This window comes from Pseudomonas guariconensis (assembly GCF_900102675.1).
In the GTDB taxonomy this organism is placed as follows: domain Bacteria; phylum Pseudomonadota; class Gammaproteobacteria; order Pseudomonadales; family Pseudomonadaceae; genus Aquipseudomonas; species Aquipseudomonas guariconensis.
The window spans coordinates 1-55,292 of the sequence record NZ_FMYX01000016.1; the positions used below are offsets into that span (position 1 = coordinate 1).

A 55,292-nucleotide genomic window follows, 5' to 3' on the forward strand; every position below is an offset into this window, starting at 1 on the left:
CATTCCCCCTCGTGACAATCGGCGTGACAAACGCCGATGTCACCAGCAACAGCGCTGCAGATGATGGTGCCGCAGACCAAGGAACGGACTGCACCTGACTGACAGTCAGGCATGCCCCGGTCATCGCATTGCTGCTTGCACTTGGCTCAGGATCTTCAGGCACTGGTCTCGTCAGCCAATGCAGCCTCCACCCGCCCACCGGTAACGGTGTTCAGGAGGCCAGATCATGAGATGCCCTTGCTCCCGGACGTAAGGAGCCGCCAGTCCCGCGAAAAAGAAAATCCCCACAGGTCGCAGGGGCCTTGATCCCTGATAACACTCAACATTCTTGGCGGGATGACGTGGGGCGAGGATCAGAGACCAGGCGATGAGGTGATTCGACATGGCATTGGTGGGTAGGCGCGATGGCCGTAATTTCGGCTACGGCAGGCAATTGAGCTATGCAGGGCCGCAGGCGTTGAAAGACATGTTCGGCGGCGGCCACTACGGCACGGTGAAGGCACACTGTGATCGGTGGCAGGCATTCGTCAGATGGTGCCGCTCCGAACAAGGGCCCGGTATCAATGATGCGCGGCAGATTGATCGGAAGGTATTGGCGGACTATGCGGCGTACCTGCGCGATGCGGTTGAGTGCGGTAGCCTCGCCATCAGCACCGCACAAAACCGCCTATCCAGCGTTAACAGGACAATGGCGGCGCTGCGCGGTGATCAGTGTGTGAAATTGCCCAGTCCGAGCAAGGCGTTGGGAATGCAGCGCACCGGAGTTCGCCAATCGGCTTCGCAAGGCCAAGACCGCGAACAGGTTATGCGGAATTGAGGCATCAGTGACCGGGCAGCCCCAGGTATTCTTGCGCGGACATCCCTCATGATGAGTAGACCAACGCCCTGAATGACCAAAATAAAAGCTAGCGCCGCGAACACGGTATGAGTGGGGTACGGTAATGCCTGTGCGAATACGCTACCCATCAGAGCGCCAACAGCGCTGCCGATGGCGGGAGTGAGGGCATTCACGACCGCGCCGCGCTTGTGGTTGAGGTCAATCAAGGCTGCGCCTACCGCTGGAACTGCAGCCCCTGTCGACATGCCTTGAATCAGCCTGCCAAGCACTAAATCCGTGAAGCCATCAGCTACACCCAGCATGTACATGGCCACCAATTGCAAAACAGTCGTCCACAACAGTACTGATCGACGACCGACATAGTCGGACAGCCGTCCAAACACTAGCAGTCCGGCGAGTACTGATATGGCATAAATACTGAAGATAAAGCTGATGCCCATCGCAGTGAAATGCCACTGGTCCTGATAGATCGGATACAACGGTGTAGGTACGCTGGATCCAGCCAGGAAAGTCACTGTGATGGAGGCAAGCAGCCCAAACCGAGTTCGCGGGCCAAGACGCTGCTTGTCGTCATTGGCAACGCTTACTCCAGGGGTTATCAGAATCTGGTTCATGACTTGTGCTCACAGTAAGCGGTTGATCAACAGGCATACGCCCATCGCAAATACCAGTGTTCCAGTCCCGAAGCGCACGGCTCGCCAAGGGCGAGCGCGTGCAAAGGTTATGAAAGCCATGCGTCACACTGAGGCCAAAAGCGAATAGTTAATCGCTTTTGTAACGTCAGCTTGTGGATTAGAAATGGCATCGAGCATACGCCCTACGACTTTTCCGCCCTTGATCAAGGCAGGCGCGTCGTGACTTGGAAGCAGAAATTTGCTATCTGCAAGCGCCCTTTTGAGAGCTTTCTTTTCATCCAGTGTGGACATGGCCCGGTTCGCTGTGATCGTCGGTTCATGGGACGCTTGATCGAGAATGGGCTCAATCAATTGGTCGTGGATGTCATAGGCGATGTCGCCGCAGATATTCGCCATTCCTTCGTCAGTTTCGACCAAGACCGATATCGAGCCTGGCGTGTGTCCCCCAGACAGTCGAACTGCTACGCCAGGGATAACCTCTTCTTCGAACGTACCGTCGACATCGAACAGGCGAATTGCGCCTCGAGTGTGGAGACGATCAATCAAATGCTTGGTATCAGCCGCGGTGTACATGAGCGGTCCCATGATGCCGGATGCAGCGAACTCCAGCTCACGACGGGAGATGCCGACTGTAGTCGCCATCGGGAAGAGATCAGTCATGCCGACGTGATCGATATGAGCATGCGTGTGGACGATGTGCCGGATGTCGTTAATCCGCAACCCATGCTGGGCCAGATGGTATTCAAGCGTCATTTGCGGCGTCACTTCGTACGTCAGTCCATATTCTTCATACTGCTGGGCATTACGTGACCCCGTATCGACCAGGATCGGTTCCTCCCCTCCAGTAATAAGAAAACCCAGAACCGAGATGGTGACTTGCTCGCCGGGGTTCCGGAACATGACCAGACCACTCGAATCCATCTGCATGTTTCCGAGGTTAATAGGATGGATCTTCAGTGCCATGGTGATTCTCCTTGCGGGGCGACGCTTGGGTTAAGACAGAGCGTCAGAACGGGTAAGTGCCGTCTCGCTCTGTCCTGTTAAGAACCGATCGGTTCAATATAGGGCGACCCAGACGCTGGCGCAAGAGAAAAAAACCATTCAGTTCAAAAAGGTGATGGAATTCGTTTAGAGAGCCCGCAACGCGGCCATGAAATGGTCGACCCGATCGCCAGCCCCATCAGCAGGCAAGCAGCTTTCAACGCACACACCAGAGAAAAACACCATGATGATGTCCGCAACAACCTCTGGAGCCAGTCGTGTCTTCTCAGCCCTTACGTTGTCAGCGATTTCCGGGAGCAAGCGACGATGACAATTCACGAGCAGTTGACGGACCTGGTCGGAAAGCACGGGAAACTCTCGTAAAGCATTGACCGAAAAACAGCCCATACACCCGTTATCTTGAGGGTCGCCAAGCCGAAGAAAACGCTCGATATTCGCCCATCCTTGCGGCTGAGCAGTCAGGATTTCTGGTGCTCCGCGGTTTGCGTAGTAATACGCCAAAGCGCTCAGAAACAGATCATCCTTATCCTTGAATTCTGAATACAGGCCTGACTTATTCACACCCGTAGCCTGCTCAAGATGATGAAGAGAGGTGCCGGAGTAGCCGTACTGCCAAAACACGGGCAGTGCCTTCTCCAGAACCGTCTCACGATTGAATTTTCGAGGGCGTCCCATTTTCGGTACCTAAACGATCGACATGACCCCAGTATCGAACCGTTCGGTTTAATAGGAAAGCGTTTTCTATCCGACTCGCCTCGCATCGCGGCGAACTGCTTGCGGGGGAACCCCAAAACCTCGGATGAATACCTCGCGCATGTGTCGACGATCCCTGAACCCGGTTTCCCTTGCTACCGTGTCCAGGCTATGGCGACTCTGCTCGATCATTAGCCGAGCTGCCTCTAGTCGTAGGCTCTCCACCGCTTTAGCAGGTGATTGACCGGTTTCGGCAGTGAAGACGCGCGTGAATTGCCTTGGGCTCAGATGAACAACCTCCGCGAGCTCTTCAACACTCAATGCCCTATTCAAATGCTTACGTGCATAATCCAAAGCGCTCTGAATGCGATCAGACTTGGGCGCCAGAGCAAGCAACTCAGAGTGCTGAGACTGCCCTCCCGATCGGCGCTGGTGCATTACGAGCTTATGAGCAACCGATTTCGCGAGCTCCGTTCCCAAATCCTTCTCCACCATCCCCAATGCCATGTCGAGGCCTGCGGTCATTCCTGCAGAGGTCCAAACAGGGCCGTCCACAATGAAGATGCGATCCTCTTCCACCTCAATGCTCGGGTGCATGCTTTGAAGAGTCTTGGCATATGCCCAGTGAGTAGTCGCACGCCGGTTATCGAGGACACCCGCTTGAGCTAAGACGAACGCTCCTGTGCAGATGCCCGCGATGCGCCTAGAGCTCTGGGCAAATCCCTGCACGCGGGACAGAACCTCGGCAGCGGGAGGCGTAAGCGGAGTGAGTGTCCCTGTGATCATCCAGCTATCTGCAAGCCCTGGATCATCCAAAGCCAGCGTATCGATGTGCATACCCAAGGATGATCGAATGGTCCCTCCTAACACCGAGTAGTTCTGAATCCGGTACACAGGCTCGCCCGCGACCATGTTCGCGAATTCAAAAACCGCCTGGGTGGCCAGAGACATCACCTGAAATCCGTCCGTGACCAAGTAGCCGATTCGATGCATGACCGTGCTCCGATTGTGATGTCCTAAAACATGACCATATGCGTCGTTTAAGACAAATCTGTTTTTTTGCATCATGGCTCCACACCCAAACAACGGAGCTGGACCATGACTCAGGAATACAAAGGCACCGCCCTGATCACAGGCGCATCCACCGGCATCGGCGCAGTTTTCGCAGACCGCCTGGCTCAACGTGGCTATGACCTGATACTGGTCGCCCGCAATCGTGATCGCCTGAACGCTCTTGCGAGCCGCATCACCAACGAGACTCAGCAGAGCGTTGAAGTCTTCCCCGCAGACCTGGCCAACGCAGCGGACCTGGCGCGAGTGGAACGCAAATTGCGCGAAGACGCCAGCATCAATCTGTTGGTTAACAACGCAGGCATCGGTACTCACACCCGTTTGCTGGACAGCGACGTGGAGCGAATGGCCGAGATGATTAGCCTCAACGTCACGGCACTCACTCGACTGACCTACGCCGCAGTTCCAGGCTTCAGCGCTCGCCAACAGGGCGCAATCATCAATATCTCATCAATCGTCAGCCTGGCACCGGAAATTCTGAATGGCGTGTATGGCGGGAGCAAAGCCTACGTCACGGCCTTCACACAGTCGCTGCACAAAGAGCTGGCAGAACAGGGCATCAAGATTCAGGCGGTACTGCCAGGAGCTACGGCTACCGATTTCTGGGAGATCGGGGGGCTGCCCGTCGAGAACCTCGATCCCAACATCGTGATGTCAGCAAGCGACCTGGTGGATGGCGCCCTTCAAGACTTCGACAACGGTGTCCTGATCTCCATCCCTTCCATGCAGGACATACAGCATTTCGAGCTGTACGAAAGCAGCCGCAAGGCGCTCTTCGGACATCTCTCCAGCAACAAACTCGCTCCGCGTTACGACGTTTAATCAATCAATTGAAAGGATACAAAACATGAAAACTAGCGCAAACACCATCTTCATTACTGGCGGCACCTCGGGCATCGGCCGCGCTCTGGCCGAAGCGTTCCACCAGCGTGGAAACAAAGTCATCATCGCGGGCCGACGCCAATCGTTGCTGGATGAAATCGCCAGCGCCAATCCCGGCATCGACACCGTTCAGCTTGATATCAATGATCACCAGCAGATCAAGGACGTTGCACAAGAGGTTATCCGTCGGCATCCCTCGCTGAACGTCATCATCAACAATGCCGGCATCATGCCTTTCGACAACCCAGGCTCTGGGGATTATGACGATGAGCAGGCTGTAGGGCTGCTGCAAACCAACCTGCTGGGCCCGGTGCGTGTTAGCGCAGCGTTTGTAGAGCATCTCAAGCGCCAACCCGATGCCTACATCATCAACAACAGCTCGGTACTGGCCTATCTGCCACTGGCCGCGACAGCCCTCTATTCGGCGACCAAAGCTGCGATTCACTCCTACTCGCTGTCGCAACGTTTTGCCCTGCGCGATACCAGCGTCAAGGTTCTGGAAATCGCACCGCCATGGGTAGACACCGATCTGATCCACAAAAGTGGTGATGAACGCGCCATGCCGCTGGACGAATTCATCCAGGAAACCCTGGAAAAACTGGAAACAGCGACAACCGAAGTCCTGGTTGACCGCGTCGTACCAGTACGCGCCAACCAAGGGCCAAACGAGCATGAACTGATCAACCAGTTCAACCAGGCTCTGGCCGAAAACCCTATCCCTGTCGCCTGAACATAAACGCATTGGACAACCTGGAAGGAAGCAAAATCATGACCCGAATTGCTGCTTTGACCCTTGACCAAGCTCCAGCCGCTGCGCGCACTGCCCTTCAGGGCATTGAAAAAGGCTTGGGGTTCATCCCTAACGCCTTCGCTACCCTGGCTCACTCTCCAGCAGCCTTGGGTGGATATCTCGCTCTGGCACAGGCGCTTAGCAAGAACAGCCTGACACCTGCCGAACGTGAAGTAGCGGCACTGGCGGCCTCGGAAGTTAACGGATGCGATTATTGCGTCGCGGCTCACAGCTTCTTCGGTGGGAAGACCGGACTGAACGCTGATGATTTGCTGGCGGCGCGCGCTGGCACGCTGAATGGAGTCGCTGCACTGGCTCGGGCTGTCACCCTCAGCCGCGGCCAAGTGAGTGACGAGCATCTCTCAACCGCACGGGAAGCAGGGTTGGACGATGCAAAAATCGTCGACGTCATCGCGCAAGTCTCCCTGCTGACCTTGACGAACTACCTAAACAACGTGGCGAAAACAGACATCGACTTCCCACCGAAAGCGATCTGACCCGACGCCTGACTTTGAGCGACGCGTGCGCTCCTTCCAAGGCGATCAGCCATTCCTCGAATGGCTGATCGCCTCAACCTTCAGCGAAACGGCGAAAGTCTTCCTCGGGTTAGCTAGTTTTTGAGGCTCACGAAGGGAGTTAGCCTGACATCACTCTCTGACCTGTAAAGGACAACCTCATATGAAAGCCGTAGTTTTCCAAGAAGCTGGTTTGCCAATCCAAAACGCTCGTTCCCTGTTCGAAACGGACCTGCCGAAGCCCACCCCAGGTGCTCGAGATCTGCTTGTAGAAGTGAAGGCGATTGCGGTGAACCCGGTAGATACCAAGGTGCGAGCCCGCAATACCAGCCAAGAGGGCCAAGTGCTGGGTTGGGATACCGTTGGTATCGTCCGTGAAGTGGGCAGCGACGTTTCATTGTTCAACGTTGGCGACGAAGTATTTTACGCCGGCGCTATCGATCGCCCTGGTAGCTACAGCGAATTTCACCTGGTGGATGAGCGCATCGTCGGCCAAAAACCACGTAGCCTGGACAATGCCAGTGCCGCAGCCTTGCCGCTGACTTCCATTACTGCCTGGGAGCTGTTGTTCGATCGACTGGGCGTTCAGGAGAACGGTGGTAAAGGGCAAAGCCTGCTGGTCATCGGCGCCGGTGGTGGGGTTGGCTCCATCCTGGTCCAGCTGGCCCGCAAACTTACCCAACTCACTGTCATCGGTACAGCGTCGCGGCCAGAGACTCAGTCTTGGGTACGGGAACTGGGCGCCCACCATGTGATTGATCACTCCGCCTCGATCCCGCTGCAGCTTGAAAACCTGAAACTCAACCCGGTCGACTACGTCATCAGCCTGACCCATACCGAAACCTACCTGCCCCAGATCGTTGAAGTGCTTCGCCCACAAGGCAAACTGGCGCTGATTGATGACCCAGCACAACTGGACGTCATGCCACTCAAGCGCAAATCGCTTTCGCTGCATTGGGAACTCATGTTCACGCGTTCTCTGTATCAAACCGCAGACATGATCAAACAGCATCAGTTGCTGAACAGAATTTCCGAGCTGGTCGATAACGGCGTCATCCAGACCACCATTGGGGAACACTTCGGCAAAATCAGCTCAGATAACCTCAAGCGCGCCCATGCGCTGATCGAGAGCGGCAAAGCCAAAGGCAAGATCGTTCTCGAAGGCTTCTAACCCGCTGATACGCTCAAGGACAAGCATATGAAAGCTTTCTTCCAAGCCACTGGCCTGGCTGTCGCGGTCTCGCTCAGTGCAATGGCCATGGCCGATACCGCCTCGGGCACAGGCACCAACCCCGAACGTGTTTTCGCTTTCAATGGCGCCATGCCTACAGGCGTGACCGTCACCGAAACGGGTCGGATCTTCATCAACTTCCCTCGTTGGGGAGATGACGTACCCTACACTGTGGCGGAGATCAGACAGGGCCATCTGGTTCCTTACCCGGACCTGAAAACGAATGTCGAAAACGCCAAGGATCCGGCCGCCGGGTTCATCAGCGTGCAGAGCGTCGTAGCTGACGGTCAAGGGCGTGTCTGGGTATTGGATACAGCCGCTCCCGGCTTCTCCGAGCCCAAGGCAGGTGGAGCCAAGCTGATCGCAATCGACTTGAACACCAACAAGATCGTGAAAACAGTTGTGTTCCCGCGTGAAGTGATTCTGCCAACAACCTATGTGAATGACGTACGTTTTGATTTTCGCGTAGGTAAAGAAGGTACCGCTTACGTCACCGATTCGTCGGTAAAAGGGCCAGGCGGAATCATCGTCCTGGACCTGGCCAGCGGTACGGCAACCCGTCGCCTTAGCGGGGCCAAATCAACTTCCGTAGACCCTGAGTTCCGACCTGTCATCGAAGGGAAACCAGCACTCATCACCCGCGACGCGCAGGGTAAATCAGGACTGCTGACCGTAGCCTCGGACGGCATCGCCCTGTCGAGCGATGGTAAGACGCTGTACTTCTGCCCGCTTTCGAGTCGACACCTGTATTCGGTTCCAACGGCTTTGTTGCGAGACCCCAATGTAAGCGAAGCCGAACTTGAACGAGCCGTTGTGGACCTGGGTGAAAAAGGCGCCTCCGACGGTCTTGAGGCTGATGCTGACGGTGCAGTCTATGCGGGCGATTATGAGCACAACTCCATCCGCAAACGCCTTGCCGATGGCACTTGGCAAACCGTGGTCGAGGATTCGCGAGTCCTTTGGCCGGATACCTTGTCGATCGGCCCAGACGGGTATCTGTACTTCACTGCCAACCAGCTGCACCGCTCACCTGGCTTCAACGATGGCCAAGACAAACGGGTGAAGCCTTACAGCCTGATGCGCGTCAAGATCGACGCCAAGCCTGCGCAAACGCATTGATAAGGAATGACATGCAAAAGCACATTCGCTTGGGCTACATCGACCTCAGCTTCCATGCCGCTAGCGCAGCGCTTGTGCAGCGCACGCTAGAGCGACATGGTTATCTGGTGGAAGTCAGCACAGCGCCTCATGAGGAAATGTTCCGGTTGTACAGCGAAGGACAGGTAGAGATGCTCGTATCAGCCTGGCTGCCAGCCAGCCACGGTGCCTACCTGGCAGCTTGCAAGAAACCGAGCACTTCCCTTGGAGTTCTTTACAACCCGTTCTGCATTTGGGGTGTGCCTGATTATGTACCGGAGGATCAGGTCGCTACGATTGCAGACCTGCTGAGGCCGGATGTTGCCCAGCGGATGAGCCGCCGCATCCAAGGCATAAACCCTGGTGCTGGTATCAGTCGCTTTTCCAAAGCCATGGTGACGCAATACGAGTTGGATGCTGAAGGCTACTTTTTTGCGCAAGGCACCGAGGCCGATTGCTTCAATCGTTATGAGCAATCCTATGCCGAGCGGGAATGGTTTGTCGTGCCGCTGTGGCATCCTCAATATCTGCACCATGCCTACAAAATCCGAGCCCTGGATGAACCGCTCGGGCTGTTGGGTGGTGAAGATCAAGCAACGCTCATTGCCGCCAGTGACGTTGTGCAAAAGATGCCGAAAGAACTGATTGAGGACCTAATCTCGCTACAACCTGGCAATGCCGCGGTCAGTGAGCTTGATTTTCTTATCCGTCACAAAAAGCTTTCAGCCTTGGACGCTGCAGACATTTGGCTCTCCCGTCAGTCAGCACCGGCGCAAGCTTGAATCAATAGCGGGGCCCGGTGCCCCGCCACTGCCCGACTAGCTTTCGAAACGTTTTGCCAGAAAGGCTCTAAGCGATTGGATGGCCGGCGTGAGCGATGTGCGATGGGCACATACCAGCTGAAGCGGTGCCGGCTGCCCATAGCTTTCCGGGAATAGCTCAACCAGGCGGCCGCTACGAAGATCCTCAGCAACATCGAGCCTGGACTTGTAAACGATCCCCAATCCGGCGACAGCCCAGCGTCGAACAATATCGGCATCATCGCTGATCCGATCACCTGTCACCTGAACCGTCCGCACTCCCTGTGGGAAATTGAAGCTCCAACGCTCGTAGGTTTGCTCGCCCATCACATATCTCAGGCAATTATGCCCGCTCAACGCCTCAGGAGATTCCGGCATACCATGACGCGCGAGATACGCCGGCGAGGCGCAGACTGTTCTGCGGTTCATCGGTGCGAGTGCCAAGGACACCAGGCCCGAGTCACTCAACTGCCCATACCTGATACTAGCGTCCAGATGTTCCCCAACCAGATCGGCCACCTGATCACTAACCCGCAATTGCAGACGTACCATGGGGTGCGTTTGCTGAAACTCATCAAGCCACGGAAGCAACACATTCCTGCCGATATCAGATGGCATCGACAAGCGAATAGTGCCAGCGATTTCGTCACGGCCCTGGGTCAACGCCACCTCGCCATTATCAAGTGCTTCCAAGGCTTGCCGCGCGTGCGGCAAGTAGCGCTCGCCATCATCGGATAATCTCAACCGACGCGTCGAGCGAACAAACAATCTCGCGCCCAGGTTGCTTTCCAGACGCTGAATGGCACCGCTCGCCAAGGCGGGCGAGATGTCGAGCAACCGCGCCGCGGCGGAGAAACTACCCGCAGCAGCCGACGATACGAAGACCTGCAGATCATCGATTCGTATGATTTTCTTCACTTTGACGAAATTCTTTACGTGGTGGCGAGGTTTTTCAGCGTAATGGGAAAAAAGATCATTGCCCAGCCCTTCAAACAGGAACTTGCAATGAACTTCCCTAAACGACTTGCACTAACAGCTGTGATGGCAGGCTTTATCGGTGTCGCCCACGCCGAGGTGCCGCCAACCCTTCACGTGGTAGCCCAATCGGTAAATGCTGTATGGAATGCGGTGGCCGTGGACAGCGCCGGAAGCCTATACGTATCCGGCCCAAAATGGACTGGCTCAGCGGGGCCATCCGTATCGAAGCTGGACCAAGCTGGCCAGCCCCATCCCTTTCCAAACGAGCGCTGGAATAGCAATGACGCGACCATTCCAGCCGAACAGCGCTTCGTCAATGTCAATGCCATGCGCGTTGATGACAACAGCCGGCTGTGGATAGTCGATGCAGGCGTAACTGACTTCGGCGGCAAAGTCATTCCAGGTGGTGCAAAGGTCGTGGTCGTTGACCTAAAAAGCGGCGAAGTGATCAAGGTCATCCCATTCGACAGCAGCATCGCTCAAGAACATAGCTACATCGACGATATCCGACTCAATGGCAAGCATGCCTACCTGACGGACGCTGGCGTTCCTGGCATCGTTGTCTTGGACTTCGAAACCAACAAAGCCCGGCGCGTCTTGACGACCAGTCCTGCTGTACGCGCGCCCAAGAACCGCGACATTATCCTGAGCGGCAAAGTAGTCAGAGCGCCAGATGGGACAGCATTGAGGGTGCATTCCGATCCCCTTGAGGTATCCCCGGACGGGAAATGGCTCTACTTCGCACCGTTGGAAGGCCCTTGGCACAAGATTGAAACGCGCTGGCTGGATGATGCCAACGTGCCTGAAGTTGAGCTCATCCAACATGTCGAGTTCTGGCGAGATCTGCCGCCGGTCGGTGGGACAGTCATGGACAGCAAGGGCAATTTCTACTTCAGTGACCTAGCTGAAGATAGCGTCAAGCGAATCGCCACTGACGGCACCATTCAGACCATTGCAAAGGACACTCGCCTGCACTGGGTCGATGCACCCGCGTTCGACAACCAGGGCAGATTGTACTTGCCGGCAGCGCAAGTCGATCGAGTAGGCTTGTTCAACCATGGCGCATCGAAGGTCGAGCGACCACTGAGCGTCTATCGCATAGACCCTAAGTAACCTCACTGCACCCGTTTCAGAGCTAATGCGTTACGCATTGCGAACTCTGAAACGGGTTTATCGAAAAGCCTTCGCCAAACGTTATGGTTCAGGTCCGGCGGGAGCGCGAAGCTAATGCAGAGACCACGACCCCCAAAACCACAAGGCCGAGCCCGGCAAGGAACATGGTGGAAACGGTCGCACCAAAAGCCAAGCAAGAGAACACTGTTCCAATCAGGGGTACCCCAAGGGTGAAATTTGACATGCCAAACGTCGAAATTCGCCGTCCGTACTCCGCAGAAATCACAAAGCACGCCGATGTCGCAATCGGACCGATGAAGAACAATTCCTCAGCGAGTTTCCTATCCAGGACAAGGGATGTCGGTGAGCCTTCGCTGACATAGGCTGCAATCGCCAATGGTATGGTAGCCAAGAGCATCTGCCACGGGGCAAGCGCCAGAGGCGGGGTCACCCACCGATGACGTTTCACATGAAGGATGACAATCGCCCAGCTGACCGCTGCAAGAAGCAGGAATATTGCCCCCAACACTGTTTCCTGATTTGTCCATTCGAGCTCTCCTGGGGAGCACACAGCCGCGATCCCTGACATCCCTATGACAAGCCCTGCAATCTGCAACCTGGAGGGCATTTCACGGAACATGACCCAGGCGACAACCACACACCACAGTGGCGTTGTGTATGCCAAGAGCACAGCGCGGCTAGTGTCGACATGAACCATCGCCACCATACCCAGACCTGTGAAAGCCATCATCTGCAACAAACCCACGCTTGCGATGATTGGCACATCCTCTCTAACGGGGAGCTTGAGCTGTCCTCTCGCAACCAGATACCTGGGAAAAAAACAGCAAGACTACACTGGAACGCGCCGCTGATGAGGTGGCCAATGAGTGGAGTCTTTCTGTTCGCAAGGCTATGGATTGCTTCGCGCAAACCAATGAGTCAGCCACAGTTTTGTATGCAAAGATCGTAGAGGGTGATAACGGCCTCAGTAAAGAGGAGCGGGGTTCTGGGCTCAAGTCGGCACTCTTCGCTAATGTGGCTGCGTTTTTGGGCCAGCGAGCCGGATCTCAAGAGATCATGGAAGTGGTTGCCAATCTGCTGTGGAGTGATACTGACACTATCGCGAGTATGGCGGGCGCATTGATTGGTGCAGCTAAACCTGATGCCAAGTTTATTGGTGAGATTCAAGACGAGCCGTATATCCGGATGGAAGCTAATCGTCTTTTTAACATCAGTCAAGGTGATACAGAGGGCACTTTTCCATATCCGGACACCTTATACTGGCAGGCGCCTAGAGCAGCTATTGATACATTGACCGTTGCTGATGGTCAGTATGTCCTTCAGGGATTTGGCCCTGTTTTACCCGTCGGTCAGAGATTCAAGGGCCGGCAAAAGGGGGCCGCTTGGCAATGGTTCGCTTCGTCTTGGGGACAAAGTTTCCTGATTCGAATGCGTGCCGAGCTGGGCGTGAGTAGTCAGGCTGTTGATAAAGCCGTCGAGCGTGAAAAGAATATGGCTGATCTTTTCGATTACCAATCGCAAGATCTTGAGCTCGAAGCAGAGCTGTCAGTGCCGGATTCAGAGGTTGTGTATGACACCGACATTGACACTCACGTTGCGGTGCCAACCTTCGCAGTGCAAGACAGCTACACGGATACGCAGCAGACGGTTGCTGTTGATGTGTTGTATGAGGAAGACTTCATTCCTAGCAAAGGCATTACAGTCGATATCGATGCGCTGTCTACAGAAGCGATCAAAAGCTTTGACCCCGAGTTGATTGGTCAACACCTGCTGTTGATCGCCGAACAACCCAATGGGGTAACGCTGGCTACTGGCTACGCCTCGATTGTGGCAAAAGCGAGAGCTACCCGTCTGCGTCACAGGCGCGGATAGCGACCTGGCCTTGCGCAAACTTCTGTGAAGATTGCCTGAGGCCCTTTCTCCTCATACGGCTGGCTACGGCTGATAGGTGTAGTGGTCTACTAACTCCGGGCATCCATTTAGGCGAGAATGCTCGCCGCAGAGAGGTGTCTGATGACCAAGCAACGCCGTACCTTGCACCTGAATTCAAGCGCGAAGCAGCCTGCCTGGTGCTTGATCAAGGCTACAGCCATCCCGAAGCGGCCCGTTCGCTCGGCTTGGTCGAGTCGGCCCTGCGCCGATGGATTAATCATTTTCAGCAGGAGCGCGGCGGCGTCACGCCGACCAGCAAAGGGAAAAGGGGACTGATTTATTTCTCAGGAAATAGCTCAGTCCTCATTTTTCACCCTGCCATTGTAATGGACAGAATTTCAGCTCACATCGACTGGCATGAGTCACCCCATGCAGCCTTGAGTTTTTTTAAATTTTGCGAATCAGACATGCGATGTCCCTTCGAGTCCTTGTAAATGGAGATGTGCTTTCGACAAGCGTTCCAGTCTTTGCCTCAGGGTACTTTCCCCTGTCGCTTTGTTGAGAGTGTTTAATTACGATGGCCTTTGGCCTCCGCCTCTTTTTGCACCTCTTGAACGTAATCTTCTCCCGTTCTAACTTTCTCCAAAAGATCTTTGCATGCTTCAGAATAACGGTGGGATTGAACTTCTGCTCCGTTCATTATCGCGCAGTGATACTTGTTGTCGAACTTCTTGAGGTCGACTCCAGCAGTCTCAGAAATCGTCCTGATTAAACGATCGCAAGCATGCCATGCCTGATATCCCATCGCCTGACCCAGAGTGGTAAGTGTATAGGGAAAATTAAGGTTGAAGGCCAGACCATCAGCGCCGTCGGCTATTCCGTATAATTTTGCCAATTCCCCGTCAGCCTCTGTAACGTTGGCCAACACTTTATAGTCGACCTGAATAGGATTTCTGGGAATATCGGTCCGCACGAGTTGGTAGGTCCGAGCGAGTAAGGCCCTTAATAATCTGGGGTTCACATTCTTAAGCGCTTCATTCGCGCCAAAGGCAGAGTAGACCCAACTAAAATCATTGGCGACGATGCTTTTTATGATCACACTTCGGTGATCTGAAACCGGAATAAGTCTTTCACGACGAGGGTATTCCTCCGCGAGATCACGGTTTTCCCACTCAAGAATGTAAATATTAGGTATGAGCTTGCCTTCCTCCGATAGAATTTCGTCAATGTCCGCAAGAATTGCTTTAATGTTGGGGTCTTCAGCCCTGTAGCCAATGAACACTAATGGATGTTCAGCGAAAAACGCGAGAAGCTTTGCGGACAGGTATTTCTTGCGTTTTACAAATTCCTCATAGTCAGTTCGCGTTAGTACGATGCTCTCGGGTTGAGAGACACAGCCATGGATTTTAAATATCTCTCCGATACTTGAATGATTGGCGTAAAGGATCCGTTGCCCCACGATAGCTTCGTAATCTGGGAAGATTCCCTCCAGCAACTCATCGTAATTGGTAGTAATCACGGAGTGCGGCCGAATTTTCTGCAGAAGTTCGATTTCATCCTGTAGGCCGGGCTTTTCCGTTGCTAGAAGCTCTTTGAGAATCCTGGCTACAGTGTATTTGATATAGACCTGCGGCGAGGTCGTTTCTTCAAATAGCTCCTGTGGAAACTGGTCTTGGCCAGCACCCCACGCCCAATCGTTGTACCTCTCCGAGAATTCAGTGCCAATGTCCACGAAGTCGGGGTAGCGTTGCTTGTAGTAGGCGAACTGTCGTGTAATCTCTGGACAGCGCGCCGCTAGCTCCTTCAACAGTTCTTCCCAGTTAGGACCCTTTAGGTAGCGTTTCGTGAAACCTGACCCCACGAACAATATGGGCTGGCATGCCATATCTCCTATACAGGTTTTGATGTCCTCCGTTACATCTTCGATGTATTTCGCGTAATCCCTAGGCATCTCCCTTTCCTCTCATTGCGGTAATGGCACAATGTCATATCGCATTTCTCTGCCTGTCTTTCAAGGGGTAAGAAAGGGCTTACTAACTCATGTAGAGAGAGCGGGATGCGGGTCCATAGATATTTGGACGGAGCACGATTGCTCTGCGATGTAGGTCAATCGATGACGACCAGCGTCGCATTGAGCGGGCGCTACTCAACCGGCATGTAGTTCTCGTCGATTGGCTGAGTCGAAAGCAGCCGCTCGCGACTGGAAGCTATGCAACTGAAACTGCCTGCTGCGAAGGCTCTGTAGCGGACAAATACGGCGTGGTGAAGCTGTGTGCCGTTCCAGTGGGAGCAGTTTTACCGGCGGAGAATGCGAAGGGGTGCATGGCAGCGGCTTCGCAGATTTTCGCAGGTGAGCCCGCTCCATCAGAGATAGCGTCGGCCGTTAGGGTCTGTATGAAAAGTCTTTAGACGAAGGTCAGGCAAGGCGAAAGCAGCCGAAGAACGGTCGGAGTCGCGCTCGACTTTAAGGGTTGTAAATGAGTATTCCGAGGCTGTTTTCAACGCAGCATCACCGAGTATCAAGGCTTTTCATACAGAACCTAAAGGAACTGTCATCTGATGAGCTTGATATACGCTCTTATGTGCCAGCTGATTCAGAGTTTTTTTTATAGGGCTAAGGCTTCGCATTGGTCCGGAAGGGACTAGCGCTGGGGATGATTTCGAAGTGTTTGTTTGCACTCCGGAATGGCTGGCGAACAATATATGGGAGCCGGTATGGGGAAGGCACTTGTTGATCGTCAAGAATTTTCATTATCAGCTAATTGTTGACGCGATAATCAAGAATATATCGCAATTTGAAGGGGCTAGTTGGCCTGAACTCGCATGCAAATCAGCACGTTTTTACGCTTGGGAGTTTGAAGGCTATCAAGCCTGAAACTGCCCCCGGTGCGGCACCTTCGAGAATTCTAGTGAAGGACTTTGGTGCCGCCTATCAGGCGCAAAGCACAACAACCCCATCCTCTTCCTCATCCGGCACTTCATCCGTGACAATCACCCGCGCATGAGCACTTCGCTCATCTTCGATTCGCAACCCGAAATACCGTTCATCGTTGTCATCCCAAAACGCTTCCACCTGGGCCATGGAGGCGTTTTCGAGGAGTACCTCGGCGCTGTGTTCCAGGATGATCGAGTAGCGTGTTTGGGTATTCATTACAAAGGGGCTCGCGAAGGCGGGGTGGTGGAGGGGTCGTAAAAAATGCGATGCCATTATGCCGTCTTGCTGGATTTCAGCCCTAACCACTCATCGTTTCAATGACGTTTCTGTACCCAACGGTATGGCTATCCGTCGGGTTATGGCCGGGCGGGGTGGGATTTCGTAGCAATACCTTTCAGATCAAACCCCAGTCCTTGCGCTGATCGAGCCGCAGGGATAAATTCCCCCGGTCGCGGCAAATTCCGCGTCCGGGTTTGGCGACCCGAACGAAAAGGCGCAATGGCGCCCAGATCACGATTGCAGGCGCTTTTTTTGTGCCCGCAGTCTCGTGTAATGGCGGCTGTGCGTGGGAGACCTTCGGGTCTGCCGAGTTCCTTTTCCTCGGTTCGCCAACCTGCGTACAGCTGCCACCCTAATCGTTTGGCGACGGTTGGCGTGGTGCTTCAAATGAAAAGGACCTCATGCATGACCATCACAAGTCTGTTCCGGATCCTCGCATCCGCTCTCCACCGCCCAACTCCTCGGGCTTCCCACCGCTTCTACCCCATCCACACCCAGGGCAACCCAACGCCAGCCCCAAGGCAGGTGCCCCATGACTGACCACGAACGCCTCACCACCCTACAAAGCTACGTCTGGACCCTCGAACTGCTCGGCGAATCGCTGGTGCAGCGCGACGAGCAATTGGAGTGCGAGCACGAACCCCAACTGAGCTTTCGCGCCTCGGCGGGGATTCATCAGGCGATCAAGATCATCAGCCGGTTGGCCAGTGAGCAGTGTGGCAAGTTGCTGGGCGATGAGGAGCGCGTAGGCCGTTAGCCCGTGATGCTTGATTGAAGCCGCGTCTTGTTGTCAGGACGCGGCTTTTGTTTGGCTGTGGATAAGTGGAAGGGAGGGTTGGAGAGCGGTGGTGTTCTCTTCGCGGGTAAACCCGCTCCCACAGGGGACGTGCTGTTCATTACTGCGGGTTGGCCACGTCTGCGGCCATGCTGCGCAGCAGGCCGGCCGATAGGGTGGAGTCCGGCAGCGAGAGGATGGTGTCGTAGAGCAGGACCATGCTGTTGCAGGTCGCCTTGGGCTCATGGGTGAACCGCTCGGGGTTTGCCACGATTTCCACGGCGCGGCGGTCCTTGGCCATGACGCTCATCAGCACGCGGCGAAAGTCTTGCTCGTACACCGACAAGGGTTTGGCGTGTACCGGGTGTTTGGCCGTTTGCTCCACCACGTCGACCAGGGCTGCCAGGTCTTCGTTGGCCTGGGCTTTGGGGATCTGGTGAATCAGCTCGACTTTGGGCGTGTTGTTGTCCAGGCCGAGGAAGGTCAGGCAATGGGCCGGGTTGGTCTTGCCGAAGAACTTCATCTCCTCGACCTGCGCGCGCCAGTAGCGTAGCAGGGCGTGGTCGGGGGCACGGACCAGGTAGTTGGGCACGATGGAGGTGGCGATCAGCGCTTGGATGCCGGCCTGGATCTCGACGGTCGAGCGGCCGCTCTGCACGCCGTCGACCACGATCTTTCTCAGGTGGGCATAGTTGTCTGCGTCGTGGGCTGCCAGGGCGGCGAAGACGGGTTGCTTCAACAGGGCCTGTTCGATCTGGTTGGCGTCGCGCCATTGCGTCAGGCCAGACAGCCCGAAGTACCGGGAGTCGACCTGCTCGGTGATGATGTGCTGTTGCTTGAGGGTGTCCTTATCGGGGTACCACATGTCCGTGGGGCTGGTGGTGGTCGCGCGGGTGATGAATTCAGGCGAGGCGCCGACTCGCGAAAGTGCCGTTCTGAAGCTGGCGTTGACGTCCAGCTCGTCGCTGCCGGTGGCGCCATGGACCGAGGCGCTGTGAAAGCCGATCTGGCCTTTTTCACCGATGTAGCGTTCGCGCCCGGCGAGGAAGGCCAGGGCGCAGGCGCTCGAGCAACTGGTGCGGGTGTAGGTGATCAATTGGCGTTGCGCGATCAGGTCGGCGAGCTTGTTGGCTTCGTAGATGCGCCCGCCGGTGCTGTTCAGGTGGATGACGCGCACCTTTGGCGAGGCATCGAGCAGGTCGCGCACGGCGTCGGTGGTGCCGATGGGCAGGCCGCCGGCCACTTCGAGTTCGGTGTCGTCGCGCATCAGGCGCAGGGCGTAGGGCGGGATGTTGTCGGTGCCGCGGATCATGTCCACGCCTTCGCGCAGGATGGGGACGCCGTCTTTGACCACGCTGATTGCCATCTGGATGGCGCCCAGGCACACCAGCACCTTGGCCAGGATCGCCCAGAAGGCCTTGCCGCCGCGCGAAACGTGGGCCGAGGCCGAGCGGAACACGCCGACGAACTGCCAGACCGACACCGCCAGGATGCCCAAGTAATAGCCGACGATCAGCACGCCATGGCCCTGGGTGCCTAGCCTCATGGCGTCGCTGACGGTATCGATCGCCAGGGACAGGCCGATGATCAGCAGCGTCAGGAGAAAGCCGAACAGCCAGTAGGACACGCCGAGCGAGTACTCGCCGCGCCAGTGTTTGGCGATGAAGTTGGATGACTGGGACTGGCTAGGCTGTGCGTCTTGCAAGGTCGCCGTGCCGGTGTCGTGCTTGGCGACGGTCTTGCCGCAGTGGTGGCAGAAGTTGGCTTCGGCCGTGTGGGTGGCGCCGCATTGGGCGCAATAGAGCGTTTCGTTCATGCCGGTCCTTGAACTGCGTTGGCTGTCCTGATGGCCGGTGAGTGTAAGTGGGGTGGGCGGGGAGGGCCACCTTTGGGCCCGATCGCCGTGGGTTCAGTTGTCCAGCTCGGGCACTTCGCTGGCGTGCAGGGCAGGTGCTTTGAGGGTGGCCTCGGTGGTCGACTACGGCGCAAGGCCACTGCCACAGGGCTTGGCGATGGTGGTGGTCGCGGCGGGGGCTTGGAACCAGGTGGGCCAGGAGCTGCGGTGGCGGCTGTCGGCGTCGATGCAGGGGATCAGGCGTTCGGTGAGCACAGCGGTTTGCCGGACGGCCTTGGCGGTGCGGTACTTCACGCTGTGGATGCACTCGCGGTCGCCGAACTCGCAGCGGTTGAGCGTGGTGCCGCCGCAGGGGCCGTTGGCCAGGCCTTTGGGGCAGGTTTCCGGGCAGATGTAGAGGGTGTCTTCCAGGCGGCAGGTACCGCAGGTGTCGCACCCGACCAGAGGCCTTTTCGCACTGCGTTCCAGGCGATGGAGCACGCGGGCGCCGGTGGGGGTGTTCCACAGCGGGCGTTGCACGGCCCAGCCGAAGGCCTGGCTCAGTGGGTTGCGGCGGCTGAACAGCAGTGAATGCAGGCCGTGCAGCAGGTGATAGCGCGCGGTCTCCTTAGGGGAGGCGCTGACCTGGGATTCGCCCAATCGCCAGTTGGCGCCGGGCGGATGGAAGGTGACATCCGGCAGGCCGGGCATCTGCCAGCACGCTCGCCAGGCCGGGGCCCATTGCTCCAGCGAGTGCAGGCGTGCCTGCCAGTGTTCGAGGCTGCGCTCCAGGGCGTCCAGCTGCTCCAGGTCGTGGATGCCGGAGAGGTGGATGCCGGCATAGCCCATCAGGCGCAGGCCGATGATTTGCAGGGCCAGGCGTTCGAGGCTGCGGGCTTGGGCGTGGGCCTTGGAGACCTCGGCTTCGGCGGCGAGCACATCGTGCATGGACGGGGTGACGACGATGCCGGCGACGTGCTCGAAGATCTTCGCGCGCCCCAGGGTGAGGCCCATCACGCAGGCCGTGAGTGGCTTGGGGTGGGGCTGGCGGCGCATCCACTGGATGGCTTCGAGGTGCTTGCTGGCGTCATAGCCCAGTTGCAGGGCCAGAAAGTCCGCGCCGGCGGCGAGCTTCTTTTCGGCCTTGAAGTATTGGGCGCCGCCTTCTTCCTCGCGGTACTTGAACGGGTGCATGCCGGCGCCGAGCAGCCAGTCGGGGCGTGCCTGGCGCACGGTCTGCAGGGCAGCGATGGATTCGAGGTAGCGCACTGGGCGCTGGCCGGGGACGTGGCCGGGCAGGCGATCGCCGGTGAGCAACAGCAGTTGGTCGAGGCCGGCGGCGTCCATCTGCTGCAACTGCTCCAGCAAGTGGTGGCGCTCGCGGTCCTTGCCGGAGAAGTGCAACAGGGCCGGCAGGGGTTGCCTGAAGCTTGAATAGGCGTCCAGCGGCGACATTTCGAAGGGGCTGCCGACCCGGTCGGCGATGGCCACGGTCATGGGCCAGCCGCACAGGTGCTGGCGCGCCATGAGGGCTTCGAGGCTGGCGAAGCGCTCGCTGGAGGACTTGGGCACGAACTCCATGATGCAGACGAAGGTGTTGTCGTGCAGCGCGGTTTTCAGCTGGCTCATGGGCGCTCGGGTATCGGGTTGGGGCACGGTGGCATTGTGGGGCAGGGCGAGGGTTGGGTCATGTCCGGTTGCGTAGGGAAATGCGCTGAAAGAGACATTCGAAGTGGTTGTGCTGACCCTTTCGCGGGTCCTTGTTGCGCTCGACCTGTTCGACGATCATGAGAAATTCTTGAGTTGATCTCAAATTTAATGAGTTTGTCTCACAATGGCTCAGCCGAGAAAATTCCCTCATTCAATTTCAAGATTTCTGAGGGATAAGACATGGCACTGGCGCACAACCTGGGCTTTCCGCGTATCGGTCGGGACCGCGAACTGAAGAAGGCCCAGGAGGCGTTCTGGAGGGGCGAGCTGGACGAAGCCGGCCTGCGCGCCGTGGGCCAGGCGCTGCGGGCCGCCCACTGGCAGGTGCAGAAGGACGCCGGGATCGAGCTGCTGCCGGTCGGCGATTTCGCTTGGTACGACCAGGTGCTGACCCATTCGCTGACCTTCGGCGTGATTCCGGCCCGCTTTGCTGGCCACGAGGGTGCCAAGCCGTCCCTGAACACCCTGTTCGCCATGGCGCGAGGCGTCAGCGACAGCTGCTGTGGCGGTGGCCACGCCCAGGAAATGACCAAATGGTTCGACACCAACTACCACTACCTGGTCCCGGAGTTCACCGCTGACCAAGCGTTCGCCCTGAGCTGGGAGCAGTTGTTCGAGGAAGTGGACGAGGCCAAGGCCCTGGGCCACGCAGTCAAGCCGGTGGTGATCGGCCCACTGACCTACCTGTGGTTGGGCAAGACCAAGGGCGCCGATTTCGACAAGCTCGAGCTGGTGGATCGCCTGTTGCCGCTGTACGACCAGATCTTCAACCGCCTGGCCGCCCAAGGTGTGGAGTGGGTGCAGATCGATGAGCCGATCCTGGCGCTGGATCTGCCCCAGGATTGGAAGAACGCCTACGAGCGCGTCTACAACATCCTGCAGCGCGCGCCGCTGAAAAAGCTGGTCGCCACCTACTTTGGCGGCCTGGAAGACAACCTGGGCCTGGCGGCCAACCTGCCGGTCGATGGCCTGCACATCGACCTGGTGCGGGCGCCGGAGCAGTTCCCGACCATCCTCGACCGCCTGCCGGCCTACAAGATCCTCTCCCTGGGCGTGGTCAACGGCCGCAATGTGTGGCGCTGCGACCTGGACAAGGCCTTGGACGTGCTGCGTTACGCCGCCGAGCGCCTGGGCGATCGCCTGTGGGTGGCGCCGTCGTGCTCGCTGCTGCACAGCCCGGTGGACCTGGCCCGCGAAGATCAGCTCGATGCCGAGCTCAAGAGCTGGCTGGCCTTCGCCGTGCAGAAGTGCCAGGAAGTGGCGTTGCTGGCCAAGGCGATCAACACGCCCGAGGCCGATGAGGTGATCGCGGCGCTGGCCCAGAGCCGCGCCGTACAGGCCAGCCGCGCCACCTCGCCGCGCATCCACAAGCCGGCGGTACAGGCTCGCGTAGCGGCGATCCAGCCCAAGGACAGCCAGCGTCAGTCGCCCTTCGCGCAGCGCATCGCCAAGCAGCGGGCGGGGCTCGATCTGCCGGCGTTTCCCACCACGACCATTGGCTCGTTCCCACAGACTTCTGCGATCCGCCTGGCGCGCCAGGCGTTCAAGCAGGGCACGCTGACCGAGGCCGACTATGTCGAAGCCATGCAGAGCGAGATCCGCCATGCCGTGCAGATCCAGGAACACCTCGGCCTGGATGTGCTGGTGCACGGCGAGGCCGAGCGCAACGACATGGTCGAGTACTTCGCCGAGCAGCTCGAGGGCTACGCTTTCACCCGCTTCGGCTGGGTGCAGAGCTATGGCTCGCGCTGCGTGAAGCCGGCGGTGATCTTCGGCGACCTGAGCCGGCCGAAGGCCATGACTGTCGGCTGGATCCAGTACGCCCAGGGCCTGACCGACAAGGTGATGAAGGGCATGCTGACGGGCCCTGTGACCCTGCTGATGTGGTCCTTCCCACGGGAGGATGTGAGCCGCGAAGTCCAGGCCCGCCAGCTGGCATTGGCGATCCGCGACGAGGTGCTGGACCTGGAGGCGGCGGGCATCAAGATCGTGCAGATCGACGAAGCCGCCTTCCGCGAAGGCCTGCCGCTGCGCCGTGGCGCCTGGCCGCACTACCTGGAATGGGCCACCGAAGCCTTCCGCCTGTGCGCCTCGGGCGTGCGTGACGAGACGCAGATCCACACCCACATGTGCTACAGCGAGTTCAACGATGTGATCGAGTCGATCGCGGCCATGGACGCCGATGTGATCACCATCGAGACCTCGCGTTCGGACATGGAGCTGCTGGAGGCCTTCGAGCGCTTCGACTACCCGAACGAGATCGGCCCTGGCGTGTACGACATCCACTCACCGCGCGTGCCGAGCAAGGACGACATCATCGGGCTGCTGAACAAGGCGGCCCAGCGTATCCCCGCCGAGCGCCTGTGGGTCAACCCGGACTGCGGCCTGAAGACCCGTGCCTGGCTGGAGACCGAGGCGGCGCTGGTCAACATGGTGGCCGCGGCGCGGGAGTTGCGCCGTACGGCACTGGCCTGATTCGAACCCTGAGCTGACGCTACATCGCGATCGATGTAGCGTTTTTTTGTGCCGGCACGAGAGACGAAGTCGCGCTCGACAGGGTAGTGGCACATTAGTAGCATCCATGCCCGCGATGGAGGCACCCCACCGATCGCGGCCTCCCCCCATGGATGATTGTTCGATGCAAAAGAGCGGATACCTGTGCCTGGCGTTCATGATCGCCGTCGGCTTCCCGAGTTTTTTCCTCGATCGTGAGCTGATGATCGCTTCATTGCTCGCGATTGCGGCCTTCTCGTTTGGCTACTTCGTGTTCTACCTCATCCGCCACAAGCTCTATCACGGGATGCTGCAGGGCATCTTGCTGTCGCTGTTGGTGATCGCTTTCAGCTTCGTGCCGGTGTTGGGCTGGATCGTGCTCATTGGCTTTGTGCTCTACAACATCGCCAAGGCGGTGGAGGGGCTCAAGGTCCTGGTGCCGGACGTGCTGGTCAGTGCGCTGATCTATGGGCTGCTGACGGCACGGGTGGCGTTCGATGTGCGTGACCTGCTGGCCATCTCGGTCTTGGCGATGATCTATCTGTGCGTGTGCGTGCAGTACTGCCGCCGCCTACAGGGGCTGGGCACGGAGCTGGCGCTGTTCAAGATGAGCATCATGTGGCTGTCGATTCCGTTCGTGGTGCTGACCATCGTGTCCATCGTCTCGGCGCTGGGCAATCTGTTCCGCACTGTCAGCTCGACCTTCACCCGCACGATACTGACGCCCCAGACGGTCTCGGCCCATATGCGCGCGGGCGTTCAAGTGGCCGAGTACACCCGCCATGTGCAGAGCTCCGTGACGCAAACCGTGACCCAGGTGCTGCCGGGTGCAGGCGCCACCATTGCGGGGGCCTCGGGTGGCCTGGCGAGCGATGTGAAGCAGGCCAAGGGCAAGGTGTGAGGCCCAGGCCATAGGGGGCGCTCTGCGCCCCCCGGGCGATGGATCAGCGTTCGATCGCCAGTGCCACGCCTTGCCCGCCGCCGATGCACAACGTCGCCAGGCCTTTCTTGGCGTCTCGCTTGATCATTTCGTGCAGCAGGGTCACCAGCACGCGGCAGCCCGAAGCACCGATGGGGTGGCCCAGGGCGATGGCGCCGCCGTTGACGTTGACGCGCTCGGCGTTCCACTCCAGCGCCTTGCCCACGGCCAGGGCCTGGGCGGCGAAGGCTTCGTTGGCCTCGATCAGGTCCAGCTCGCCCAGTTGCCAGCCGGCTTTGTCCAGGCAGCGCTGGGTGGCCGAGACAGGGCCGATGCCCATGATCGCCGGGTCCACGCCTGCACTGGCGTAGGCGCTGATCTTCGCCAGCACCGGCAGGCCCAGGGCCTTGGCCTTGTTCGCGCTCATCAGCAGCACGGCGGCGGCGCCGTCGTTGAGGCTGGAGGCGTTGCCGGCGGTGACGCTGCCGTCTTTCTTGAAGGCCGGGCGCAGTTTACCCAGGGCTTCGGCGGTGGTGCCGGGGCGCGGTTGCTCGTCGGTGTCGAACACCAGCGGCTCGCCTTTTTTCTGCGGCAGGACGATCGGGGTGATCTCATCCTTGAAGCGGCCCGCCTCGATGGCGGCCACCGCCTTGCGCTGGGACTCGGCGGCAAAGGCGTCCTGCTGCTCGCGGGTGAGGCTGTATTTTTCCACCAGGTTCTCGGCGGTGATGCCCATGTGGTAGTCGTTGAAGGCATCCCACAGGCCGTCGGTGATCATGGTGTCGACCAGTTGGCCGTGGCCCATGCGCTGGCCGGTACGGGCCGAGGGCAGGACGTAGGGCGCAAGGCTCATGTTCTCCTGGCCACCGGCGATCACCACCTCGGCGTCGCCGCAGCGGATGGCCTGGGCAGCCAGGTGCAGGGCCTTGAGGCCCGAGCCGCAGACCTTGTTCAAGGTCAGGGCGGGCACGCTGTAGGGCAGGCCGGCCTTGATCGCGGCCTGGCGCGCCGGGTTCTGGCCGGCGCCGGCGGTCAGCACCTGGCCGAGGATCACTTCGTCGACCTGGGCCGGGTCCAGTTGGGTCTGCTCCAGCAGGCGCTTGATGACGGCGGCGCCCAGGTCCACAGCGGGCACATTGGCCAGGGCACCCTGGAAGCTGCCGATGGCGGTACGGGTGGCGGCGACGATGACCACGTCGTTCATCTTGTTGTTCTCCGTGCAAGGGGTGGACGCCGGCTCGGCGTATTACCGGCAGCATCGGCGGGTTTGGTTCATTTGTTAAGTTTGTTTTTCTTTTGCATTGATCTGAAATTCAAATCAATGGAGTCGTTTCAGGGCGTCCAAAGGCCGCTGGCACTAAGCTTGGCTTCAGCTTCGCGTCGCACACTGCGGTTTCCAAAAACAAAACGGAGCTTCCCGTCATGCGCCAGATCCTGATCGCCACTGCCTTGATTTTCGCCAGTGCCAGCGCCTTCGCCGAACCCCAGTGCACCACTGCCGAGCGCAGCACCTGGCAGGACGCCGACCAGTTCCAGGCCCAGCTCAAGGAGCAGGGTTACCGCATCAACAAGTTCAAAATCACCAAGGGCAACTGCTACGAGATCTACGGCTTCGACAAGGACGGACGCAAGGTCGAGATCTACCACGACCCGGTGAGCGGCAAGGCGGTCAAGAGCGAGATCCATGACTGATGGCCAGCGTGCGGCTCTGGGACCCCTTGCTCAGGTGCTGCCACTGGTCGCTGGTGTTCGTGTTCTTCGCCAACTCGTTCTTCAACGAGGAAGGTGACGACTGGCACCAGTGGTTGGGCTACTACGCACTCGGTGTGGTGATCGTGCGCCTGGTGTGGGGCTTCGTCGGGCCGCGCAGTGCGCGCTGGGCGGACTTCTGGCCGACCCCGACGCGCCTTGCGGCGCATGCCCGGGCCTTGCGGCGGGGTGAGCATTACCAGCGGCTGGGTCATACGCCGATCGGCGCACTGGTGATGGTGCTGATGCTCGCCTGCGTCGTAGGGCTGGGAGTGACCGGCTGGCTGTCCCAGGAGGTAGACGCCCTGTGGGGCGTCGATTGGCCCAACGATGTGCACAGCTTCCTGGCCAACGCGCTGCTGGCGCTGGTCTGCGTGCACCTGCTCGCGGCACTGGTCGAAAGCCTGCGCCTGAAGGAAAACCTGCCCCTGTCGATGCTCACCGGGCGACGGCGTCAGCCCCACGACCCGCGATGACTGCACGCCTGAGCGCCAGGTTGTTTTTGAATCGCGCCAATCACCCCCGTAATATGTGTCGGATAACCTGCGGGGGTAGTCTCACCCTCTGATCAAACGGAACCGTCCCCTGCGGCGCGCTTCCTCGGCACAAACCTGAAGAGGTACAGACATTGGCCATCATTCATCCTAAGGTTCGCGGTTTCATCTGCACCACGACTCACCCGAAGGGCTGCGAGCTCAACGTCCGTGACCAGATCGAAGCCACCCGCAAGCTGGGCGTGCGCGAGGATGGTCCGAAGAAGGTCTTGGTCATCGGCGCATCCAGCGGCTACGGCCTGGCGGCACGCATCACCGCAGCCTTCGGCTTCAAGGCCGACACTCTGGGCGTGTTCTTCGAAAAGCCGGGCACCGAGACCAAGGCCGGTACCGCGGGTTGGTACAACGCCGCTGCCTTCGACAAGTTCGCCAAGCAAGCCGGCCTGTACAGCAAGTCGATCAACGGCGATGCCTTCTCCGACGAAGCCCGCGCCAAGGTCATCGAGCTGATCAAGAACGAAATGGGCGGCAAGGTCGACCTGGTCGTCTACTCCCTGGCCTCGCCAGTGCGCAAGCTGCCGCAGACCGGTGAACTGGTGCGCTCGGCACTCAAGCCGATCGGCCAGCCGTACAAGTCGACCGCCATCGACACCAACAAGGACACCATCATCGAGGCCAGCATCGAGCCGGCCACCGAGCAGGAAATCGCCGACACCGTCACCGTCATGGGTGGCCAGGACTGGCAACTGTGGATCGACGCCCTGAGCCAAGCCGACGTGCTGGCCGAAGGCGCACGCACCGTGGCTTTCAGCTACATCGGCACCGAAATCACCTGGCCGATCTACTGGCACGGCGCCCTGGGCCAGGCCAAGCAGGACCTGGACGAAACCGCCCTGCGCCTGGACAAGAAGCTGGCCAGCGAAATCAAGGGCGGCGCCAACGTGGCGGTGCTCAAGTCGGTGGTCACCCAGGCCAGCTCGGCCATTCCGGTGATGCCGCTGTACCTGTCGATGGTCTTCAAGATCATGCAGGAGAAGGGCGTTCACGAAGGCACCCAGGACCAGCTGGACCGCATGTTCCGCGACCGCATGTACCGCGCCGACGGCGCACCGATGCCGGTGGACGAGAAGGCCCGCCTGCGTCTAGACGACTGGGAACTGCGCGACGACGTTCAGGACGCCTGCAAGGCCCTGTGGCCGCAAGTGACCACCGAGAACCTGTTCCAGCTGACCGACTATGCCGGTTACAAGAAGCAGTTCCTCAATCTGTTCGGCTTCGAGCGTGCTGACGTCAACTACGACGAAGACGTCGCCACCGATGTGAAGTTCGACTGCATCGAGCTGTAAGCCTGTCGCCCCACCGTTGGGGCGATACTCGCTGAAGCCTGCAAGCCCTCTCGCAGGCTTCGCCAGTGCCCACACGCGCAGCGCCTTCCAGGTGTTGCGCGGGCTCCGTGGGAGCAGGTGTAGCCTGCGACGGGCTGCGCAGCGGCTCCTGCTAGGGGATGGCTGAAGACGCTTTTTTTGCTAGCGTTGGCGCACCACTGCAGGGAGCGCGTCATGAGCAGCCTGACCCAGCCCGCCACCGCCTTTCGCCACAGTACCGCCGACGGCTACAGCCTCGGAGGCTTCCTCTGGCGCCACGCTTCCCCCGACCCCCAGCGCCCGCTGGTGATCATCAATGCCGCCACCTCGGTGCGCTGCCGTTACTACTCGCGTTTTGCCGACTACCTGTTCGCCCAGGGCTTCGACGTGCTGACCTACGACTACCGGGGCATCGGCGAGTCGCGGCCGGCTTCGCTGCGCGGCTTCAAGGCGTCGTGGAGCGACTGGGGGCGGCTGGACTTCGAGGCGATGCTGCAATTGGCCGCCGAGCGCTTCGCGGGCCAGCCGGTGGATGTGGTGGCGCACAGTTTCGGCGGCTGTGCGGTAGGGCTCGCGCCGTCCGGCGGGCGGGTACGACGGGTGGTGATGGTCGGCGCACAGTTCGCTTATTGGCGCGACTACGCGGCGAACGAGCGCTGGCGGCTGGTAGGTAAATGGCACGTGGTGATGCCGTTGCTGACCCGACTGTGCGGGTATTTCCCGGGCAAGCGCCTGGGTTGGATGGAGGACACGCCGGCGGGTGTGGTGCACGACTGGACCACTCGCACGCCGCGCTACGAGCAACGTCCGAGCGGGCGGACACTGGCGCAATTGCCGTTCGCCCAGGTGCAGGCCGCGACGTTGGCGATCAGCCTCACGGACGACCCGTTCGGGACCGTGGCGGCGACCGAGCGGTTACTGGGCTACCTGCAGCACGCCGAGCGGCGGCACCTGCGGTTGGCGCCTGGAGATATCTCGGTCGCGCAGATCGGGCATTTCGCGTTCTTCCATGACCGCTTCCGCGAGACGCTCTGGCCGATTGCCCTGGCCTGGTTGCAGCAGGGCAGGCTGCCTGAAGCGGTACCGGGACGGATCATCAGCTGAGGTGGCCTGGGCCGCAAAGCGGCCCCGGCGATATCAGGCGTTACGCTTGAGCGGCTGCTCGGCGAAGGTGACGCCGGCCAGCCCGTGCTTGATCAGTGCACGGATGTTGCCATGGTCGCTGCCTTCGGGGGTGGCCAGCACGCTGCGGTAGTGCTCGCCAAACGCCAACAAGGCTTCCTGGTCGCTCAAGCCTTCGAGCAGGGCCAGGCCCAGGGTCTTGCACGAGCCTTCGTTCTGGCCGGCGGCGTTCTCGACGCCACCATTGCTGAAGGCCTGGGGCTGGTAGCTGTAGTTCGCGGCGATGAACGCCAGGGTGTCGGCGAAAACATGCTCGCCGCTGGCGAGGCTGTTACGCAGGGTGGACAGATCAGTCACGTGGCTTTCCTTTTTCGAACGCCGCTTGTTGGTCGGCGCTGGCTTCTTTCTGGTACTGGGCTTTCCAATCGGCATAGGGCATGCCGTAGACCTTCTCGCGGGCATCGTCCAGGCTGACGTCGATCTGGCGCTCGTCGGCGGCGGCCTTGTACCACTTGGACAGGCAGTTGCGGCAGAAGCCGGAGAGGTTCATCAGGTCGATGTTCTGCACGTCGGTGCGCTTTTGCAGGTGTTCGACCAGGCGCCGGAACGCGGCGGCCTCGAGTTCGAGCTGTTGTTGCGGGGTCATGGGGCTTCCCTCAGGTCATGCGGTTCTTCAGGTGGCGGCCACCGTTGATGACCACCTGGCTGCCGGTGCTGTATTGGCTTTCGAGCAGGAACATCACCGCCTCGATCAGCGGGCGGGCGCCGGGCTCGAACTCCAGCAGGGCTTTTTTCAGGGTCTGCTGGCGGTAGGCGTCGTCGCCACCTTCCTTGAGGATCAGCAGGCCCGGCAGGATACCGTTGACGCGCACCTTCGGCGCGTATTTTTCGGCGAACGACAGCACCATGTTCTGCAGCGCGGCCTTGGTCGCGGCGTAGCCGATGTGGCTCTTGCTGCCGCGTGAGGAAGTTTCGTCGCAGATGTGGATGATGTCGGCCTTCTCGACCTTGTCTAGCAAATCGCCCAGGGCCAGGTTGAGGTGATAGGGCGCCTCGACGTGCAGGCGGAACATGGTCTGCAGGTTGTCCAGGCCATCGTCCAGCCACAGCGAGGCGTTGTGGATGATCGCGCGCAAGCCGTCGTAATGGCTTTGCAGGTACTCGATCAGCGCCTGGCGGTCGGCCTCCTGGCACAGGTCGGCGCGAAACTGCACGATGTTCGGGTGGGGCGTTTGTGGGTGAATGCTGCGGCTGGCGCTGACCACCGTATGGCCGGCCTGTGCCAGTTCAAGGGCCAGGGCCAGTCCGACGCGCTGGCTGGCGCCGGTGACGAGGATTGGGCTGTTCATGATCGGGGCGTCAACTTGTCTGTCCTTGCATTGATGCCCCAGCATACCCGAACTGTTTCGCTCTTGTGCGGCTGCGCCTCAGCGGCTGCGCAGCCCGCGCGATGCCTGGCCGGTGGCAGGTACTGTTGGGTTCAGCCAGCCGGCCAGCAGACGGGTGGACAGCGGGATGAACAGATAGACCATCACCGGCGTCAGGGCCAGGGTGCTGATCAGTACCCGTGGCAGCAGATCCAGCGGCGCCAGCCAGTGGCCGAACAGCACGTTGAACAGCAGCGAGACCGGAAAGAATGCCAGCCAGATGGCGGTTGCTTGCTTCCAGCGTGGCGGTTTTTGCACTGTATTGGTGCCGAACCAGTCGTCCAGGCCGCTGACGCGCCTCTCTTTGGGGCGCTCGAACAGGCCGTCGCCACGTTGCAGCCAGGCCCGACGCGAGGCCGAATGCTCCCAGGCGTGCAGAGTGGATTCGTTGGTGAAGCGGAAGATGATCTGGAACTCATCGCCCTCGGCCGGTGGCGCGAGGATGCCCGAGCCCAAATAGCCGGGGAAGTCGGTGGCCAACTGCTCGCCTTCATGAAGCCAGGCCAGCAGGTCCTGGTAACGGCCATGGGCGGCGCGGCGCGACACCATCAGGGTGACGGGAGGGGTAGACATCGTGTATCTCCTGGCGACGGGGCTGGCGGGTAGCTGGCCCCTAGGCTTACATCGCCCGGGGTGGTGGGCGATGCGAGCAGGCTTGCAAGAATCGGGCACGGATTATCGCTCAGGATTCGTGACCGGTCAGTGTCAGCCGGCGGATGGTTGCACTGACCTGGCGGAGTGTCCCGGCGTAGAATGCAGAATCTGAAACAAGAGGCGTTGTCCGTGCACATCAATGATCAGGTGGCCACCTCGGCCGGCCTGGAACACCAAGAGCTGTTCCCCATTCGCGAAGTGGCCCGGCTGACCGGTGTCAACCCTGTGACCCTGCGCGCTTGGGAGCGCCGCTACGGGTTGATCCAGCCCACCCGCACCGACAGTGGCCATCGTCTCTATTCCCAGGCCGATATCGACGATATCCGCAGCATCCTCGGCTGGCTGGAGCGTGGCGTGGCGGTGAGCAAGGTGGGCAGTATCCTGGCCCGCAATCAGGGCGTGACGCAGGATGGCCAAGGCGCCGGCAATGCCGAGGAGCTGGCCGGCTGGCGCGGCCAGGTGCAGGAGGCGACCCAGCGTTTCGATGGCCTGGCACTGGAACGGTTGTTCGACCAAGTGTTTGCCTGCCATGCCCTGGACGCGGTGTTCGATGAGGTCTTCATGCCTGTCTGGCGCGGCTTGCGAGCGGGGCAGGGCAGTTTTGGCCGGGTCAGTGAGTGGTTGTTCCTCGACCAGTTTTTGCGAGGCAAGGTGCTGCTGAGACTGCAGCTGTCGCGCGGGCCCTGGAGCCAGCGCGTGGTGCTGGCGCCGTTGTCGGGCCAATGCCATGAGCTGGAGTTGCTGGTGGCGGGGCTGTTGCTGGGCAGCGACGAGGTGGGCGTCACGGTGCTGGCGACCGGGCAGCCCATGGAGGAGCTGGCGCTGGTGTGCGAGCGCCTCGCGCCCGATGCCTTGGTGATGTTCTCCCATCAGCCCCCCACTCAGGCGCTGGGCAAGCGCCTGGCGCGGTTGACCCTCGGCGTTGGGTGTCCGGTGGTGCTGGCGGGGGAGGTGGCGGAGCTGGCCCAGGAACAGCTGGGCGGTAGCCCGGTCGCCTGCCTTGGCGCGCAAGGCAGCCTGATGCGCAGGCGCTTGCGCCAGTACCTGGCCGGGCAGTTGGATACTTAGGCGTGCATCTGCTGATGGGCCTGGAGGATGTACTCGCGCAGGCGCTCGAGGTCGTCGGCCGGGCTGCGGGACAGGTCGTAGGCGGCCAGGTCCGGGCCGATGCGCCGGCGCAGCACGCCTTTGAGGCGGATGGGTTCGATGCCCTCGGGGGCGAAGTTCAGGGCGAAGCGCACCGGCGCCTCGGGTAGATCCCGCACTTGCACCAAGGTGCCTTTGGAGGAAATGTCCCGGATCCACAGGCCGCTTTGCTTGCCATGGGTATCCAGCAGCGGGGCCGGCTGCTCCAGTGAAAGACGCCAAGGGCGCGGGGTGGGGCCTTCTTCGAAGATTTCAGGCGAACCCACCTGCAGATGCACGGCATGGAACTCGTCTTCGACCAGCTGCAGCGGGAAGCTGATCTGCTGGTTGTTGTACTGGGCCTGAAGCGTGACTTGCTCATTAGCCACCAGTCGGGCGAGCAGTTCCTGCACATGGCGGTCGCCATTGACCAGCAGACTCGACATGGAGTCGGACACATTGAACTGGGGCGAATGCTGCATGTCCTGGATGAAATCCAGTTCGTCCTGGGTCAGGAGGGCATGTGCTTGCATGATCGGGCTCGAAGGTAGCGATTTCTTCAAGGGGATTGACCGCGCGCAAAGCGCTTCGTTCAGCTACGTTCGTCGGATTCCAGCGCGTGCAGCCGGGCCTGCGCTTGGGCCAGTGCCCGCTCCAGTTCTACCTGACGGCTGACGTCCTTCTGGATGCCGATGAAATAAGTGCGCTGGTCGGCGGGGTTGTGCACCGGCGTGATCGACAGCTCGTTCCAGAAGGCGCTGCCATCTTTGCGGTAGTTGCGCAGCACCTCCCGGCATGGCCGGCCTTCGGTCAGGGCCCTGCGGATTCGCGCGCGGCCGAGTTGATCGCGATCATCGGCCTGCAGGAAGCGGCAGTCCTGGTAGAGAATTTCGTTGCGGGCATAGCCAGTCAGGCGTTCGAACGCTGCGTTCACGTAGATCAGGATGGTGTCGTCGCCTTCCTGTTCGGCGACCACGATTCCGTCGTTCGACGCATCGATCATCGATTGCAGCAGTTGCGCGTTGATCATGTCCGGGCCTTGGGCAAGCGGGGGACTTTGGTGGGAGTGCGGCCTTTTGCCACGGGTGAATGCTAGTATCCTACGTTTTCACTCAGTTTCGGAATCCTCTGCCCGATGAAAGTCGCCATTATTTCAGGCTCGGTGTATGGCACCGCCGAAGAAGTCGCCCGTCACGCCGAGTCTGTGCTCAAAGCCGCCGGTTTCGATGCCTGGCATGCCGCCCGTGCCAACCTCCAAGACCTGCAGGGCTTTGCCCCGGATGCCTTGCTGGCCGTGACCTCCACCACTGGCATGGGCGAGCTGCCGGACAACCTGATGCCGCTGTACAGCACGATCCGCGACATTCTGCCGGCGGCCTGGCGAGGATTGCCCGGCGCGGTGATCGGCTTGGGCGATTCCAGCTATGGCGATACCTACTGCGGTGGTGGCGAGCAGATGCGCGAGCTGTTTGCCGAACTGGGCGTGCGGGAAGTACTGCCGATGCTGCGCTTGGATGCCAGCGAGACCGTGACCCCCGAGGCTGATGCCGAGCCGTGGCTGGCTGAGCTGGCGGCGGCGCTCAAGGTTTGATACGGGCGCATACCTAACACGGCCCGTTCGCGGGTGAACCCCTACAAGCTCAACGCAATCCTTGTGGGCGCGGGTTTACCCGCGAACAGGACGTCGCCGCGGCTACAGGCCTGACGCAGGCCGTTCGCGCACCAACTGCAACCACGCCTGTGCTGCTTTCGACAGGTAGGCCCCACGGCGCCAGATGAACGCGATGTCCCAGCGCAGATCCGGTGGGTTCAATGGCACCCGCACCACGCCTGGACGTTCCAGAGCCCGCGCCACGACCCGCGGCAGCAGCACCACCCCTTGCCCGGCCGCCACCAGCGCGGCCAGAAAGTCCGCTTGCCCGCTGCGTCCCCCTTCCTTGGGCGTGAAGCCTAGTTGTTGGCAGGCACCGAGCAGCCGATCATTGAGCACGAAACTGCGCTGATACAGCAGAAATGGTGTGTCCGCCAACTGCAGCAACTCGATCTGGAGCTCCTTCGCCAAGGCATGCGCCTGCGGCAACAGCGCATCGAGCGGCTCATCGCAGAATGGCTGGTACTCGAACGCCGGGTCCGTGGGCGTGATGCAACCGCCCAGCTCCAGTTCGCCACTGCTGACGGCCTGTTCCACCGTGCGGCTGCCGCCCTCGATCAGCTGGATCGAAATGTTCGGGTGACGCCGCCGGTATTCGGCGAACAAACCGGCGAACAGCGCATCGCTGCCCAGCAGCGGCAAACCCAGGCGCAGTTCGCCGCGGGCCATCTGGCTGAGATCGTCCAGCTCGTTTTGCAGCTCCTGGCGCTGGCGCAGCAATGCCTCGCCGCGTGCCAGGACGATGCGCCCGGCGGCGGTCAGGTGCAATTGCGAGCCTTGGCGCTCCAGCAAGGGCTGACCTAGGGCCTGCTCGAGTTGCGCGACTTGTTTGCTCACGGCGGACTGGCTGATGTGCAGGGTCTGCGCCGCCTGGGTGAAGCCCCCGCGGTGCACGACTTCGATGAAGCTGCGAAGCTGCTTGAATTCCATGTTTCGAATTCCGTTTTGGAATGGCGATCAGTCTAACAATTCGCTTCTGGCCTAGGCAGGGCAAATCTAGAATGGACCCCAGCCGAGGACCCTTCCCAATGAAACCCGCCTTACTGAAAAAATACCTGCGCCTGCTCGTCGAGCTGGCGGTCCTGCTTGCCTTGTTTCTGCTCGGCGGCCAGCTTTCCACTTGGCTGGGATGGCCGATCCCGGGTGGGGTGATGGGCTTGGCCTTGCTCCTGCTGTTGTTCGCCTGCGGCGTGCTCAAACCTGCCACCTTGCAGGCCGGCGCGGGTTGGTTGATGGCTGAAATGCTGCTGTTTTTCATTCCGGCGCTGATGAGCCTGCTGGACTACGGTGGCCTGCTGCGCAGCGAGGGTTGGCGCATCCTGCTGGTGATCGCAGTGAGCACCCTGATGGTGATGGTGGTGACCGCCGTCACGGTGGAACTGGTCTGCCGCTGGAGGCTGCGCCATGAGCCTTGAGCCAATGCCGTTGTTCTGGCTTGTCCTGACCCTTGTTGCTTACTTGGGCAGCCGCTGGCTGTACCGGCGCAGTGGGCGCTATGTCCTGTCGCCGCTGATTCTGGTGCCGGCATTGCTGTTGGCGGTGGCCGTGCCGCTGCACACTGCGTATGCCGAGTACGCGCGCGACACCCACTGGTTGATGGGCGTGCTGGGCCCGGTGACCGTGGCCTTCGCGGTGCCGATCTGGCAGCAGCGGATGATGCTGGCGCGCCATTGGCCGGCGCTGCTGGTGGGCATGCTGGCCGGTAGCATGGCTTCGATCGCCAGCTCCTGGGGCCTGGCGCACCTGCTGGCACTCGACAATGCGGTGAGCCGGTCGTTGTTGCCGCGCTCGATCACCACGCCCTTTGCCATGCCCTTGGCCCAAGACCTGGGCGGCGTGCCGGAGCTGACGGCGGTGTTCGTCATGTTCACCGGCGTACTTGGCGCCATGTTCGGGGGCGTGTTGCTGCGCGTGCTGCCTTTGCGTACGCCCCTGGCCCGTGGCGCGCTGTTTGGCGTCGGTGCCCATGGCGCCGGGGTCAGTCGGGCGCAGGAGGTGGGCCGTGAGGAAGGCTCGGTGGCCGGCTTGGTCATGGTGCTCACCGGCCTGCTCAATCTGTTCGCCGGCCCCCTGTTGGCAAGACTGCTGTGACCGTTCGTGCCCCTGACCCGCAAAGCCAGCAAGCTGGCTGCCAACGCAAGTTTCGTCGCCCGGTGTGCTGGCTAGACTGAGCCTCGACATAGAGAGCACATGTAAGTGCCGAGGTAACTTGCAATGAACGCAGCCCTGCCTTATGACGCCAACACTTATCTACCGGGACAACACTGATGCCACTGGCCGAAATACCATTGTGCGTCTGGCGTACCCGAGCTCAGAGTTTTGCCTTTCGGGGCCAGACCATCCGCTACTGGACAGCAGGGCAGGGAGAGCCACTGCTTCTACTTCACGGTTTCCCCACGGCCAGCTGGGATTGGCACTACCTGTGGGTACCCTTGACCCAGCGCTTTCGTGTGGTCGCTTGCGACATGCTCGGCTTTGGCGACTCGGCCAAGCCGCTGGACCATGACTACAGCCTGATGGAGCAAGCCGACCTGCAACAGGCCTTGCTCGCCCATCTGAACATCGATCAGCCTGTACATCTGCTGGCCCACGACTACGGCGGCACCGTTGCCCAGGAGTTGCTGGCGCGCCACTGTGAACAACGCATCGAGATCGCCAGCTGCGCGTTCCTCAACAGTGGGCTGTTCCCAGAGTGCTACCAGGTCTTGCTGGTGCAAAAGCTGCTGCTCAGCCCCCTAGGCTGGCTGGTGTCCCGCAGCTTTGGGCGCGATGACCTGGTGCGCAACGTCAGCCATATCTATGGCCCTTGCACGCACCCGAGCGAAAGTGCCCTGGATGATTATTGGAGTCTGATCGTTGCCAATCGCGGCACGCGCATCCTGCACAAGCTGATCGGTTACCTGCCCGAGCGACGCCTGCACCGTGAGCGCTGGGTGGGCGCCTTGCTGCGACGATGTGTACCGCTGCGTTTCATCAATGGCGTGGCCGATCCGCTGTCAGGCGCGCGGATGCTCGAGCGCTACCGGCAGTTGGTACCCGATCCCGACACCGTGGCGCTGCCGGGCATTGGGCACTATCCCCACACCGAGGCTCCGCAACAGGTGCTGCGCCATTACCTGTCGTTTCGTGAACAGCCGATGATCGAGGCGCCACGCAAGGTGGCCTGGTCCTAGGGGGTTGCAGGCATAAAAAAGGCCGCTGCATCGCAGCGGCCAATCGAGACGTTAGATCAAGGAGCTTCAAAATCAACGTCGGTGAACCTTGGTGGCCCGAAAGGCTGGGGGGCGCCTTCGTACCGATCCAATGCCGTAAGAATAGGTGTATCTCGAGGTGGGAAAAACACCTCCTTGTGACATTCACCTTTACATTGCCGGTGATAATCCTTCCCCTCGTCTCGAGGCTCATTGCGGCGTTTTCAGTAGGTTCTTCAGGTCTGAACGTAGGTTAGTACACCTGCATTTCCATCAGCTTTGTTCTTTCTGATTTCTGCACATTGCGATTTCCTACATTGCATTGAGACAGAAGTCATGAATTTTCCCTTGACCTTTCCTTCCACGGTCTCGCCTGTCGCTGGCCAGGATGTCCTGAGCGCTTTGGTCGTGTTGACCATGATGATGCAGGCCGAAGTTGCGCTTGCGCCCGGCTTGCCGCCTCGTGTTACGCCTGTCGACGATCCCGAGCGGTGGCTGGACGAACATTGGCAGGTCAAAAGCGATCACTGGTGGATGGAGCAGTCCCCGCTGCTGAATGAACAGCTTCGGGCGTTGCTGACTCTGCAGGTGCGAGCCCGTGCCTTGCGTCGTGGCGCTCCCAGACAGGACATCGAAGCTCTGCTGCCAGACGCTGATCCCGTCTTTGCATCCGTCTCACTGAAGACGAAAGAGGGTGAGCTGGTGCGTATTCCTGGCTTTGTGGCGTTGTGCGATAACCCCTATGACGATGAGCTGTCTTTCGTCCTCTACGGCTTGGGGGCCGGTGTCTGGTTCGATAGCCATCAACGTATGGTCGAGACATTGGTCCGCTACCTGCGGGCGGATAATTGCTGGACACAGGGTCTGCCCGCCCGAGCGCGTGCGGCCCTGACGGACACCACGTCCGTGGAGCTGGTGTTGAGGCCGCTGCGGAGTCGACCTGAGGTGTATCTGCTTGAAGATATGCAGTTGCTGCAACGCCGGCTGGTCATCGACGGGCTTGCTGCTGAGCCTGAAAACGGTGAGGGTGCCGTTGCCCTTGTGCCCTTGTTCGAACAACTCCAAGCAAGCGTGGCCGATGCCGTCGGTGCTTTGCGCAAGGACCTGGCGCCGCAGTGGTTGCGACACCTGTCGCCTGCCGAGCGCGAGCGGTTGGCGAAGCTGCATCAGGCTGTGAACGAAACCGAGCGCCAACTGGCCGAGCAAACTCAGCACAGTGACTTCTACACCTATGCCAGCCAGCAACTTGACGCTTGGTTGACCGCTAAAGGGTTTGCGCAATTGTCTGCCGAACAGGTACGACTGCATGTCAGACACGACTTCACAGCGGATGCGCCGCCGCAAATGGTTTCACTGCTCGAATGGGTCTGTGGCGGTGCTTACCATGGCAAGCGCCTGGCAATGACGATCCAGCACGAGGGCCTGCGCAAGGCCCTGGGCGACCAAGGCGTATGGTCGCTCGCCAATGAATTACAACTGCATCGAGGTTATGTCGAGCACGTCGAGCAGACCTATGCCCTCGACGAAAACCGCTATCTGCTGAGCAGAGCGCTGGATGCCAGGCTGCAACTCGCCAGGCTGGCGGCGGACTTCCAGGGCCTTGATCGCAGAGCGGTGCGGTTGCTCGAGCAGGCCACACAGGACACATGGGCGCAGCGCTCCGGAACAAGCACCATCACGGTGGCCCTGTTGTCCATCAATGGCGAAATGCTTCTGACCGATCATCTGTACATCTACAGCGATGATATCCATGTGCTCTATGCGCCCGGGTCGCCGGCGGGCGATCTGCAAGCGTTCAACTCACCTGGGCAGATGAGTTTCGCGCTGGGGGCACTGACCGCCATGCCTGCGGGGCGCGACTACCTCGTCGAGCGTGTCCGCCATGCCGACCGTCCTGCGTTGAATCGATATCTGACGCGTATAGCCAGCCTGCCTCAGGAATGGTCACGCGAGACGATCACCCTGCATCCGCAGGACATTGACGGCTGGCAGCAGGTGATCCAGCACTGGACCGAGTTGAGGGTGATGAAGATTCTCGACGATCTCGAAGAGATCCGGCCGGTGGTACCTGCCAGGCCGGACGGGACGCTGCAACGACGCGTGGACGACATCGACCACGAGTTGCGCGTGCTGATGACGGATTACCAGGCAGCTGCCCAGGTGCCGACGTTCATGGCCTATGCCCGTGACCGTGTGAGCGAGCGCATCAATCGTTTCCCGGGCAAGAAGGAGGGATGGATCGATGCCGATACCGTTCTGGTCGAGCTGGAGCATGGCGTTCGTCAGTCCTTGACCCAAGTGGTGGCCAGCGGATACCCCGCGGATTTCAATTTCAGGGACTTCGCCAGGCTGACGTCGACCGTGGGCCAGGACCTGTCCCATTTGAGCAACCGAGCGATCGATGGTTACATCCGGGCCGCCAGGCTCGGTGAGGGGTACTGCGATGAGATCCGCAAGAGTTATCTCGACCCGGACGCAGATGCCCAGTCCAGGCCGCTGGAGCTGCATCGCCACATCACAGGCATGAAAATTCAACGCGATTGTCTGGTGGAGCTGCAGAGCGGACGCCTCAGCGACGCGCATGCCGACTGGCTGAAACCGGTCTGCATGGCATTTCATCGGGGCAGTTTTGTCGACGATTGCAAATTGGCAATGCTGAAGATCAACGGGGCCGCTGTAGTCGGTGGGTACCTGCTGCAGTCGCCCCAGGCCAAGGGCACTTTGGTCTATCTCAGCGATGGGCCTGGTGGGCGGTACCTTTATACGGTCGAGGATTTTGTCGAGCAGTGGCGAAGCGATGCTCTGCAGGACTGGGTCTACGCGCATGTCTCGATTGACGATGAGCTGTTGATCCGCGAACTCAATGAGAGCGTGCGAAACGATGACTTCGCCGATGCGTCAGAAAGCAAGGGAAATGCGAGGATCGCCCGGTCGTTGCAGGTGCTGTACAACATCCGGGATCTTTCGGTTGCTCTACGCCAGCGTATACAGCGCTTGCTGGCCGATGCGAAACGCGATGCCTACAGCGCGGCGAGGCGTATCACCCAAGAGGTGTTCTGGCTGGTCGGTCTGGTGGCGGATGTCATCGCCTTGGCGTTCCCGCCGGCGCGAATCGTTCTGGGCTTCATCAAGGCCGGCGCTGGGTTCTACCGCAGCCTCGCGGCGTTGCGTGATGGCGATAAGACGGCAGCACTGTTATCCCTGCTCGGAGCCGTCGCCAGCTTGCCCGGGATTACGGATGTGGTGAAGTTCTATGGTACCCAGCTGGTTGATCGAGGCAGCAAACTCTGGTCGACGTTGTTTCCTGGGGAGTCATCCGCACTGAGTCTATGGGTGAAGAACCAAGTCGAGGCACTCAAAGCGTTCTATGAGCGGCATGAGGTGTTCAAGGAGCTTGGCTCGGGTGCTTTCCAACCGTTGAATAAACGATTCGAGGAAGAGTTGTCGTGGTATACGCAACTGGTTGCTTCCACAGAGCAATCAGCCCCTCGTCAGTTCACCTGAGGCCGCCATCGGGGTCAGGGACGGCACCTCAACGCATGAGCTAGGCCTCTGGCTCATACCCCATACGCTTGCTGACGGCGCCTGCCGCCGCCAGCAAGCGCTTCGCCGCCGGTCCCTGTTCGTCGGCATGAAAGATCGACGTCGGACCGACCACCGTCATCACCGCGGCAATCTGGCCCATGGCGTTGAACACCGGCGCGGACAGCGCGTCCACGCCGGGCATCAGCAAACCGTGCACGTGATGCAGCCCGCGTGCACGGATCTGGGCCAGCACGGGCTCGTAGTCGCTGAATGACTGGTCCATGGCGGCCAGCTCCTGGTCGCGCAGTTCCACTGTCTCGCGTTCGGGCAGGTGGGCGGCGAACACCAGGCCTGTGGACGAACTGAGCAGCGGCAGGACCGAGCCGATCTGCGTGACCACCGTCACCGCGCGCACCGCAGGCTCGATGCTAACCACCGTCGCCCCCTGATTGCCCCACACCGCAATGAAACAGCTTTCGTTGAGCTCGTCGCGCAGTTGCGACAGGGGCAGCGCCGCGACCTTCAGCACGTCGATGCTACCCAGCGCCGCCATGCCCACCCGCAGTGCCTCACGGCCCAGCCCATAATGGTTGGTGGCAGGATCCTGCTCGGCGAAGCCGCTGGCGATCAGCGCCTGCAAGTAGCGATGCACCTTGCTCGCCGGCATGTCCACGTGTTCGGCCAGTCGCGACAGCGACGTGGATGGAGAGAGTTCGGCAAGGGCTTTGAGAATGTCGGTGCCGACTTCCGCCGAGCGGACCTTCTGCTTGCCGTTGTCGGCAGGGGAGCTGGCTTTGGCCATGGGATGGGAATCCAGGGGAGACAGGTGGGCGTCTTTATAGCTTGACGCCTTTCGGCAATCAAATTACGTTATTCGTAATCTGATTACGATAAAAACAATGCAGACGCGCTGCAACGCCTGGAGTACTCACCGGAACGCGCCGGACAGGGCCAGCAGCCAGCTGCCAGCAACGGCTCTCATCGAGCCCGGAGGCACCCGATGAATCTCGATTCTTCCCCTGATCTTCAGTACCTGAGCGGCTTCGGCAACGAGTTCGCCAGTGAAGCGCTGCCCGGCGCCCTGCCGGTCGGGCAGAACTCCCCACAGAAAGCCCCTTACGGCCTGTACGCCGAACTGCTCTCGGGTACCGCGTTCACCATGGCCCGCAGCGAGCTGCGTCGTACCTGGCTGTACCGCATTCGTCCCTCGGCGCTGCACCCGCGCTTCGAGCGTCTGGAGCGTCAACCGCTGACCGGCCCGCTGGGCCAGATCACCCCCAACCGCCTGCGCTGGAGCCCCCAGCCGATCCCGTCCGAGCCCACCGATTTCATCGAAGGCTGGCTGCCGATGGTGGCCAACTCGGCCTCGGAGAAGCCGGCTGGCGTGAGCATCTACATCTATCGTGCCAATCGTTCCATGGAACGGGTGTTCTTCAATGCCGACGGCGAACTGCTACTGGTGCCGGAGCAAGGCCGCCTGCGCATCGCCACCGAACTGGGGGTGATGGAAGTCGAGCCGCTGGAGATCGCCGTGATCCCTCGGGGCATGAAGTTCCGCGTCGAGCTGCTCGACGGCCAGGCCCGTGGCTACATTGCCGAGAACCATGGTGCCCCGCTGCGCATCCCGGACCTGGGCCCGATCGGCAGCAATGGCCTGGCCAACCCGCGTGACTTCCTGACCCCAGTGGCGCGCTACGAAGAGGTCAGCGGGCCAGTGCAACTGGTGCAGAAGTTCCTCGGCGAACACTGGGCCTGTGAACTGCAGCACTCGCCGCTGGATGTGGTCGCCTGGCACGGCAGCAACGTGCCGTATAAGTACGACCTGCGTCGCTTCAATACCATCGGCACGGTCAGCTTCGACCATCCCGATCCTTCAATCTTCACCGTGCTCACCTCGCCGACCAGCGTCCACGGCATGGCCAACATGGACTTCGTGATCTTCCCGCCACGCTGGATGGTGGCCGAGAACACCTTCCGTCCACCTTGGTTCCACCGCAACCTGATGAACGAATTCATGGGCCTGATCCAGGGGGCCTACGACGCCAAGGCTGAAGGTTTCCTGCCGGGCGGTGCCTCGCTGCACGGTGTGATGAGCGCCCACGGGCCTGACGCCGAAACCTGCGAGAAGGCCATCGCCGCGGACCTGGCGCCGCACAAGATCGACAACACCATGGCATTCATGTTCGAGACCAGCCAGGTGCTGCGTCCGAGCCGTCATGCCCTCGAGTGCCCGCAACTGCAGGCCGACTACGATAGTTGCTGGGCCACCTTGCCGAGCACCTTCAACCCGAATCGGAGATAACCCATGAACCAGACCGCCATCGCCCGTAGCTGGGTCGAGCACGCCAACGGGCACAGCGACTTCCCGTTGCAGAACCTGCCCCTGGGCATCTTCAGCCGTCCAGGCCAGGCACCGCGTTGCGGCGTAGCCATCGGTGACGCGATCCTCGATCTGGAAGCCGTGCTGGGCGCCGGCCTGTTCGACGGCCAGGCCAAGGTCGCTGCCGAAGCCACCCGAGGCGGCGCGCTGAATGCGTTCTTCGCCCTGGGCCGTGAAGCCCGTGTGGCCTTGCGCGAGCGTTTGATGGTGCTGCTGGGCGAGCACAGCGAGCATCAAGCGGCCTTGAAGGCTGCCCTGTATCCGGCCAGCGATTGCCAACTGCACCTGCCTGCGAAGATCGGCGACTACACCGACTTCTACGTAGGCATCGAACACGCCAAGAACGTGGGCAAGCTGTTCCGCCCGGACAACCCGCTGCTGCCCAACTACAAATACGTGCCGATCGGTTACCACGGCCGTGCCTCCACCATCCGTCCCTCTGGTACCGACGTGCGCCGTCCCAAGGGCCAGACCCTGCCGGCCGGGCAGACCGAACCGAACTTCGGCCCGTGTGCGCGCCTGGACTACGAGCTGGAATTGGGCATCTGGATCGGCCAAGGCAACGACATGGGCCAGCCCATCCCGGTGAGCGACGCCGCTGAGCATGTGGCCGGCTACTGCCTGCTCAACGACTGGTCCGCGCGCGATATCCAGGCCTGGGAATACCAGCCACTGGGCCCGTTCCTGTCCAAGAGCTTCATCACCAGCATCTCGCCCTGGGTGGTTACCGCCGAAGCCCTCGAGCCGTTCCGTTGCGCCCAGGCGCCGCGTCCTGAAGGCGACCCGCAGCCCCTGTCCTACCTGCTGGACAAGCGTGACCAGGCCGCGGGTGCCTTCGATATCGAGCTGGAAGTGCTGTTGGTTACCGAGAAGATGCGCGAGCAGGGCCTGCCAGCCCATCGCCTGACCCTGAGCAACACCCGCAGCATGTACTGGACCGTGGCCCAGATGGTGGCTCACCACAGTGTCAACGGTTGCCAGTTGCAGCCGGGTGACCTGTTCGGTTCGGGCACGCTGTCCGGCGCCACGCCCGGCTCGTTCGGCAGCCTTCTGGAGATCACCGAAGGTGGCAAGCATCCGGTGGAGCTGGCCAGCGGCGAGGTGCGCAAGTTCCTGGAGGACGGCGACGAGATCATCCTGCGTGCCCGCTGCATCCGTGACGGCGTGGCGAGCATCGGTTTCGGCGAATGCCGCGGCAAGATCATCTCGGCCAACTGAGAGGTCAGGGCGATGGAGCTGTTCACCTATTACCGTTCCACTTCCTCGTATCGGGTACGCATCGCCTTGGCGCTCAAGGGGCTGGATTACCAGGCCCTGCCGGTCAACCTGCTCAAGGGCGAGCAGCGTGGGGCGCACTACCTGGCGCTCAACCCCCAGGGGCGAGTGCCCGCGCTGCGGACCGATGGCGGGGAGTTGCTGGTGCAGTCACCGGCGATCATCGAGTACCTCGAAGAGGTTTATCCACAACCTGCGCTGTTGCCGGCCAGTGCCGAGTCTCGGGCCAAAGTGCGGGGTGTGGCGGCGATCATCGGCTGCGACGTCCACCCGCTGCACAACGTCAGCGTGCTCAACCAGTTGCGTCAGTTGGGCCATGACGATACCCAGGTCAACCAGTGGATCGCCCACTGGATCGGCCAGGGCCTGGCGGCGGTGGAACAATTGATCGGTGATCGAGGCTTCTGCTTCGGTGACGAGCCGGGGTTGGCAGATGTCTACCTGATCCCTCAGCTCTACGCCGCCGAGCGATTCAATGTCGACCTCAGCGGCTATCCACGCATCGCTCGCGTGGCTGCTTTGGCACAGGCACATCCGGCCTTCGCCAAGGCGCATCCCTCCTGCCAGCCGGACACCCCGGCTCAGTGAATCGAACGCTTGGTCGACGGGAGTTGGCCAAGCCGTTCGCTCAATTTCAGACGCTGGATCGGGTCGTCGGTCAGCAGCAAGGCGTGCTCCAAGTCATAGCGCTCGGCCTGGGGGCAATCCAGGTGCTGGTAGAGCGTGGCGCGGGCCAGGTAGTCGCTTGCCAGTACCGGGCCTAGTTGCATCACCCGTTCGGCGTCGATCAAGGCGGCCAGGTCGTTTTCGTTGCTGCTGTGCAGATGACGCAGGTTGCGCGACAGGCGCTGGAGCATCTGCATGGGGGCTGCGCTGTGCATGTGCTCGGCGCTCAACGGCATATGGGGACCGAACTGGCGGGCCAGCAGTTCTCGGCAGTCGGCGGGGTACAACCGTCGCCCGCCACAGGGATCGAGCAAATGGTCGGCCCCGGGCACACGCAGCAGGAAGTGGCCGGGGAAGTTCACGCCCTCCAGGGGGATCGATAGGCGTCGCGCCAGTTCCAGGGCGAGGATGGCCAGGGTCAACGGCTGGCCGCGGCGGCGCTGCAAGACTTTGTCCATCAACGCCACCTGGGGTCGCAACGGATGGTATTCATCCTGCGCGAAACCCAGGGCATTGAGTTGACGCAGCAGGGGCTGGGCCAGCTCGTGGAGCGGCAGCATTGGCAGGTTGGCGCTGATTTCTCGCTGCAAGTCGTGCACTTGGGCGAGGCTCGCCGCCGGGTCCACCGTCCGGTCGTGCTCGGCCGCTATCCACAGCGTTGCTTCCAGCAGGGCGACAGGCTCGCGATCCAGGCAGGCCAGGCAGGCTTGACGTGGGTTCATGGGCACTCTCCGCATACGCTTATCTTTTAGCCTTGGCGCGTGCTTTCGTCCAGTGGTCCGCCAGAGGCTCGGAGCCTGGCGGCCTGCCTATACTGGAAGGAGCACCTCTCGGGGGAGCCCGTTGATGTTCGCGCTCATGCAAAGCACCCGCACCCAGTCCTTGCACCTGTGCATCGACCCGCCGACAGGCCTCAAGGCCGTCGTGGTCATTCATAGCGAGCAGTTGGGCCCGGCCATGGGCGGCTGTCGCTATCTACCCTATGCCGATGATGAAAGTGCCATGACCGACGCCATCCGTCTGGCCCAGGGCATGAGCTACAAGGCGGCATTGGCGGGCCTGCCTTTGGGGGGCGGCAAAGCGGTGATCGTGCGCAATCCGCATGTGGAAAACCGCGCCGCGCTGTTCGAAGCATTCGGCCGGTTCATCGATACCCTGCAGGGGCGCTTCATCACCGCCGTGGACAGCGGCACCTCCACCCTGGACATGGACTGCATCGCCCAGACCACACCCCATGTCACCAGCACCACAGCCTCAGGCGACCCGTCGCCGCATGCCGCGATGGGTGTGTTCGCGGGCATTCGCGCCACGTCCATGGCGCGTCTGGGCAGCGATAACCTGGAGGGGCTGCGCATCGCTGTGCAAGGCTTGGGCAATGTCGGCTATGCCTTGGCCGAACAGTTGCACGCGGCGGGCGCGGAATTATTGGTCAGCGACCTGGATCCTGGACGCGTGCGCCTGGCCGTGGAGCAATTGGGGGCACATCCTGTGACCAACGACGCGCTGATCAGCACTCCCTGCGACATCTTTGCCCCCTGTGGCGTCGGGCCGGTGCTCAATGGCCAGAGCGTGATGCAGTTGCGCTGCGCTGCCGTGGCAGGCGCGGCGAACAACCAGCTCACTACGCTGCAAGTGGCGGATCAGCTGGAAAATCGCGGCATCCTCTATGCGCCGGACTACGTGATCAATGCCGGTGGCCTGATCTATGTGGCCCTGACCCACCGGGGCGAGGACCTGGGCACCATCACCGCACACCTGGCGCGCATTCCCACGCGGCTGACCGAAGTGTTTGCCCATGCCCAGGCGGAGAAGCGTTCGCCAGCGCGGGTGGCGCAGATGCTGGCGGAGCGGTTGCTCTACGGATGAGCCTGGGTCATTCAGCCTGATTCTCAAGCAGCTCGGCCAAGGCATCCGGCTGGTTCTTGAAGGCCCGGGCGAACACGTCGCGGTTCTTGGCCATGTAGATGCCGGCTTCCTCGACTTGCTGTTCGCTCAACGATGGCACGGCCTTTTGCAACACCTCGGCCAGGCGCTCGGCCAGTTCGAGCATTTTGTCGTGACGGTCTGCTTCGGCCTTATCCATGAACAAGCGCTCCGGGTCGCGGCTGCTGCGGTACACCACTTCGACGGCCATTCATCACCTCTGTGCCTTTTGCTGTTGGGGTTATGGGTTAACTGTATTTATATACAGTACTCGCTCCAGCCACCGTGATGCAACTCAAGTGATGGCCTTTTCCCTTCAGAGCCTAGCCCACAGGTGTCTTGCGGCAATTGGTCGCCTTCCAAGGCAAAGGCCTGGCCTTTTTACTGCATGCACAAGCGTCACAGAGGTGACGCATCATCCTTCAGCTCGTATCGGGGAAAACGAACATCGTGAACATCAAATGGGCAGAAAAACTACGCAAGGGCCTGCATGGCTCGGCGGACTCGCTGGGCAACCTGTGCGTCGAGGCGTTCCACTACCTGGCGTTGTTCGGCATCGGCGCCATCACTGCCTATGCGGCGGTGGTGACCTTCCTGGACATGCTGGGCAAAGGTGGGGTCAGCGTCGATGACATCCTGCTGCTGTTCATCTACTTGGAGCTGGGGGCGATGGTCGGTATCTATTTCAAGACCAACCACATGCCGATCCGCTTCCTGCTGTATGTGGCGATCACCGCGCTGACCCGTCTGCTGATCGGCGATGTCTCGCACCACAAAGCGCCAGACGTCGGGCTGCTGTATCTGTGCGGCGGCATCCTGCTGCTGGCGTTTTCGATTCTTGTGGTGCGCTACGCCTCGTACCGCTATCCGTCCACCAAGGTGCTCGATGCCAATGGCAAAGAGGTCGAGGACGGCAAGTAGGGGTCAGTTGGCCAGGCCTGGGCCATGCTGTTGTTGCTCGGTTGCGAACCCGGCGCTGAACGGGTTGAAGAGTAGCCGTGTCCCCAGGGATATGAAGTGTATTTGCGCAAAGGCCAGACTAGGCGAAACGGGGTCAGAAAGCGAAGTGCGCTGGAGTGCATGAGCATTCCGAGCCCCGTTTAAACGTAGTATGGGCGAGTGCGGATACATTCCGTACAGAGTCTAGGTGTTCAAGATGTGCAGCTGGGGAACATTGAGTTCACTGTCGTGACAAGTATCGTCTTGGACTGTCTTTGCTCGGCAGACAAAATATTTGAAGCAGGGCGCTTATGAACGCGATCCAGCGGATTATATAGTCACCTCCCAAAAAATCTCGGGAGGGTAGATAGAATAAAACATAGCCATAACGGGCTACGCTGAGTTGGGTCGCTCCCCAGAGTATAAGTGGTGCAAGAAAAATTAAAAATACTCCAGGGGTAAGACGTGATCCGGAAATTATTTTTGATGTCGAGTGGAAGGCCAAGAAGGCTATCAGGGAGATCAGTAGGTATAAGGCCTCCATCAGTAACGGGTTACTGGTCACCGCTTTGACTCTCCATATATAAGGCGTTGAGGGTGGCGGTGTCGGAGATGGCTTCAAATGCTAATGCCGCTTTGCTTGATTTCTCATATCCTCGAACATAATCGCTGCGTACATACCTAAATAAACGCCATGCATCTGGTTTCAATATCAGCTTACTAAGGCTGTAGGCCGAAAGAGCCAAGTCGACGGAACCATAAGCCATATTTCCTTCCAAGGCGCCTGCTCCCACTCTTTTTGCAGCCTGTTGGTAAGCCTTCCTCACTGAGCACAATCTGAGCGACCGGCCGATAAATTGCCTCTATTTCATACATATTATTGGACATTCTGCCGTGCCCCAGCGATACGAAACTTCTGGCATAGACTGAGAAATAGTCATCGGTTTTTTTATTGCACGCAGGCGTACCGGCTCTCCGGGATCTAGTAATCGCCTGATGCTAGATAGCGTATTGGGGTGCGTTGCGCGGAAGCCGCATCTGTACCTGTGCGGCGGCATCCTGCTGCTGGCGTTTTGGATTCTTGTGGTGCGCTACGCCTCGTACCGCTATCCGTCCACCAAGGTGCTCGATGCCGATGGCAAAGAGGTCGAGGACGGCAAGTAGGGGTCAGTTGGCCAGGCCGGCGGCGGGGAAGCGGCGTGGTGTCTGGTGGGGGGCTTGGGTGAGGGCGGCCAGGACCTCCAGCGGGTTCTGGCCCAGTTCGATGGCCAGCCCCAGGCGGATGCTGTCGATCACCCGCTGCAGACGCTGCGGGTCATTGCGCTGGGCGGCGGTGATCAGGCGTTTGGCGACCACACCGCTGTCGTCGGAGAGGGTGAGCATGATGCTGCCGTCCAGGCGTTCGATGCTCAGGTTGACCCGGTACTCGGGGGCGAAGGCGTCGCTGATCTGGTCGAATGGATTGTGCATGGTCGGGCGGTCTGCAATGAATGACTGCAGAGGTTGACCGACTGAGCGCGCGGTTGGTTCAGGGCCATTGATCGGTGGACATGAAAACGCCCGACAAAGCCGGGCGTTCTTTGTCGATCGCGGGGTTCAGGCTTCAGGGTCGCTCATCTGAAGTACCCCACGTTTGCTGCGCAACTTGCCGTAGAAGTGCTCCAGCGCGTTGTTCAGCTTGCTGGCGGCGCCATCCACAGCCTGGTCCAGGGACGTGGCGGTGTGGGTCACGGAAATCGGTTGATGGCCTTTCGGGCGAGCCTCCATCTGGCAGCGTTTGTCATGTGGGCCGGGCTTGGCGCCGTTCTCGTCACGCAGGTGGACCTCGATGCGGGTGAGGTCGTCCTCGTAGCGTTCGAGCGTGCTTTCAAGCGTGCTGCGAACCCACTCGTTGAGCCGGATGTTGCCTTCGATGTGATTGCTGCTGTTGACCTGGATTTGCATGATTCAATCCTTATTCAGCTTGCTCGCAAGAGACGCGCCTAGGCCTTTGAGGCCCTTGGAATTTCTTCGCCTCTTGACCCTAAAGTCAGCCAACGGCGAAACGAAATCAAGCCCCTTTAGAAAATAAATTTTCTGTTGCAAATCGGCCTTGGCAAACCGCCGAAACATGCTTCTGGTGCTGATGCGCCCGGCGAACGTGCGCTCGTCGCTCAGCCGGAGAAGGCCGCCCGGTAGTCCCCGGGCGTCGCGCCCAGGGCCTGGCGGAAGCGGTTGCTGAAGTGGCTGGCGCTGGCGAATCCACATAGCAGGGCCACCTGGCCCAGCGGCAACTGGCCCAGGCGCAACAGCTGGCAGGCGCGGTTGAGGCGGCGGGCCAGCAGGTACTGGTGCGGCGGCAGGCCGAAGCTTGTACGGAACATGCGGGCGAAGTGGTATTCGGACAGGTTGCAGCGCACGGCCAGCTCGCCCAGGGTGATGGGTTGGTCCAGGTGCGCTTCGATGTACTCCACCAACTGCCGGCGCTGGTGCGGTGCCAGGCCGCCCTTCAGGCGCAGGCCCTGGCGCAGACCTGCCTGGCTGAGCACGGCGTGGTCGACAATTTCGTGGGCCAGGCTACTGGCCAAGAGACGCTCGCCGGGTTCGTCCCAGTCCAGGGTCACCAGTTGGCGGAAGCGTCGGGCCTGTTGCGGATCATCGAGGAAGGTCGCCTCTTGCAGCTGCATTTCCCGCGGTTCGCGGTCGAGCAGGTGCAGGCAACCCAGGGCGAACTGGGCCTCGCTGATGTAGAGGTGGGCCAGGCGGATGTGCCCATTGACCACCCAGTTGGACTCGTGACCTGCGGGCATGATGCACAGTTTGTCCGGCGCGCCCTTGTCGGCCGGGCGCTGACGTCGGAAGGTGCCGGTGCCGTCGGCGATGTAGCACGACAGGGTATGGTGGCTCGGCGCCTGGTAGTCGCGGGCATCGTCGCGATTGCTCCACACTGCTGCAGCAAGGCCGTCGCCCAGGTGCGCGCTCAGCTCCAGGCGGGCATTGGGGGAGGCGTGCATGGCGTTGAAAACTTGCAATTGGGTCAGTGGGGTCATCGGCGATTCCTCGTGTTGCCATCCTACTGCGTGGCGTTCGGGCTGACAGCCCCGGGGATGGCAAATGCGCAAGTTTGTGCAAGCGCAGGCATCGGCGGCGGGTGGAGACTGGAGATCACGACGAGGGCTGGGCCCTCGATCACAGGCTTCGCCTGCAGGTGCCACTGAGCCTTGTGGGCGCTGGCGAAGCCTGCGATGGGCTGCAACGCAGCCCCAGCTCTTGTGACCGCCACGGAAGTCCTGCCATGAACCTCTCGCTCTATCTGCTCACTGTCCTGATCTGGGGCACCACCTGGATCGCCCTGAAACTGCAGCTGGGCGTGGTCGCCATCCCGGTGTCGATCGTCTATCGCTTCGCCCTGGCCGGGTTGATCCTGTTCGCCATCCTCTTGCTCACCCGGCGCCTGCAACCGATGAACCGCCGCGCCCACCTGGTGTGCCTGGCCCAGGGTTTTTGCCTGTTCTGCGTCAACTTCATGTGTTTTCTCACCGCCAGCCAGTGGATTGCCAGTGGGCTGATCTCCGTGGTGTTCTCTACCGCCACCCTATGGAACGCACTCAACGCGCGGATCTTCTTTGGCCAGCGTATCGCCGCCAATGTGTTGGGTGGTGGTGCCTTGGGGCTGGTGGGCCTGGGCCTGCTGTTCTGGCCGGAGCTGTTCAGCCACACCGCCAGCCGCGAGACCTTGTACGGCCTGGGCCTGGCGTTGCTGGGCACCTTGTGTTTCTCGGCGGGCAACATGCTTTCCAGCGTGCAGCAGAAGGCAGGGCTCAAGCCCATGACCACCAACGCCTGGGGCATGGTGTATGGGGCGATGATGCTGGCACTGTACTGCCTGCTCAGCGGCATTCCCTTCGACATGGAATGGAACACCCGCTACATCGGTTCGCTGCTGTACCTGGTGATCCCGGGGTCGGTCATCGGTTTCACCGCCTACCTGACCTTGGTCGGACGCATGGGGCCGGAGCGGGCGGCCTACTGCACGGTGCTGTTCCCGCTGGTGGCGTTGAATGTCTCGGCCGTCGCCGAGGGCTACCAGTGGACGGCGCCAGCGCTGCTGGGGCTGGTGGCGGTGATGGCGGGCAACGTGCTGGTGTTTCGCAAGCCAAAGGCCAAGGTGATGGGGCGTGCGGTCGGCGTGAGGTAGGCGACGGCCCTCTGGTGCGGTTCTTTCATGGGGAAGCCCGCGAATACCGCGCGTCAGATTCGCCGGTGTCTACACTAGGCCAGACCTTTTATCGTTGGATCCGGCCATGTCGACACTGTCAGCCTGGGACCGACACCTGTCGTACCGCCAGGTGCAGTTGCTGTGCCTGCTCGCCCTCGGCCTGCACCTGATCCCGCTGTTGCTGGCTGACTACCCGTACATGGACGACAGCTGGCGCGGGCATCTGGCCGGCAATGCCTGGGCAGTCGAGGGGCGGGTGATGAACGACCTGTTCTACGGCGCGCTTGGCTTCGGCCATGGGGCGCCGAACCTGTTCCCCTTGCCGCTGTTGCTGGCAGGCACGGCGGCCGCCCTGGCCCTGGCCCGCCTTGTGCGTCACTATTTCGTCGCTCCCACCGCCAGCGCGGTACTGGTGGTGCTGCCGCTGTGGTATCAACCGTTCTTCCTGCAAAACCTCTCTTACCAGTACGACGGACCGACCATGGCACTGGCGCTGGCCGCCTGTGTGCTGGCCATCACCCTGGAGCCTGGCAGCTGGCGACAGATACTCTGCGGCGCACTGCTGGTGGCGGTGGCGCTGGCTTTCTACCAGATCAGCCTGAACGTGTTCGCCGGGCTGTGCGGTGTGGAGGTCATGCGCCAGGTAATGCTGGGCAAGCGGTGCGGCCAGGTCTGGCGCCATGCGCTAGGGCGCCTGGGCCAGGCGCTGGGCGGTTGTGCGCTGTATGGGCTGACGGCCTATCAACTGATGACGCCCTTGCGCCAGGGCTTGCTGCCTGTCGAGGGGCCTTGGCCGTTCATCACTGTGGCACGGCTGGAGGTGATCGGCGAGCGAGTGGGGTTGTTGTTCACGCCGGGCACCACGTGGTGCTGCCTGGTGTTGATCGCGCTCGCGATCGTCGCGCTGGCCCGGCACCTCTGGCGTGTGCTGGACGGGCAGGGCAGCGTCGGCGCCCGGGTCGGCTTATGCCTGGCGTTGCTGGTGCCGATACCGGTGATTCTGCTGCTAATCCCCGGCATCACGTTGGTGTTCGCCGATTTCAACGATGGCGCGCGCACCTTGATGGGCCTGGGCGTGCTCATGCTGCTGGTGCTGCTGCTCGCCCATGAGGCGCTCAGTGAAATCCACCCGCGCCTGGGCTGGCTGCTGGTGATACCGCTGTTGTGCATGCTGTCGTTCGCCTTCGCCTACGGCCGCGTGCTGATCGTGCAGAAGACGCTGCACCAGGCCGTCACCTTCGCCCTGGCCCACGACATCAGCGCCCAGCCCTCGCTGGCCAGCGCCCGACGCTACTACGTGCTGGGCATCGACTCTGGCGGCCAGTGGTTGCCGGCCGCCAGTGGCTCGTTCAAGGCCATGCCGGCGCTGCGTTATGTGCTCAACATCAACTACCTGCTGCTCCCGGAAATGATGCCGCGTGTAGGCCTGAGCAACTTCGGCTCGCATCCGCCGCTGGACCGTCGACAGGTGCTGGCGCGTAGCCCGCAACCTGTAGTGCGGGGCAAGTTCTATGACATCCATGGGTTGGGCGATACCGTCTACGTGCTGATGAAAAAGCCCCGCGACCCCGAGCGCTACCGTTGGTGAACCTTCGGCGCTTCGCCCGCTATGGCGTGGTCGGCCTGGTCAACACAGGCGTGCACTGGCTCGTGTTCTTCGTGCTGCACCTGGTCCTTGGGCGCAGCCAGGCGCTGAGCAATGTATTGGCCTTTGCCGGGGCGGCGAGCCTGTCCTACCAGCTCAACGCCCGCTACACCTTCTTCGCCCGGCCAGGCGGCAAGCGCTACCTGTTGTTCCTGGCGGGTATGGGAGGGCTGAGCCTGGCCATGGGGGCGGTGTCCGACTGGGCGCGCCTGTCGCCCTGGTTGACCCTCGTGGCGTTCTCCACGGTCAGCCTGGTGGTGGGCTATAGCTATTCGCGCACTGTAGTGTTCAGACGGAGGGCGCCATGAACATTTCCCTGATCGTGCCGGTGTACAACGAGCAGGACACCCTGGAGCGCTTCTACCGCGCCGTGCGGCGCGAGCCGTCGTTGCAGGGCATGACAGTGGAGATTCTGTTCATCAACGATGGCAGCACCGATGGCACCGAGGCCATCTGCGCAGACCTGGCTATGCGCGATGAATGGGTCACGGTGATCAATTTCTCGCGCAACTTCGGCAAGGAGTCGGCGCTGTTCGCCGGGCTGGAGTACGCCGAGGGCGATGCCATGGTGCCGATCGATGTCGATCTGCAGGACCCCATCGAGCTGGTCGCGCAGATGGTCGAACGCTGGCAGCAGGGCGCCGACGTGGTCCTGGCCAAGCGCCGCGACCGGGCTGCCGATACGCCGTTCAAGCGCTGGAGCGCGCGGCTCTATTACCGCCTGCACAACCGCATCGCCTCGACCCACATCGAGGAGAACGTCGGTGATTTTCGTCTGCTCGACCGCAAGGTGGTCGCCGCGATCCGCCAGTTGCCGGAGCAGCAGTTGTTCATGAAAGGGGTATTGTCGTGGGTGGGGTTTCGCACCGAAATCATCGAGTACGACCGGCCGCCGCGGGTCGCGGGCAACAGCAAGTTCAGCGTCTGGCGACTGTGGAACCTGGCGCTAGACGGCATCACCTCGTTCAGCACCGTGCCCTTGCGGCTATGGACTTACGTAGGCGGTGGGGTGTCGCTGTTCGCGTTTGCCTTTGCGGTGTACATGGTGGTCGATAAATTGCTGTGGGGGACCGATGTGCCGGGATATCCATCGTTGATGACGGCCATTTTGTTCCTGGGCGGGGTGCAGCTGATCGGCATCGGCATCCTGGGGGAGTACATCGGGCGGATCTACCAGGAAACCAAGCACCGGCCGCGCTATGTGGTGCGCAAGGTCGTCGGCAGGCGGCGCAAGATCAGGTAGTGCGGCGCTGAGGCCTTCGTGGGTTCACCCGCGAAGGCCTCCTGAAACACGACTCAGCCCTTCCAGACCTGCGGGTTGACCAGGTCCCGAGGTCGCTCGCCCAACAGCGCCGCGCGCAGGTTGTCGATCGCCCGATTGGCCATGGCTTCGCGGGTTTCAGCGGTGGCGGAACCCACGTGTGGCAGGGTCAGGGCATTG

General features: G+C 60.7%; 57 protein-coding genes and 3 pseudogenes (1 of these 60 running past the window's edge). 34 read left to right on the plus strand and 26 right to left on the minus strand.

Annotation, left to right across the window (positions count from 1 at the left end):
• Positions 1-382: 382 nt before the first annotated feature.
• Positions 383-811, plus strand: a pseudogene (locus tag BLS27_RS24330) (integrase domain-containing protein); the annotation flags it as partial.
• Here the strand turns inward: BLS27_RS24330 and BLS27_RS21525 are convergent.
• The 4 genes from BLS27_RS21525 to BLS27_RS21540 form a co-directional block, all read right to left on the minus strand.
• Complete coding sequence (locus BLS27_RS21525; protein WP_090346807.1) at positions 709-1,452, minus strand: MFS transporter; 744 nt, start codon at positions 1,450-1,452, stop codon at positions 709-711. The pseudogene BLS27_RS24330 and the gene BLS27_RS21525 sit on opposite strands and share 103 nt — an antisense overlap.
• 123 nt (positions 1,453-1,575) lie before the next feature.
• Positions 1,576-2,436, minus strand: a complete 861-nt coding sequence (locus BLS27_RS21530; protein WP_085601742.1) for an N-acyl homoserine lactonase family protein — start codon at positions 2,434-2,436, stop codon at positions 1,576-1,578.
• A gap of 165 nt (positions 2,437-2,601) precedes the next feature.
• Positions 2,602-3,150, minus strand: coding sequence for a TetR/AcrR family transcriptional regulator (locus BLS27_RS21535; protein ID WP_085601741.1), 549 nt, complete (start codon positions 3,148-3,150; stop codon positions 2,602-2,604).
• A gap of 66 nt (positions 3,151-3,216) precedes the next feature.
• Positions 3,217-4,161, minus strand: coding sequence for a GlxA family transcriptional regulator (locus BLS27_RS21540; protein ID WP_085601740.1), 945 nt, complete (start codon positions 4,159-4,161; stop codon positions 3,217-3,219).
• 105 nt (positions 4,162-4,266) lie between these two features.
• On the opposite strand from BLS27_RS21540, the gene BLS27_RS21545 reads away from it, so the two are divergent.
• The 6 genes from BLS27_RS21545 (at position 4,267) to BLS27_RS21570 (ending at position 9,576) form a co-directional block, all read left to right on the plus strand.
• Complete coding sequence (locus BLS27_RS21545; protein ID WP_085601739.1) at positions 4,267-5,061, plus strand: SDR family NAD(P)-dependent oxidoreductase; 795 nt, start codon at positions 4,267-4,269, stop codon at positions 5,059-5,061.
• A 25-nt stretch (positions 5,062-5,086) separates the two neighbouring features.
• Complete coding sequence (locus BLS27_RS21550; RefSeq protein WP_085601738.1) at positions 5,087-5,851, plus strand: SDR family oxidoreductase; 765 nt, start codon at positions 5,087-5,089, stop codon at positions 5,849-5,851.
• A gap of 38 nt (positions 5,852-5,889) precedes the next feature.
• Positions 5,890-6,408, plus strand: coding sequence for a carboxymuconolactone decarboxylase family protein (locus tag BLS27_RS21555; protein ID WP_085601737.1), 519 nt, complete (start codon positions 5,890-5,892; stop codon positions 6,406-6,408).
• A 181-nt stretch (positions 6,409-6,589) separates the two neighbouring features.
• The gene (locus BLS27_RS21560; RefSeq protein WP_090346808.1) at positions 6,590-7,597 is read left to right on the plus strand and encodes a zinc-binding alcohol dehydrogenase family protein; all 1,008 of its coding nucleotides are present in this window, start codon (positions 6,590-6,592) and stop codon (positions 7,595-7,597) included.
• An 81-nt stretch (positions 7,598-7,678) separates the two neighbouring features.
• Entirely contained in the window at positions 7,679-8,776 is a 1,098-nt protein-coding gene (locus BLS27_RS21565; protein WP_244155261.1) for a major royal jelly family protein, read from the plus strand.
• Between the two features lie 11 nt (positions 8,777-8,787).
• Positions 8,788-9,576 (plus strand): glycine betaine ABC transporter substrate-binding protein, encoded by a 789-nt coding sequence (locus BLS27_RS21570; RefSeq protein WP_085601734.1) that lies wholly within the window; start codon positions 8,788-8,790, stop codon positions 9,574-9,576.
• Positions 9,577-9,612: 36 nt separating this feature from the next.
• On the opposite strand, the gene BLS27_RS21575 is transcribed toward BLS27_RS21570, so the two are convergent.
• Complete coding sequence (locus BLS27_RS21575) at positions 9,613-10,503, minus strand: LysR family transcriptional regulator (protein WP_090346847.1); 891 nt, start codon at positions 10,501-10,503, stop codon at positions 9,613-9,615.
• Positions 10,504-10,554: 51 nt separating this feature from the next.
• Between BLS27_RS21575 and BLS27_RS21580 the strand changes: the two genes are divergently transcribed.
• Entirely contained in the window at positions 10,555-11,685 is a 1,131-nt protein-coding gene (locus tag BLS27_RS21580; RefSeq protein ID WP_139205768.1) for an L-dopachrome tautomerase-related protein, read from the plus strand.
• A gap of 88 nt (positions 11,686-11,773) precedes the next feature.
• On the opposite strand, the gene BLS27_RS21585 is transcribed toward BLS27_RS21580, so the two are convergent.
• The gene (locus tag BLS27_RS21585) at positions 11,774-12,511 is read right to left on the minus strand and encodes a DMT family transporter (protein WP_482211643.1); all 738 of its coding nucleotides are present in this window, start codon (positions 12,509-12,511) and stop codon (positions 11,774-11,776) included.
• Positions 12,512-12,561: 50 nt separating this feature from the next.
• Here BLS27_RS21585 and BLS27_RS21590 point away from each other — a divergent pair, with 50 nt between their 5' ends.
• Both BLS27_RS21590 and BLS27_RS21595 read left to right on the plus strand, forming a co-directional pair.
• Positions 12,562-13,578: an ADP-ribosylglycohydrolase family protein gene (locus BLS27_RS21590; RefSeq protein WP_244155259.1), complete on the plus strand. Its 1,017-nt coding sequence runs from the start codon at positions 12,562-12,564 to the stop codon at positions 13,576-13,578.
• Positions 13,579-13,719: 141 nt separating this feature from the next.
• Positions 13,720-13,898, plus strand: a pseudogene (locus BLS27_RS21595) (transposase); the annotation flags it as partial.
• 248 nt (positions 13,899-14,146) lie between these two features.
• On the opposite strand, the gene BLS27_RS21600 reads toward BLS27_RS21595, so the two are convergent.
• On the minus strand, positions 14,147-15,529 hold the full coding sequence (locus BLS27_RS21600) for an SIR2 family protein (RefSeq protein WP_090346810.1): 1,383 nt from the start codon (positions 15,527-15,529) through the stop codon (positions 14,147-14,149).
• A gap of 657 nt (positions 15,530-16,186) precedes the next feature.
• Here BLS27_RS21600 and BLS27_RS24335 point away from each other — a divergent pair.
• Positions 16,187-16,453 (plus strand): Imm8 family immunity protein, encoded by a 267-nt coding sequence (locus BLS27_RS24335; protein ID WP_090346811.1) that lies wholly within the window; start codon positions 16,187-16,189, stop codon positions 16,451-16,453.
• 57 nt (positions 16,454-16,510) lie between these two features.
• Here BLS27_RS24335 and BLS27_RS21610 read toward each other — a convergent pair whose 3' ends face one another.
• The gene (locus BLS27_RS21610; RefSeq protein WP_043209622.1) at positions 16,511-16,729 is read right to left on the minus strand and encodes a hypothetical protein; all 219 of its coding nucleotides are present in this window, start codon (positions 16,727-16,729) and stop codon (positions 16,511-16,513) included.
• A 595-nt stretch (positions 16,730-17,324) separates the two neighbouring features.
• Between BLS27_RS21610 and BLS27_RS21615 the strand changes: the two genes are divergently transcribed.
• The gene (locus tag BLS27_RS21615; protein WP_090346812.1) at positions 17,325-17,549 is read left to right on the plus strand and encodes a hypothetical protein; all 225 of its coding nucleotides are present in this window, start codon (positions 17,325-17,327) and stop codon (positions 17,547-17,549) included.
• 139 nt (positions 17,550-17,688) lie between these two features.
• Here the strand turns inward: BLS27_RS21615 and BLS27_RS21620 are convergent, their stop codons facing one another.
• Positions 17,689-19,383 carry a hypothetical protein gene (locus BLS27_RS21620; RefSeq protein ID WP_090346813.1) on the minus strand — a complete coding sequence of 565 codons (1,695 nt, stop codon included), beginning with the start codon at positions 19,381-19,383 and terminating at the stop codon, positions 17,689-17,691.
• Positions 19,384-19,545: 162 nt separating this feature from the next.
• Positions 19,546-21,030: a methylenetetrahydrofolate reductase C-terminal domain-containing protein gene (locus tag BLS27_RS21625; protein WP_090346814.1), complete on the minus strand. Its 1,485-nt coding sequence runs from the start codon at positions 21,028-21,030 to the stop codon at positions 19,546-19,548.
• Positions 21,031-21,291: 261 nt separating this feature from the next.
• Here BLS27_RS21625 and metE point away from each other — a divergent pair, with 261 nt between their 5' ends.
• The gene (metE, locus tag BLS27_RS21630) at positions 21,292-23,586 is read left to right on the plus strand and encodes a 5-methyltetrahydropteroyltriglutamate--homocysteine S-methyltransferase (RefSeq protein WP_090346815.1); all 2,295 of its coding nucleotides are present in this window, start codon (positions 21,292-21,294) and stop codon (positions 23,584-23,586) included.
• A gap of 163 nt (positions 23,587-23,749) precedes the next feature.
• Positions 23,750-24,505, plus strand: a complete 756-nt coding sequence (locus BLS27_RS21635; RefSeq protein ID WP_043209614.1) for a hypothetical protein — start codon at positions 23,750-23,752, stop codon at positions 24,503-24,505.
• A gap of 43 nt (positions 24,506-24,548) precedes the next feature.
• On the opposite strand, the gene BLS27_RS21640 is transcribed toward BLS27_RS21635, so the two are convergent.
• The gene (locus BLS27_RS21640) at positions 24,549-25,727 is read right to left on the minus strand and encodes an acetyl-CoA C-acetyltransferase (RefSeq protein WP_043209612.1); all 1,179 of its coding nucleotides are present in this window, start codon (positions 25,725-25,727) and stop codon (positions 24,549-24,551) included.
• A gap of 218 nt (positions 25,728-25,945) precedes the next feature.
• On the opposite strand from BLS27_RS21640, the gene BLS27_RS21645 reads away from it, so the two are divergent.
• From BLS27_RS21645 to BLS27_RS21660, 4 genes are all read left to right on the plus strand, one after another.
• The gene (locus BLS27_RS21645) at positions 25,946-26,215 is read left to right on the plus strand and encodes a PepSY domain-containing protein (RefSeq protein WP_090346817.1); all 270 of its coding nucleotides are present in this window, start codon (positions 25,946-25,948) and stop codon (positions 26,213-26,215) included.
• Positions 26,215-26,748 carry a cytochrome b/b6 domain-containing protein gene (locus tag BLS27_RS21650; RefSeq protein WP_090346818.1) on the plus strand — a complete coding sequence of 178 codons (534 nt, stop codon included), beginning with the start codon at positions 26,215-26,217 and terminating at the stop codon, positions 26,746-26,748. The genes BLS27_RS21645 and BLS27_RS21650 overlap by 1 nt, the downstream gene beginning before the upstream one ends.
• A 152-nt stretch (positions 26,749-26,900) precedes the next feature.
• Positions 26,901-28,112 carry an enoyl-ACP reductase FabV gene (gene fabV, locus BLS27_RS21655; RefSeq protein WP_070576356.1) on the plus strand — a complete coding sequence of 404 codons (1,212 nt, stop codon included), beginning with the start codon at positions 26,901-26,903 and terminating at the stop codon, positions 28,110-28,112.
• Positions 28,113-28,325: 213 nt separating this feature from the next.
• Positions 28,326-29,234, plus strand: a complete 909-nt coding sequence (locus tag BLS27_RS21660) for an alpha/beta hydrolase family protein (protein ID WP_090346819.1) — start codon at positions 28,326-28,328, stop codon at positions 29,232-29,234.
• Positions 29,235-29,267: 33 nt separating this feature from the next.
• On the opposite strand, the gene BLS27_RS21665 is transcribed toward BLS27_RS21660, so the two are convergent.
• The 4 genes from BLS27_RS21665 to BLS27_RS21680 form a co-directional block, all read right to left on the minus strand.
• Positions 29,268-29,609, minus strand: coding sequence for a HopJ type III effector protein (locus BLS27_RS21665; protein WP_043209605.1), 342 nt, complete (start codon positions 29,607-29,609; stop codon positions 29,268-29,270).
• Entirely contained in the window at positions 29,602-29,898 is a 297-nt protein-coding gene (locus BLS27_RS21670; RefSeq protein ID WP_043209604.1) for a DUF1244 domain-containing protein, read from the minus strand. Before BLS27_RS21670 ends, BLS27_RS21665 begins: the two co-directional genes overlap by 8 nt.
• A 10-nt stretch (positions 29,899-29,908) precedes the next feature.
• The gene (gene folM / locus BLS27_RS21675; protein WP_090346820.1) at positions 29,909-30,601 is read right to left on the minus strand and encodes a dihydromonapterin reductase; all 693 of its coding nucleotides are present in this window, start codon (positions 30,599-30,601) and stop codon (positions 29,909-29,911) included.
• 78 nt (positions 30,602-30,679) lie between these two features.
• Positions 30,680-31,252 carry a putative antibiotic biosynthesis monooxygenase gene (locus BLS27_RS21680; protein WP_043209601.1) on the minus strand — a complete coding sequence of 191 codons (573 nt, stop codon included), beginning with the start codon at positions 31,250-31,252 and terminating at the stop codon, positions 30,680-30,682.
• Positions 31,253-31,432: 180 nt separating this feature from the next.
• On the opposite strand from BLS27_RS21680, the gene BLS27_RS21685 reads away from it, so the two are divergent.
• Complete coding sequence (locus BLS27_RS21685) at positions 31,433-32,401, plus strand: MerR family transcriptional regulator (RefSeq protein WP_090346821.1); 969 nt, start codon at positions 31,433-31,435, stop codon at positions 32,399-32,401.
• Here the strand turns inward: BLS27_RS21685 and BLS27_RS21690 are convergent.
• Positions 32,398-32,991, minus strand: coding sequence for a hypothetical protein (locus tag BLS27_RS21690; RefSeq protein ID WP_043209597.1), 594 nt, complete (start codon positions 32,989-32,991; stop codon positions 32,398-32,400). The two genes, BLS27_RS21685 and BLS27_RS21690, sit on opposite strands and share 4 nt — an antisense overlap.
• A 59-nt stretch (positions 32,992-33,050) precedes the next feature.
• The gene (locus BLS27_RS21695; protein ID WP_043209595.1) at positions 33,051-33,488 is read right to left on the minus strand and encodes a PAS domain S-box protein; all 438 of its coding nucleotides are present in this window, start codon (positions 33,486-33,488) and stop codon (positions 33,051-33,053) included.
• Positions 33,489-33,593: 105 nt separating this feature from the next.
• Between BLS27_RS21695 and BLS27_RS21700 the strand changes: the two genes are divergently transcribed.
• Positions 33,594-34,049 (plus strand): flavodoxin, encoded by a 456-nt coding sequence (locus BLS27_RS21700; RefSeq protein WP_090346822.1) that lies wholly within the window; start codon positions 33,594-33,596, stop codon positions 34,047-34,049.
• Positions 34,050-34,151: 102 nt separating this feature from the next.
• Here the strand turns inward: BLS27_RS21700 and BLS27_RS21705 are convergent, their stop codons facing one another.
• Entirely contained in the window at positions 34,152-35,039 is an 888-nt protein-coding gene (locus tag BLS27_RS21705; RefSeq protein WP_090346823.1) for a LysR family transcriptional regulator, read from the minus strand.
• Positions 35,040-35,137: 98 nt separating this feature from the next.
• On the opposite strand from BLS27_RS21705, the gene BLS27_RS21710 reads away from it, so the two are divergent.
• The 4 genes from BLS27_RS21710 to BLS27_RS21725 all read left to right on the plus strand — a co-directional run bounded on the left by BLS27_RS21710 (position 35,138) and on the right by BLS27_RS21725 (position 40,804).
• Positions 35,138-35,524 (plus strand): CidA/LrgA family protein, encoded by a 387-nt coding sequence (locus tag BLS27_RS21710; protein ID WP_043209588.1) that lies wholly within the window; start codon positions 35,138-35,140, stop codon positions 35,522-35,524.
• Positions 35,514-36,200 carry an LrgB family protein gene (locus BLS27_RS21715; protein ID WP_070576323.1) on the plus strand — a complete coding sequence of 229 codons (687 nt, stop codon included), beginning with the start codon at positions 35,514-35,516 and terminating at the stop codon, positions 36,198-36,200. Before BLS27_RS21710 ends, BLS27_RS21715 begins: the two co-directional genes overlap by 11 nt.
• A gap of 176 nt (positions 36,201-36,376) precedes the next feature.
• Positions 36,377-37,282 (plus strand): alpha/beta fold hydrolase, encoded by a 906-nt coding sequence (locus BLS27_RS21720; RefSeq protein ID WP_043209585.1) that lies wholly within the window; start codon positions 36,377-36,379, stop codon positions 37,280-37,282.
• 354 nt (positions 37,283-37,636) lie between these two features.
• Positions 37,637-40,804 carry a dermonecrotic toxin domain-containing protein gene (locus BLS27_RS21725; protein ID WP_090346824.1) on the plus strand — a complete coding sequence of 1,056 codons (3,168 nt, stop codon included), beginning with the start codon at positions 37,637-37,639 and terminating at the stop codon, positions 40,802-40,804.
• 40 nt (positions 40,805-40,844) lie between these two features.
• Here the strand turns inward: BLS27_RS21725 and BLS27_RS21730 are convergent, their stop codons facing one another.
• The gene (locus BLS27_RS21730) at positions 40,845-41,627 is read right to left on the minus strand and encodes an IclR family transcriptional regulator (protein ID WP_043209580.1); all 783 of its coding nucleotides are present in this window, start codon (positions 41,625-41,627) and stop codon (positions 40,845-40,847) included.
• A 198-nt stretch (positions 41,628-41,825) separates the two neighbouring features.
• Here BLS27_RS21730 and hmgA point away from each other — a divergent pair, with 198 nt between their 5' ends.
• The 3 genes from hmgA to maiA are packed head-to-tail and all read left to right on the plus strand — an operon-like array spanning position 41,826 to position 45,068.
• A complete protein-coding gene (hmgA, locus tag BLS27_RS21735) occupies positions 41,826-43,127 on the plus strand; it encodes a homogentisate 1,2-dioxygenase (RefSeq protein WP_043209578.1) in 1,302 nt (433 codons plus the stop codon).
• A gap of 3 nt (positions 43,128-43,130) precedes the next feature.
• A complete protein-coding gene (fahA, locus tag BLS27_RS21740; RefSeq protein WP_043209577.1) occupies positions 43,131-44,423 on the plus strand; it encodes a fumarylacetoacetase in 1,293 nt (430 codons plus the stop codon).
• A gap of 12 nt (positions 44,424-44,435) precedes the next feature.
• Complete coding sequence (gene maiA, locus BLS27_RS21745; RefSeq protein ID WP_090346825.1) at positions 44,436-45,068, plus strand: maleylacetoacetate isomerase; 633 nt, start codon at positions 44,436-44,438, stop codon at positions 45,066-45,068.
• Here the strand turns inward: maiA and BLS27_RS21750 are convergent.
• Positions 45,062-45,868, minus strand: a complete 807-nt coding sequence (locus tag BLS27_RS21750) for a SirB1 family protein (protein ID WP_043209573.1) — start codon at positions 45,866-45,868, stop codon at positions 45,062-45,064. The genes maiA and BLS27_RS21750 overlap by 7 nt on opposite strands.
• Before the next feature lie 124 nt (positions 45,869-45,992).
• Between BLS27_RS21750 and BLS27_RS21755 the strand changes: the two genes are divergently transcribed.
• A complete protein-coding gene (locus BLS27_RS21755) occupies positions 45,993-47,012 on the plus strand; it encodes a Leu/Phe/Val dehydrogenase (RefSeq protein ID WP_090346826.1) in 1,020 nt (339 codons plus the stop codon).
• 7 nt (positions 47,013-47,019) lie between these two features.
• Here the strand turns inward: BLS27_RS21755 and BLS27_RS21760 are convergent, their stop codons facing one another.
• A complete protein-coding gene (locus BLS27_RS21760; RefSeq protein WP_043207364.1) occupies positions 47,020-47,280 on the minus strand; it encodes a YebG family protein in 261 nt (86 codons plus the stop codon).
• A gap of 239 nt (positions 47,281-47,519) precedes the next feature.
• Between BLS27_RS21760 and BLS27_RS21765 the strand changes: the two genes are divergently transcribed.
• Entirely contained in the window at positions 47,520-47,990 is a 471-nt protein-coding gene (locus tag BLS27_RS21765; RefSeq protein WP_043207367.1) for a phosphate-starvation-inducible protein PsiE, read from the plus strand.
• A gap of 572 nt (positions 47,991-48,562) precedes the next feature.
• On the opposite strand, the gene BLS27_RS21770 is transcribed toward BLS27_RS21765, so the two are convergent.
• On the minus strand, positions 48,563-48,835 hold the full coding sequence (locus tag BLS27_RS21770) for a DUF4225 domain-containing protein (protein WP_090346827.1): 273 nt from the start codon (positions 48,833-48,835) through the stop codon (positions 48,563-48,565).
• 211 nt (positions 48,836-49,046) lie between these two features.
• Here BLS27_RS21770 and BLS27_RS21775 point away from each other — a divergent pair.
• Positions 49,047-49,172 (plus strand): annotated as a pseudogene (locus BLS27_RS21775) (phosphate-starvation-inducible protein PsiE); the annotation flags it as partial.
• Between the two features lie 3 nt (positions 49,173-49,175).
• On the opposite strand, the gene BLS27_RS21780 reads toward BLS27_RS21775, so the two are convergent.
• From BLS27_RS21780 to BLS27_RS21790, 3 genes are all read right to left on the minus strand, one after another.
• Complete coding sequence (locus BLS27_RS21780; protein ID WP_043207369.1) at positions 49,176-49,478, minus strand: DUF3509 domain-containing protein; 303 nt, start codon at positions 49,476-49,478, stop codon at positions 49,176-49,178.
• Between the two features lie 126 nt (positions 49,479-49,604).
• Entirely contained in the window at positions 49,605-49,952 is a 348-nt protein-coding gene (locus tag BLS27_RS21785) for an HPF/RaiA family ribosome-associated protein (RefSeq protein ID WP_090346828.1), read from the minus strand.
• A gap of 209 nt (positions 49,953-50,161) precedes the next feature.
• The gene (locus tag BLS27_RS21790) at positions 50,162-51,037 is read right to left on the minus strand and encodes a helix-turn-helix domain-containing protein (RefSeq protein WP_090346829.1); all 876 of its coding nucleotides are present in this window, start codon (positions 51,035-51,037) and stop codon (positions 50,162-50,164) included.
• Positions 51,038-51,282: 245 nt separating this feature from the next.
• Here BLS27_RS21790 and BLS27_RS21800 point away from each other — a divergent pair, with 245 nt between their 5' ends.
• The 4 genes from BLS27_RS21800 to BLS27_RS21815 all read left to right on the plus strand — a co-directional run bounded on the left by BLS27_RS21800 (position 51,283) and on the right by BLS27_RS21815 (position 55,094).
• Positions 51,283-52,185, plus strand: a complete 903-nt coding sequence (locus tag BLS27_RS21800) for a DMT family transporter (RefSeq protein WP_090346830.1) — start codon at positions 51,283-51,285, stop codon at positions 52,183-52,185.
• Positions 52,186-52,291: 106 nt separating this feature from the next.
• Positions 52,292-53,794 carry a glucosyltransferase domain-containing protein gene (locus BLS27_RS21805; RefSeq protein WP_090346831.1) on the plus strand — a complete coding sequence of 501 codons (1,503 nt, stop codon included), beginning with the start codon at positions 52,292-52,294 and terminating at the stop codon, positions 53,792-53,794.
• A complete protein-coding gene (locus tag BLS27_RS21810; RefSeq protein WP_306106463.1) occupies positions 53,791-54,159 on the plus strand; it encodes a GtrA family protein in 369 nt (122 codons plus the stop codon). The genes BLS27_RS21805 and BLS27_RS21810 overlap by 4 nt, the downstream gene beginning before the upstream one ends.
• Positions 54,156-55,094, plus strand: coding sequence for a glycosyltransferase family 2 protein (locus BLS27_RS21815; protein ID WP_043207384.1), 939 nt, complete (start codon positions 54,156-54,158; stop codon positions 55,092-55,094). The genes BLS27_RS21810 and BLS27_RS21815 overlap by 4 nt, the downstream gene beginning before the upstream one ends.
• Positions 55,095-55,147: 53 nt before the next feature.
• Here BLS27_RS21815 and BLS27_RS21820 read toward each other — a convergent pair whose 3' ends face one another.
• Positions 55,148-55,292, minus strand: partial view of a 2-hydroxyacid dehydrogenase gene (locus BLS27_RS21820; RefSeq protein WP_043207386.1) — the 3' portion only. The gene runs 830 nt beyond the window's last position; the window shows 145 of its 975 coding nt (coding positions 831-975); its start codon lies beyond the right edge, outside the window; the stop codon is at positions 55,148-55,150.

Coding starts and splice junctions, on each gene's coding strand:
- BLS27_RS21690 (WP_043209597.1), bottom strand. CDS start 32,991: ATGCAAGCACATGCCCTCCTGACCCAGGACGAACTGGATTTCATCCAG.
- BLS27_RS21530 (WP_085601742.1), bottom strand. CDS start 2,436: ATGGCACTGAAGATCCATCCTATTAACCTCGGAAACATGCAGATGGAT.
- BLS27_RS21555 (WP_085601737.1), top strand. CDS start 5,890: ATGACCCGAATTGCTGCTTTGACCCTTGACCAAGCTCCAGCCGCTGCG.
- BLS27_RS21580 (WP_139205768.1), top strand. CDS start 10,555: ATGGGAAAAAAGATCATTGCCCAGCCCTTCAAACAGGAACTTGCAATG.
- BLS27_RS21695 (WP_043209595.1), bottom strand. CDS start 33,488: ATGATCAACGCGCAACTGCTGCAATCGATGATCGATGCGTCGAACGAC.
- BLS27_RS21635 (WP_043209614.1), top strand. CDS start 23,750: ATGCAAAAGAGCGGATACCTGTGCCTGGCGTTCATGATCGCCGTCGGC.
- fahA (WP_043209577.1), top strand. CDS start 43,131: ATGAACCAGACCGCCATCGCCCGTAGCTGGGTCGAGCACGCCAACGGG.
- BLS27_RS21700 (WP_090346822.1), top strand. CDS start 33,594: ATGAAAGTCGCCATTATTTCAGGCTCGGTGTATGGCACCGCCGAAGAA.
- BLS27_RS21720 (WP_043209585.1), top strand. CDS start 36,377: ATGCCACTGGCCGAAATACCATTGTGCGTCTGGCGTACCCGAGCTCAG.
- BLS27_RS21645 (WP_090346817.1), top strand. CDS start 25,946: ATGCGCCAGATCCTGATCGCCACTGCCTTGATTTTCGCCAGTGCCAGC.
- BLS27_RS21565 (WP_244155261.1), top strand. CDS start 7,679: ATGGCCATGGCCGATACCGCCTCGGGCACAGGCACCAACCCCGAACGT.
- BLS27_RS21660 (WP_090346819.1), top strand. CDS start 28,326: ATGAGCAGCCTGACCCAGCCCGCCACCGCCTTTCGCCACAGTACCGCC.
- maiA (WP_090346825.1), top strand. CDS start 44,436: ATGGAGCTGTTCACCTATTACCGTTCCACTTCCTCGTATCGGGTACGC.
- BLS27_RS21545 (WP_085601739.1), top strand. CDS start 4,267: ATGACTCAGGAATACAAAGGCACCGCCCTGATCACAGGCGCATCCACC.
- BLS27_RS21670 (WP_043209604.1), bottom strand. CDS start 29,898: ATGACCCCGCAACAACAGCTCGAACTCGAGGCCGCCGCGTTCCGGCGC.
- BLS27_RS21705 (WP_090346823.1), bottom strand. CDS start 35,039: ATGGAATTCAAGCAGCTTCGCAGCTTCATCGAAGTCGTGCACCGCGGG.
- BLS27_RS21710 (WP_043209588.1), top strand. CDS start 35,138: ATGAAACCCGCCTTACTGAAAAAATACCTGCGCCTGCTCGTCGAGCTG.
- BLS27_RS21600 (WP_090346810.1), bottom strand. CDS start 15,529: ATGCCTAGGGATTACGCGAAATACATCGAAGATGTAACGGAGGACATC.
- BLS27_RS21815 (WP_043207384.1), top strand. CDS start 54,156: ATGAACATTTCCCTGATCGTGCCGGTGTACAACGAGCAGGACACCCTG.
- BLS27_RS21790 (WP_090346829.1), bottom strand. CDS start 51,037: ATGACCCCACTGACCCAATTGCAAGTTTTCAACGCCATGCACGCCTCC.
- BLS27_RS21550 (WP_085601738.1), top strand. CDS start 5,087: ATGAAAACTAGCGCAAACACCATCTTCATTACTGGCGGCACCTCGGGC.
- BLS27_RS21725 (WP_090346824.1), top strand. CDS start 37,637: ATGAATTTTCCCTTGACCTTTCCTTCCACGGTCTCGCCTGTCGCTGGC.
- BLS27_RS21750 (WP_043209573.1), bottom strand. CDS start 45,868: ATGAACCCACGTCAAGCCTGCCTGGCCTGCCTGGATCGCGAGCCTGTC.
- metE (WP_090346815.1), top strand. CDS start 21,292: ATGGCACTGGCGCACAACCTGGGCTTTCCGCGTATCGGTCGGGACCGC.
- BLS27_RS21610 (WP_043209622.1), bottom strand. CDS start 16,729: ATGAATACCCAAACACGCTACTCGATCATCCTGGAACACAGCGCCGAG.
- BLS27_RS21780 (WP_043207369.1), bottom strand. CDS start 49,478: ATGCACAATCCATTCGACCAGATCAGCGACGCCTTCGCCCCCGAGTAC.
- BLS27_RS21525 (WP_090346807.1), bottom strand. CDS start 1,452: ATGAACCAGATTCTGATAACCCCTGGAGTAAGCGTTGCCAATGACGAC.
- BLS27_RS21805 (WP_090346831.1), top strand. CDS start 52,292: ATGTCGACACTGTCAGCCTGGGACCGACACCTGTCGTACCGCCAGGTG.
- BLS27_RS21560 (WP_090346808.1), top strand. CDS start 6,590: ATGAAAGCCGTAGTTTTCCAAGAAGCTGGTTTGCCAATCCAAAACGCT.
- BLS27_RS21650 (WP_090346818.1), top strand. CDS start 26,215: ATGGCCAGCGTGCGGCTCTGGGACCCCTTGCTCAGGTGCTGCCACTGG.
- BLS27_RS21680 (WP_043209601.1), bottom strand. CDS start 31,252: ATGTCTACCCCTCCCGTCACCCTGATGGTGTCGCGCCGCGCCGCCCAT.
- BLS27_RS21540 (WP_085601740.1), bottom strand. CDS start 4,161: ATGCATCGAATCGGCTACTTGGTCACGGACGGATTTCAGGTGATGTCT.
- folM (WP_090346820.1), bottom strand. CDS start 30,601: ATGAACAGCCCAATCCTCGTCACCGGCGCCAGCCAGCGCGTCGGACTG.
- hmgA (WP_043209578.1), top strand. CDS start 41,826: ATGAATCTCGATTCTTCCCCTGATCTTCAGTACCTGAGCGGCTTCGGC.
- BLS27_RS21755 (WP_090346826.1), top strand. CDS start 45,993: ATGTTCGCGCTCATGCAAAGCACCCGCACCCAGTCCTTGCACCTGTGC.
- BLS27_RS21785 (WP_090346828.1), bottom strand. CDS start 49,952: ATGCAAATCCAGGTCAACAGCAGCAATCACATCGAAGGCAACATCCGG.
- BLS27_RS21760 (WP_043207364.1), bottom strand. CDS start 47,280: ATGGCCGTCGAAGTGGTGTACCGCAGCAGCCGCGACCCGGAGCGCTTG.
- BLS27_RS21640 (WP_043209612.1), bottom strand. CDS start 25,727: ATGAACGACGTGGTCATCGTCGCCGCCACCCGTACCGCCATCGGCAGC.
- BLS27_RS21715 (WP_070576323.1), top strand. CDS start 35,514: ATGAGCCTTGAGCCAATGCCGTTGTTCTGGCTTGTCCTGACCCTTGTT.
- BLS27_RS21535 (WP_085601741.1), bottom strand. CDS start 3,150: ATGGGACGCCCTCGAAAATTCAATCGTGAGACGGTTCTGGAGAAGGCA.
- BLS27_RS21800 (WP_090346830.1), top strand. CDS start 51,283: ATGAACCTCTCGCTCTATCTGCTCACTGTCCTGATCTGGGGCACCACC.
- BLS27_RS21625 (WP_090346814.1), bottom strand. CDS start 21,030: ATGAGCCAGCTGAAAACCGCGCTGCACGACAACACCTTCGTCTGCATC.
- BLS27_RS21615 (WP_090346812.1), top strand. CDS start 17,325: ATGACTGACCACGAACGCCTCACCACCCTACAAAGCTACGTCTGGACC.
- BLS27_RS21685 (WP_090346821.1), top strand. CDS start 31,433: ATGCAGAATCTGAAACAAGAGGCGTTGTCCGTGCACATCAATGATCAG.
- BLS27_RS21730 (WP_043209580.1), bottom strand. CDS start 41,627: ATGGCCAAAGCCAGCTCCCCTGCCGACAACGGCAAGCAGAAGGTCCGC.
- BLS27_RS21570 (WP_085601734.1), top strand. CDS start 8,788: ATGCAAAAGCACATTCGCTTGGGCTACATCGACCTCAGCTTCCATGCC.
- BLS27_RS21620 (WP_090346813.1), bottom strand. CDS start 19,383: ATGAACGAAACGCTCTATTGCGCCCAATGCGGCGCCACCCACACGGCC.